Source organism: Curtobacterium sp. PhB128 (assembly GCF_004340725.1).
Taxonomy (GTDB): domain Bacteria; phylum Actinomycetota; class Actinomycetes; order Actinomycetales; family Microbacteriaceae; genus Curtobacterium.
The window spans coordinates 745,362-802,559 of record NZ_SLUR01000001.1 but is presented as its reverse complement, the minus strand read 5'-3'; the positions used below and the strand labels follow the sequence as shown (position 1 = coordinate 802,559).

Below are 57,198 nucleotides of genomic sequence, written 5' to 3'. Positions count from 1 at the left end.
GCAAGCTCCTCGAGAAGCAGAAGGAGGGCAAGAAGCGCATGAAGACCATCGGTCGGGTCGAGGTCCCGCAGGAAGCCTTCATCGCAGCGCTCTCCGGCGACGTGGAAGAGAAGAAGAAGTAGCGCGCGTCGCGCCGGGTTCCGACATTTCGCGCTGAGCGACACCGCACGCGCCGGGGCGGCCGTGAAGTGTCGCTGGGCGCGAGAGTTCGCCCGGGCCGGTCGGCGCCGGCAGCCGCGGTCGGGCGCCGTCAGCGGAGGCGCGCGGCGCGGGTCCGCAAGGCGGCCAGGCAGAGGGCCGGGAGGCTCGCGGCGGCCAGTCCCGCCAGTGCGGTCCGCAGGATGACCAGCCCGGCGGCCGCACCGAAGTCCGTCTGCTGGGTCGCGGCGATCCCGGATACGACGGCGCCGAGGGCCAGGGCGATCGTCACGGCGCCGAGCCACTGCGGCATCCGCGTGGCCCGGTGCCGCCGCACGGCGGACACGAGGCTGGCGCCGAACAGCAGGACCCCGGCTCCGGCGCAGCACGCACCGACCGCGGCGATCGCGTTCGCGGTGTCGAAGGTGTCCCACTGCGCGGCCCACACGGTGACGTACCGCGTCGACGAGCCGATGCTCGCCGTCGTCGCGTCGACGAGGACACGCGCGAGTGCGGCGGCGCCGAAGGCGACGAGCGTGAGCGCGGCGAGCGTCGCGGTCCGACGGTCGACGGACCGCCAGGGCGCGGGGGTGGAGCGGGGCACGCTGCAACGATAGGGGCGGGGCGGGCGGGTGTCGGGCCTCCAGTTCGGGGTGCACGCGAACCGGACGACGCGACCTGAGCCGTGATCGGTTCGATCCGACGGGGCAGGCGCAAGTAGGCTGACGGCATGAGCATCCGCGGGAGCTACCGGACCGCCCTGACCTATGGCGCGGTGGGGGCGACCCAGGCGTCGGACCTCATGACGTACCCGCCCGAAGGGTTCACCCCCACCGAGTCGCGTGCCCGGATCGGGCACGGCGACCAGCGGTTCGAGACCGCGGTGACGCAGGCCCTGACGTGGCAGATCCAGGAGCGCAGCGGCATCCGCGTGCGCGTCGAGGAACAGCCCGACGACGACGAGGTCCGGTACAACCCGGTGACGTTCGACGACGACGGCGTCCCGATCGCCCCGGCCTCGATCGGCACGCCCCGGGTCGAGAAGTTCGCGCCGGACGGCACCCCGCTGGTGACCGCCGGCACGTCGGCGACGCTCACGATGCACGCCTTCGGGCGGACCGTGCAGGCGCCCGTGCGGGTCGTGTCGATCATCGACGAGCACGACCGCAAGGGCTTCGCGTACGGCACGCTCGAGGGGCACCCGCTCTCCGGCGAGGAGTCGTTCGTCGTCGAGCGCACGTCGGACGGTTCCGTGTGGCTGCAGATCCGGCAGTTCTCGCAGCCGTCGAGCCGGAAGTGGCAGTTCGTCGCGCCGCTGCTGCGTCGGCAGCAGAAGGTGATGGCGGAGCAGTACCTGGTGGCGCTGCGGGGCGACTAGCGGCGAGCGCGTGCTTGCGAGCGCTTGCGTGCGCGTGCGGGCGCTTGCGGGCGCTTGCGGGCGCTTGCGTGCGCGTGCGGGCGCTTGCGGGCGCTTGCGGGCGCTTGCGCGCCGGGTCAGCGCAGCGGCGGCAACGCCGCGATGGCGTCCTCGATCAGCGCGGCGTCGACCCGGCAGTCCCGCGCGACCGTGACCGCGTTGGTGACCCGCAGCGCCTCGACGTCGAACACCCCGGTGGCGACCGCCAGGAAGGGGATGCCGGCGGCGTCCGCGGCCTCGCCGTCACGCGGGGTGTCGCCGACGATCACGGCACGGGTGCCGGCGAGCTCCGCCGCCGCGCGGGTGGTGACGTCCGCGCGCTCCACCTCGGTGTCGCCGAAGTAGGAGTGGTCCCAGTCGAACAGGCCCTCGTCGAACCCGGCACCGGACAGCTTGACGCGGGCGCGGTACTCGGAGTTGCCGGTGAGCAGGCCGTTCCGCCACCCGAGCTCGGCGAAGCGGGTGAGCAGTGCGGTGGCACCAGGGACGGGGGACCGGTGGTCACCCGAGGCGTGCCGCTCGGCGGTGAGGTCGCGCAGGTGGCCGCTGACCGTCGGGATGATCGTGTCCTCGAACGCGTGCGCACGGACGTGCTCGGCGATGAGTCCGGCATCGGTCCGACCGTGCTGGTGCCCGACGCGCAGGGTGAGGTCGCGGCCGACCGCACGCTCGAGCGCGAGGTGGTAGAGGTTGCCCGGGGACGACGCGTTCATCACGAGGGTGCCGTCGATGTCCCACAGGACCGTGGTGGGGACGGGGTGGTGCTCCATGCGTCCATCATGACGGACAATGGACTCCATGCCGAGTGCTCTCCCGATCGCCGATCCGGCACCCGCTGACGGACTGATCGTGCCGCGAGCCGCGGCGGGCTCCGCCGCCGGTACCGACCCGGCGGCCGTGCCGTTCGGGGTCTACGTCCACGTGCCGTTCTGCCGGGTGCGCTGCGGCTACTGCGACTTCAACACGTACACGGCGTCCGAGCTCCGCGGCGTGCGCCGCGACGACTACGCCGGCCACGCCGTGCGGGAGATCGAGTGGGCCGCGACCGTGCTCGACCGCTCCGGCGTCCCGCGTCGGCCGGTGTCGACCGTGTTCTTCGGCGGCGGGACCCCGACGATGCTGCCGGCGTCCGACCTGGCGATGATCCTGCGGGCCATCGACGACACGTGGGGGATCCTGCCCGGCGCCGAGGTCACGACCGAGGCGAACCCGGACTCGGTCGACGCGTCCTCGTTGCAGACACTGCGCGAGGGCGGGTTCAACCGGATCAGCTACGGCATGCAGTCCGCGGTCCCGCACGTCCTCGCGACCCTCGACCGCACGCACGACCCGTTGCGTGTGCCGGTCGTCGTCGACCTCGCGAAGCAGCAGGGCCTCGACGTCTCCCTCGACCTCATCTACTCGACACCGGGGGAGTCCCTCGACGACTGGCGCACCTCGCTCGACGCCGCGCTGGCCTGCGAGCCCGACCACGTGTCGGCGTACTCGCTCATCGTCGAGGACGGCACCGCGATGGGCCGCATGGTGGCGCGCGGGGAGCTCCCGGCCCCCGACGACGACCTGGCCGCCGACATGTACGAGCTCGCCGACCAGGTGCTCGGGGACGCCGGGTACTCCTGGTACGAGGTGTCGAACTGGGCGCGCGGCGACGCGCACGCGAGTCGCCACAACCTGTCGTACTGGAAGGGCCACGACTGGTGGGGTGTCGGCCCCGGCGCCCACTCCGCGGTCGCCGGCACGCGCTGGTGGAACGTGAAGCACCCGGCCGCGTACGCGAACCGGGTGCTGTCCGGCGAGTCGCCGGCCGCCGGGCGCGAGGTCATCGACGACGAGACCCGCTACGTCGAGCGCCTGCTCCTCGCCGCGCGGGTCCGCGGGGAGCTCGCGACGAGCGAGATCCGCCAGGAGGCCCGTGGCCGGGTCGCGGGACTCATCGCACGGGGTCTCGTGGACGGGTCGGCCGCGGTGCGGGGACGCATCGACCTGACCCTGCAGGGTCGCCTGCTGGCCGACGCGGTGGTGCGGGAGCTGCTGGACTGACGCTGCTCGCTACTGCTTGATGAACTCGATCGACAGGGGGTAGCGGTAGAACTGGCCCCGGTTCGCCGCGACGGCCGCCAGGATGCCGAAGACGACGGTCAGGACGGCGACGATCGGGAACAGCACCAGTCCGATGACCACGACGCTCAGCACGCCGCACGCGACGTACGCGATCGCCACGGTGATGTGGAAGTTCAGTGCGACCCGGGTGTGCTCGCGGATGAAGCCGCCGCGGTCGCGCAGCACCAGGTACGCCACGAGCGGGGCGACGAAGTTGAAGAAGATCCCGCCGATGTGCGTCAGCGTGGCCCAGAGGCGCTGGTCCTCCGGGCTCATCGGCTGCGGCGGCGTGTACCCGCTGGGGTACTGGGGCCCGTTGGGGTTCTGCGGGCCACCGGGCTGCTGTCCGTAGGTCATGCCGGAAGCGTATCGGGGGTGCAGTCGTGCGGGCGTAGGATCAGCAGTCGACACGTCCGAGTGCCAGGTCGACCAGGAAGGAGCGCTCGTGGTCAGTGAACGCAGCCTCGAGGTCCTGAAGGCCATCGTGCGCGACTACGTGGCGTCGCGCGAACCGGTCGGCTCCAAGACGATCGTCGAACGGCACGCGTTCGGCGTCAGCGCCGCCACGATCCGCAACGACATGGCCCTGCTCGAGGACGAGCAGCTCATCGTCGCGCCGCACACCTCGTCCGGGCGCGTCCCGACCGACAAGGGCTACCGGCTGTTCGTCGACCACCTGGCCGCGGCGCGGCCGCTGACGAGCGCCCAGCGGCACGCCATCGAGACCTTCCTCGGCGCCCCGAACGACCTCGACGAGGTCCTCGGCCGCACCGTGCGCCTGCTCAGCCAGCTCACGAACCAGGTCGCCCTGGTGCAGTACCCCTCGATGGTGCGCGCCCGGGTGCAGCACGTCGAGCTGGTGCGCCTCGGCGACGCCCGGCTCATGGTCGTGCTCATCACCGACACCGCCCGGGTCGAACAACGCGTCGTCGAGACCGACGTCGCGCTCGACGAGCCGCTGCTGACCGAACTCCGCACCGTGCTGAACGGCGCGGCCGTGGGGCTCCTGCTGCAGGACGTGCCCACCGCGCTCCGTGCGGTGCCGCAACAGCTTCGGCCCGACGCCCAGGCGCTCGGCGGGGTCGTCGTGGCGACCCTCATCGAGCAGGTCGCGGCGAACCGTCAGGACCGCCTGGTGATGGCCGGCGCCGCGAACCTGGCGAAGAGCGAACAGGACTTCTCCGGCGGCCTCTTCCCGGTGCTCGAAGCGATCGAGGAACAAGTCACCCTGCTCCGGTTGTTCGGGGAGATGCAGGTGGACGACATCGCGGTGGCGGCCAGCATCGGCGTCGAGAACGCCGAGTACGGGCTCGACGCGACGAGCATCGTCGCCGGCGGGTACCTCGCCGGTGGCGGCGAGGTGGCACGCCTGGGTGTCCTGGGACCGACCCGGATGGACTACGGCACGAACATGGCTGCCGTCCGGGCCGTCGCACGGTACCTGTCCAAGCTCCTGGGCGAACACTGATCGACTGCAACACCGACCGACCGACCGAACACAACCGACTGAGGGATACGTGGCAGACCACTACGACGTCCTCGGCGTCCAGCGAGACGCCTCCGATGCCGACATCAAGAAGGCCTACCGCCGCCTGGCGCGTGAGCTCCACCCGGACGTGAACCCTGCCCCAGAGGCAGCCGAGCGGTTCAAGGACGTCACGCACGCGTACGACGTCCTGAGCGACCCGGAGCAGCGGCGCCGGTACGACGCCGGGCCCCAGGCCGACAGCCCCTTCGGTGGCGGTGCCGGCGGGTTCAGCGACATCTTCGACGCCTTCTTCGGTGGCGGTGGCGGTGGCGGTGGCGGCAGGGGCAGTGGTCCCCGCAGCCGTGCCGAGCGCGGGCAGGACGCCCTGCTCCGCATCGACGTCGACCTCGACGAGGTCGTCTTCGGCACCCACAAGGACGTCGAGGTCGACACCGCCGTCCTGTGCGAGACCTGTCACGGGTCGTGCTGCGCACCCGGCACCAGCCCGCGCACCTGCGACATCTGCGGCGGTTCCGGCAACATCCAGCGCCAGGTCCGCTCGCTGCTGGGCAACGTCGTGACGAGCGCCCCGTGCGGCACCTGCCGCGGCTACGGCACCGTCATCCCGAGCCCCTGCCCGACCTGCCAGGGTCAGGGTCGCGTCCGCGCCCGTCGCACCGTGCCGGTCGACGTCCCCGCCGGCGTCGACTCGGGCCTGCGCCTGCAGATGCCCGGCCAGGGCGAGGTCGGCCCCGCCGGTGGCCCCTCCGGCGACCTGTACCTGGAGATCCGGGTGCGGCACGACGACGTCTTCAGCCGCGACGGTGACGACCTGCTCGCCACCCTCGAGGTCGCGATGACCGACGCCGTGCTCGGCACCACCACGACGATCGACGGACTCGACGGGCCCGTCGAGCTCGAGATCCGTCCGGGGGTGCAGAGCGCGGACGTCCTGGTGATCAAGGACCGCGGCATCACGAAGCTGCGCGGGAGCGGCCGCGGCGACCTCCGGGTCGGCGTGCAGGTCGTCACCCCGACGAAGCTGTCGCACAAGGAACGCCAGCTCGTCGAGCAGCTCGCGAAGTCGCACAAGGCGTCGGCGCCGCAGCTCGCCCGGTTCCAGCAGGGCATGTTCGGCAAGCTCCGCGACCGCTTCTTCAACTTCTGATGGCATCGCTCTACGTCGTGGAGTCGCTCGACGGGGTCGCCGTCGGTGGCTCCGTGACGCTCGACGGGGCAGAGGGGCGGCACGCCGTGACCGTCTCGCGCGTGCGGGTCGGTGAGACGCTGCGGCTCTCGGACGGACGGGGGACCGTCGTGTCCGGTGCGGTGGACTCCGTCGACCGCGACTCGCTGGTGCTGTCCGTGGCATCGCTGTCCGTCGACCCGCTGCCGGTCCCGTCGCTGACGCTCGTGCAGGCCCTCGCCAAGGGCGGCCGCGACGAGATGGCGGTGCAGGCGTCGACGGAGATCGGCGTGGACCGGATCGTGCCGTGGTCCGCCGCGCGCAGCGTCTCCCGGTGGGAGGGCCCGAAGGTCGAGAAGGGCCGATCGCGGTGGACGGCCATCGCGCACGAGGCCGCGAAGCAGGCGATCCGGTCGCGGGTGCCCGAGGTCGGGCCGCTCGTCACGACGGCGCAGCTCGTCCCCGCGCTCGGTGCCGGTGCTGCGGTGCTCGTGCTCGACCCCACCGCGACCGTGCGGCTCGCGACCTGGGAACCGACGGCGGACCTCGACGAGATCGCCCTCGTGGTGGGGCCGGAGGGCGGCATCGACGGCTCCGAGCTCGACCGGCTCGAGGCCGCGGGAGCGATCAGGGTCCGGCTCGGCGACAGCGTGCTGCGGACCTCGACCGCCGGTCCCGCGGCACTCGCGATCCTGCAGGCCGGACTCGGGCGCTGGTGAGGGAAGGCCCGAGGTCGGTCCTGCGTTCTACGATGGAGTCATGAGCACCAGCACGCCCAGCGTCTTCAGCAAGATCATCGCGCGCGAGATCCCGGCGACCGTCGTCGCCGAGGACGACCGCGTGATCGCGATCGAGGACATCGCCCCGAAGGCACCCGTCCACGTGCTGGTCATCCCCAAGACCGAGCAGTACGCGAACGTCGCCGAACTCGCGGCCGGTGACCCCGACCTCCTCGCCCACCTGGTCGCCACCGCGCAGCGCATCGCCGACGAACGCGCCGGCGGCCAGTTCCGTCTCGTCTTCAACACCGGCGAAGCCGCCGGTCAGACCGTGTTCCACGTGCACGCGCACGTACTCGCAGGTGAACTGCAGGAAGGCACCCTTGCCGGCTAACGAACCAGCACAGCCCACCACCGACGACGACCAGGTCGTCTCCGTCGCCCTCCAGGTCGACGGCATCGCCATGGTCCAGCTCCTCGGTCCCCAGGACCGCCTGCTGAAGACCGTCGAACGGCAGTACCCGGGCGTCAAGGTCGTCGTCCGCGGCAACGAGGTCACGCTCACCGGGCCCGAGCGCGAGGTCGCGCGGGCGAAGGCGCTCGTCGACGAACTCGTCGGCATGGTCAAGCGCGGGCAGGACATCGGCCCGTCGGACATCCCGATGTCGGCACGGATCCTCGACGACGACCGCAAGCCGTCCGACACCTTCGGCACGCCGATCGTGTCGAGCCGCGGCAAGTCCGTGCGGCCGAAGACCGACGGCCAGCGCGCCTACGTCGACGCCATCGACGAGCACACCATCACGTTCGGCATCGGCCCCGCCGGCACCGGCAAGACGTACCTGGCGATGGCGAAGGCCGTCCAGGCCCTGCAGCGTCGCGAGGTCACCCGGATCATCCTGACCCGTCCCGCGGTCGAGGCCGGCGAGCGGCTCGGGTTCCTGCCGGGCACGCTCACCGACAAGATCGACCCCTACCTGCGGCCGCTCTACGACGCCCTGAACGAGATGATGGACCCAGAGCTGGTCCCGAAGCTGCTGGCTGCGGGCACGGTCGAGGTCGCGCCGCTCGCGTACATGCGCGGCCGGACGCTCAACGACTCGTTCGTCGTGCTCGACGAGGCGCAGAACACGACGCCCGAGCAGATGAAGATGTTCCTGACGCGTCTCGGGTTCGGCTCGAAGATGGTCGTCACGGGTGACATCACCCAGGTCGACCTGCCGGGCAACGTGTCCGGACTCCGGCTCGTGACGCGGATCCTCGAGACGGTCGAGGACATCCACTTCGCCCGCCTCGGCAGCGAGGACGTCGTGCGGCACACGCTCGTCGGTCGCATCGTCGACGCCTACACCGTCTACGACGAGGAACGCCTCGCCGAGCAGGCCGGTCACCGTCCCGGTGGCCGTGGCAGCGCGCCGGTCGGCAACCCCGACGGCGCCAACCGTGCCGAGCGCCGTGGTCGGCCGCCGCAGGACCGCCAGCGACCCCCGTACCCCCAGAACGACGCCCGAGGAGGCAACCGGTGAGCATCGAGCTCAACAACGAGTCCGGGGTCGAGGTGGACGAGGCAGCCATCCAGCGCCTCGCCGCGTTCGCCCTCGACGCGATGCACGTGCACGCGGACGCCGAACTCGCGATCGTCCTGGTCGACGAGGGCGCGATGGAACAGCTGCACGTGCGGTGGATGGACGAGCCCGGCCCCACCGACGTCCTGAGCTTCCCGATGGACGAGCTCCGACCGGGCACCGAAGAGGACCCCACGCCCGCCGGCCTGCTCGGCGACATCGTGCTCTGCCCGCAGGTCGCCGAGGAACAGGCGAAGACCGCCGGGCACTCCAGCACCGACGAGATGCTGCTGCTCACCTGCCACGGCATCCTGCACCTGCTCGGGTTCGACCACGCCGAGCCGGACGAGAAGGCCGAGATGTTCGGGCTGCAGGGCGAGATCCTGACGGCCTTCGCGGCCCAGCGCCGGGGTCGGTAGCCGATGCTCGTCGTCGTCGGTCTGCTCGCGGTCGCGCTCGGGCTCGTCGTGCTCGGCGGGCTCCTCGCCGCGAGCGACGCCGCGCTCTCCGTGGTGTCCCGTGCCGACCTCGACGAGATCGCCCGCGGCAACGAGCGTCGTCGTGCGCTCGAGGCGATCGCGGACGACGTCGGCGCGCACGTCAACGCCCTGAACTTCTTCCGCGTGCTCGCCGAGACCGCTGCGGCCGTGCTCGTCACGATCGCCCTGGTGCGGGCGTTCGACAGCTGGTGGGTGGCGCTCATCGTCTCCGCCGCGATCATGACGGCCGTGTCGTTCGTGCTCGTCGGGTCGAGTCCGCGCAGCGTCGGACGGGCGCACGCCGAACGGCTGCTGGCGTCCACCGGCGGCCTGGTCCGCGCCGTCCGGATCGTGCTCGGTCCGCTCGCCGGCCTGCTCGTCCGGATCGGTGACCGCGTGACCCCGGGCCGGGGCCGCAGCGCCTCGACGGTGTCGAGCGAAGAACAACTGCTGTCCCTCGTCGATGAGGCCACCGAGAGCAACGTGCTCGAGGACGAGGACCGCGAGCTCATCCACTCGGTCTTCGAGTTCAGCGACACCCTCGTGCGCGAGGTGATGGTGCCGCGCACCGACATGCTCACCGTCGACGGCTCGGATACCCTCGCCGCGGGCATGGAGCAGTTCCTCGCCGCCGGGGTGTCCCGCATGCCCGTCACCGGCAAGGACAGCGACGACGTCCTCGGCGTCCTGTACCTGCGTGACGTGTCGCGGGCGCTGTACGAGCGACCGGGGTCCGGCAGTGAGCGGGTCACCCGGCTGCTGCGTCCGGCCGAGTTCGTGCCGGAGTCGAAGGCCGCCGACGACACCCTGCGGCACATGCAGGTCGCGAAGAACCACCTGGTCCTGGTCGTCGACGAGTACGGCGGCGTCGCCGGTCTCGTCACGATGGAAGACCTCATCGAAGAGCTCGTCGGGGACATCTCCGACGAGTACGACCGCGCCGTGGTCGACCGGGTCGAGGTCGAGCCCGGCCTCTGGCGCATCTCGGCCCGACTGCCCGTCGACGAGCTCGGCGACCTGTTCGGCATCGAGCTCGACGACGACGACGTCGACACCGCCGGCGGTCTGCTCACCAAGGAGCTCGGCCACCTGGCGGTGTCCGGCGACACGGTCACGGTGTCCGGCGTCGTCCTGACGGCCGACCGGGTCGAGGGCAAGCGCCGCCACCTCATCACCGTGCTCGCCGAACGCACTCACGCCCTCGCGGGTGTCGAGGACGCCTTCGACGACGCCACCACCACGACGGGAACCACGCACGCATGACCGACTCCGACTCCACCCCCACCGCCTCGGGCAAGCCCTACCGCGCGGGCTTCGTCTCGTTCGTCGGGCGTCCGAACGTGGGCAAGTCCACGCTGACGAACGCGCTGGTGGGCCAGAAGGTCGCGATCACCTCGTCGAAGCCGCAGACCACCCGTCGCGCGATCCGCGGCATCGTGCACCGGCCCGACGGCCAGGTCATCATCGTCGACACCCCGGGCGTGCACCGTCCTCGCACCCTGCTCGGCGAGCGGCTCAACGACCTGGTGCAGTCCACGCTCGGTGACGTCGACGTCATCGGGTTCTGCGTCCCCGCCAACGAGCCGATCGGCCCGGGTGACCGCTTCATCAACGACACCCTCGACCAGTACCCGCGGGCCAAGAAGGTCGCGATCGTCACCAAGATCGACCGCACCTCGAAGGACAAGGTCGGCGAGCAGCTGCTGGCCGTCTCCCGGCTCCGCGACTGGGACTCGATCATCCCGACGTCGGGCACGAAGGGCCTGCAGCTCGAGGACCTCCTCGGCGAGATCACCTCGTTGCTGCCGGAGTCGCCCCAGCTGTACGACTCGTCGGCCGTGACCGAGGAGACCGACGAGGAGCGCATCAGCGAACTCATCCGCGAAGCCGCGCTCGAGGGCGTCCGCGACGAACTGCCGCACTCGCTCGCCGTCGTGATCGAGGACATCGTCGAGCCGGACGAGGACGACGACGCCGACGGGCCGCTGCGCATCTTCGCGAACCTGTTCGTCGAGCGCGACAGCCAGAAGGCGATCGTCATCGGCCACAAGGGGGAGCGCCTGAAGGACGTCGGCTCCCGCGCCCGCGTCGAGATCGAGTCGCTGCTCGGCGGTCGGCACGTGTACCTCAACATCCGTGTGAAGGTCGCCAAGGAGTGGCAGCGTGACCCCAAGCAGCTCGGACGCCTCGGCTTCTGAGCGTCCGGCGCCAGGAGTCATCCACACGAGGGACGCGCCCGTGAGCCGAGCGCCGTACCGTGGACGCGTGTTCCGTCCCATGCTGCGCGCGCAGGTCATCACCGACGTGGTCATCGCCGTGGTGCTCGGCTCGCTCGTGCTGATCACCTCGGCGCGGGGCATGGACTCCCCGCTCGCGATCGTCACGGTCGTCGGCATGACCGCTGCCCTCGCGCTCCGACGGCTGTCGCCCGGCCTCGCACTGGCCGTCGCCTGGGTGTTCGCGGTCTTCGAGATGGTCACGGGTCAGATGCCCGACCTGTCGAACGCCTTCATCGCCGCGGTGCTCTACACGACGAGCGCCTACGGCAGTCGGCGGGTGCGGCTGGCCGGACTCGTCTCGGCCATCGTCGGGTCCGTCACCGCGGCGCTCTACATCGGCGTCGACGACTACCGGAACCGGTTGACGATCGAGACCGCGTCGACGCCGTTCCAGGAGTCGGTGCAGGTCACGGTCTCGTACTTCGCCGTCGTCCTGCTCCTGCTGCTGCTGCCGTGGTTGGCCGGCCTCGTGGTCCGTACCCGCCGGTCGGCGAGCATGAGCCGTGAGGCCCAGCTGCTCGCCGAACGCGACGCCGCCCGTGCCGACCGAGCGGTCGCGGTCGAACAGGAACGCGTGCGCATCGCCCGCGACATGCACGACATCGTCGCGCACTCGCTCGCGGTCGTCATCGCCCAGGCGGACGGAGCCCGCTACGCGCTGAAGGCGGACCCCGCCGTCGCCGATCAGGCCCTCGGCACCATCTCGACCACCGCCCGCCGGGCCCTCGGCGACGTCCGCGAGCTCCTCGGTGCGCTCCGACACGAGCAGGGGACCGTCCCGACGCCGGAGATCGACGACATCGACCGGCTCGTCGGCGAGATGCGCCAGGTCGGCCTCGACGTCCGGGTCGAGCGCGAGGGCGATCCGACCGGCCTCCCCACCACGACGCAGCTCGCGGTGTACCGGATCGTGCAGGAGAGCCTGACGAACGCCTACAAGCACGGTGAGCCCGGCACGCCGGTGCACGCATCACTGACCTACCGCCCGGACACCGTCGAGATCGCGGTGGTGAACCGCCGCGCCGACGACGGCACCCGGGGTCCTGGCACCGGGCACGGCCTGGTCGGCATGCGCGAGCGTGCCACCATGACCGGGGGCACGATGACCGCCGGGGTCCGCGGCCCTGACTTCGAGGTCGCCGTGCGCATGCCCGCCGTCCCCGCGAGCGGGCAGATGCCCCGCGGGCGCATCAGCCCGACCACGAGCCCGACCGCGAGCCCGACCGCGAGCCCGGCTGCGGGCCCGACCGCCGAGTCGGCCCCCGCGCCGACCATCAGTCCGACCGAGCAGGAGCGCACCGCCCGATGACCACCACCCCGCCGGCCGACGGCCGCATCCGCGTCGCCCTCGTCGACGACCAGGCACTCTTCCGCACCGGCATCCGGATGCTCATCGGCTCCCAACCCGACCTGCACTTCGTGGGCGAAGCGGGCGACGGTGCCGAGGGCGTCGAACTCGTCCGGCGCACCCGACCGGACGTCGTGCTCATGGACGTCCGGATGCCCGTGATGGACGGCATCACGGCGACCGCGCACATCGTCGAACAGGCCGGCACCGACGGCGCGAAGGTGCTCGTCCTGACCACGTTCGACTTCGACGAGGCCGCGGCGAAGGCCATCCGGGCCGGGGCGAGCGGCTTCGTGCTGAAGGACGCCGACCCCGAGTTCCTGCTCGCCGCCGTGCGGACCGTGCATGCCGGCACCGCGGTCTTCGCGGCCTCGGCGACGCGGGAACTCCTGCGGCGCTACGACGACTCCGTCGAGCAGGCCGCCACCGTGCCGGCGACGTTCGACGACCTCACCCCGCGCGAGCGCGAGATCTTCGACCTCGCGGCCCGCGGCTTCAGCAACAGCGAGATCGCGCAGCACGAGTACGTCAGCGAGGCGACCGTGAAGACCCACATCTCGCGGGTCCTGACGAAGCTCGGACTCCGCGACCGCGTGCGCCTCGTCGTGTTCGCGCACGAGCACGGGCTGGTGAGCAAGGCCGACTGACGGACGTCATCCGATCGGATGACCCGTCCACAGGAAGTCGAGCCGAGCGGCTCATCCACAGGAGCCGCCCGACGGACGCGGGGCGGGCCTCCCGGACGCCATCGTTGGTGCATGACCACCAGCCACGCTCCGATCATCCGACTCGACCACGTGTCCAAGCACTACGGCGACGCCGCGCGCCGGGTGACGGCGCTCGACGACGTCAGCGTCGACATCGGCGCGGGGGAGTTCACCGCCGTGATGGGGCCGTCGGGGTCCGGCAAGTCGACGCTCATGCACGTCGCCGCGGGCCTCGACGCGGTGTCCGCGGGCCGCATCGAGATCGACGGGGTCGACATCACGGGGCTCGGTGACAAGGACCTGACCGAGCTCCGTCGCCGCCGGCTCGGGTTCGTGTTCCAGTCGTTCAACCTGGTGCCGACGCTCGACGTCAGCGAGAACATCCGGTTGCCGTTCCTGCTCGGCGGGCACAAGCCGTCGAAGGACGAGAGCGCGTGGATCGACCGTCTGGTCGACCAGCTCGGACTCGGTAACCGGCTCTCGCACCGGCCGCACCAGCTGTCGGGTGGGCAGCAGCAGCGCGTCGCCATCGCCCGGGCACTCGCCTCGCGTCCGGCAGTCGTCGTCGCCGACGAGCCGACCGGTGCCCTCGACTCGCGCACCGGCCGTGACGTGCTCGCGATCCTGCGCGGGGCCGTGCAGGAGTGGGGCCAGAGCGTCGTCATGGTGACGCACGACCCCGTCGCCGCCGCCAACGCCGACCGGATCCTGTTCCTCGCCGACGGCCGGGTCGTCGCCGACCGCCCGGCGATGGACGCCGGCGCGATCTCCACCACGATGCTGGGGATGGAGGCGGCAGCGTGAACGGCGTCCGCTCCTTCGCCCCGACCGTGCTGGTCGCGGCGCTCGGCACCACGTTCGGCTCGGCACTCGTCATCGCCCCGGGCATCGTGACCGAGGCGCTCGGCGCCGCCGGGCTCGCCGACCTCGGCCCGGTCAGGGCGATCCTGTCCGTCGTCGGGTGGCTGTTCCTCGGCATCGCGCTGTACGTCGGTGCGATCGTCACCGCCAACACCTGCGCGACCCTCATCGCCGGGCAGACCCGCATCATCGCCTTGCAGCGGCTCGTCGGTGCCACCGGCGCCACGCTCCGGGCCCGGATCACCCGGACCGGACTGGTCGTCGGAGTGCTCGGCGGACTGATCGGCGCCGTCGTGGGAACCGGGCTGTCCGCGGTGTTCGTGGTCGTCCTGCGCGGCAACGGGTTCCTGCCCGACACCGACTACACGCTCCTGCCGTGGGAACTCGTGCTCCCGGTCGTGGCCGTGGTCCTGGCGACCTGGGGAGCGTTCGCAGCGGGCTCCCGCCGGGTGCTGACCGTCACCCCGCTCGAGGCGCTGTCCTCGAGCATCGAACCGAGCCACGACGACGTCCGCTCGGGCACGGCCCGCAAGGTCTGGGCCATCGTGCTCATGGCCGGCGGCGCGGCGCTCATGCTCATCGGGCTCGCGGTCAGCGCGAGCTCGCCGATCGCGGTGCTGCCGGCTGCCCTCGGCGGGTTCGTGTCGTTCGCCGGTGTCGCCGTCGGAGCGACCATCGTGATGCCGCCGGTGCTGCAGCTCATCGGTCGGATCGGCTCGCACGACCCCGTCGTCCTGCTCGCCGGCCGCAACGCCATGCGTGCGCCGGGTCGGTCCTCGCGGGCGACGATCGGGCTCGTCATCGGCGTCACCCTGCTCGTCACCTTCGCCGTCGCACTGGGGATCATGCAGCACGTGCTCGAGGCCCAGCTCGAGCAGATGGGACAGGGCCAGATGACGACCGAGATGGTGCAGGCGCAGCGCGACTTCTTCGTGCAGCTGAACGCCGTCGTCAGCGTCATCGTCGGGTTCTCCGCCGTGATCGCCGCCGTCGGGGTCGTCAACGCACTGGCACTCGGGGTCCTGCAACGCCGACGCGAGCTCGGGCTGCTGCGGGTGCTCGGTCTCACCGGGGCGCAGGTCCGCCGGATGATCGTGACCGAGGCCGTGCAGATGGTCGTCGCGGCCGTCGTCTCGGGGCTCGTGCTCGGCACCTTCTACGGATGGGTCGGCGGGCAGACGCTGCTCGGGTCGCTCGGGCACCCGGTCACGCCCGTGCTGCCGCCGCTCACCATCGGGATCGTCGTCGTCGGGGCGCTCGTGCTGGCGGTCGTCGCGACGATCGCGCCGGTGCGGCGCGCGATGCGCGTGCCCCCGACCGAGGCGCTCGCGGTCGACTGACGCCGCGCTCTGGTCGCACCACGCGGCGCCCTGGTCGCACCACGCGGCGGACGGGAGGCACGGTGCCAGCTGGCACCGTGCCTCCCGTCCGTCGTTCCGTGCGTCCACCGCCGCGCCGGCGCGGCGCCCGCGCCCGCCACACCCGCGCCCGCCACACCGCTCGCGTTCGCCGAGGTTCCACGATCCGCAGCTTTCGGCGGCGCTGGCGTCGCTCCGTGGAACCTCGGCGACCGACCGGCGGCATGTCGTGACCACTCGGGCGCCGACCACCGACGCGCTTGTCACACAGCAGCCCGCCGGTGCTACCGTGGACTCGATGTACTCGGCACTCCTCCTCCTTCGCTGCCGCGACGAGGCCTGACACACCGGCCCACCTCGTCGCGGAGTCCGTCGTGGCCGCCCTCACCCAGAGCACACGAAAGCGACGAACGATGCAGAACACGCAGCAGCCCTCCGGGATGCCGATCCACAAGTACGTCCCCTTCCACGAACAGATCTCGGTCGACCTGCCCGACCGCACCTGGCCGACGAAGCGCATCGAGCGGGCCCCGCGCTGGTGTGCGGTCGACCTGCGCGACGGCAACCAGGCCCTCATCGACCCGATGGACGCCGAGCGCAAGCGCGCCATGTTCGACCTGCTCGTCGGCATGGGCTACAAGGAGATCGAGGTCGGGTTCCCGAGCGCCTCGCAGACCGACTTCGACTTCGTCCGCAGCCTGATCGACGAGGGCGCGATCCCCGACGACGTCACCATCCAGGTGCTGACCCAGGCGCGCGAGCACCTCATCCAGCGCACGTACGAGGCGATCGACGGCGCGAAGCAGGCCATCGTCCACCTGTACAACTCGACGTCGATCGTGCAGCGCGAGGTCGTCTTCCGCACCGACGTCCAGGGTGTCGTCGACATCGCGGTGGCCGGCGCGAAGCTGTGCAAGGCGGCCGAGGCGACGCTGCAGCACGACACGACGGTCTACTACGAGTACTCGCCGGAGTCCTACACGGGCACCGAGCTCGAGGTCGCGCTGCAGATCTGCAACGCCGTGCTCGAGGTCTTCGAGCCCACCCCCGACCGCAAGGTCATCATCAACCTGCCGGCCACCGTCGAGATGGCGACGCCGAACGTCTACGCCGACTCGATCGAGTGGATGTCGCGCAACCTCGCGCACCGCCAGGACGTCATCCTCTCGCTGCACCCGCACAACGACCGTGGCACCGCCGTCGCCGCCGCCGAGCTGGGCTACATGGCCGGCGCGGACCGCATCGAGGGCTGCCTGTTCGGCAACGGTGAGCGCACCGGCAACGTCGACCTCGTCGCGCTGGGCATGAACCTGTTCACGCAGGGCATCGACCCGGAGATCTCGTTCGCGGACATCGACCAGGTGAAGCGCACCGTCGAGTACTGCAACCAGCTGCCGGTGCCGGAGCGTCAGCCGTGGGCGGGCGACCTCGTCTACACGGCGTTCAGCGGTTCGCACCAGGACGCCATCAACAAGGGCTTCGAGGCGATGAAGGCCAAGGCCGCCGCCGCGGGCAAGGACATCGACGAGATCGAGTGGGCGGTGCCGTACCTGCCCGTCGACCCGAAGGACATCGGCCGGTCGTACGAGGCCGTCATCCGCGTCAACTCGCAGTCCGGCAAGGGCGGCGTCGCGTACCTGCTCAAGACCGACCACGCCCTCGACCTGCCCCGCAAGCTGCAGATCGAGTTCTCCGGCGTCGTGCAGCGGCACACCGACACCGAGGGCGGCGAGTTCTCGTCGCAGCGCATCTGGGACGTGTTCCAGGACGAGTACCTGCCCGCCTCGACCGACGACGACAAGTGGGGCCGGTACGAGCTCACCAAGACGGCGACCTCGAGCGACTTCGACGGCACGACCTCGCTGTCGGTCGCACTCCGCGTCGACGAGGGCTCCGTCACCGCCGACGCCGTGGGCACAGGTCCGATCGACGCGTTCCTCAAGGTCCTCGCCGAGCAGGGCGTCCAGGTCACGCTGTACGACTACTCGGAGCACACGATGAGCGCCTCCGGTGACGCCAAGGCGGCGTCGTACGTCGAGCTCGACGTCGACGGCGTGCGCCTGTGGGGCGTCGGCATCGACGCCGACATCTCGACGGCCTCGCTCAAGGCGATCGTGTCCGCGGTGAACCGCGCGGTGCGCGCCGGTGCTGCTGCCGGCGCCGACTCGCCGGAGCTCGTCTCCGCCTGAGACGCGACCAGACCGGGAGGCTCGTCTCCGCCTGAGACGCGACCAGGCCGGGAGGCGCGGTGCAGGTCCGTCCTGCACCTGGGCCCACGCCGGCCGGTTCCGGGCCGACGCGCCAGCGGCGGACCGGCCGTGCCCGGTGGGGAGCCTCCCGTCTGTGCCCGGTCTTTCCCCCGTCACGCGCGATGGCAAGTCGAATCGGGTGTACCTGGTCGTTTCTTTCGACCAGGTACGCCCGATTCCGCCAAGTACGCCCCCGCGCGCGCGCTGCGCGCCGCACGCGGTGTCGGCGGGGCGGGGGATACTGGGGGCATGCCGCTGTACCGGGACGAGTGCGTCGTGTTGCGCACCCACAAGCTCGGGGAAGCCGACCGCATCGTCACCATGCTCAGCCGGCAGCACGGCAAGATCCGCGCGGTGGCCAAGGGCGTGCGGCGGACGGCGTCGAAGTTCGGCAGTCGGCTCGAGCCGTTCATGGTCGTCGACGCCCAGTTCTACGAGGGCCGCTCGCTCGACATCGTCACGCAGGCCGAGTCGCTCGGGGCCTACGGGGCGCAGATCGTCGCCGACTACGGCGCCTACACGGCAGCCAGTGCGATGGTCGAGACCGCCGACCGCCTGAGCGAGGCCGACGCCGGGCTGCAGCAGTACCTGTTGCTCGTCGGCGCGCTGCGGTCGCTGTCGCGCGGTGAGCACCACTCCAGCGCGACGCTCGACTCGTACCTGCTCCGTGCGATGAGCATCGCGGGGTGGGCGCCCTCGTTCAGCGACTGCGCGGTCACGGGGGAGCCCGGGCCGCACTCCGCGTTCGTGGTGCAGCTCGGCGGGGTCGTCGCCGACCGGGCTGCGCCTCCCGGCACGCCGCGGCTCGACCCGGCGACCCTCGGCGTGCTCGGCTCGCTGCTCGCCGGCGACTGGGCGAGCGTCGACGCCACCGACGAACGGACGCGGTCGCGGGCCTCCGGCGTGGTCGCGGCCTACGCCCAGTGGCACCTGGAACGATCGCTCCGGTCCCTGCCGCACGTCGACCGCTCGGAGCACCCGCTGCCCGTGCCGCTGACCCACGACGGACCCGAGGCGACAGCACGCGCGGTGGCCTCCACCCCGGCACCCGCACTCCCTGACCCCGATCCCGCCGCGGAAGGAACCCGCACCGTGGAAGGAACCCCCACCGCATGAGCCCCCGCCGCCCCGACGACGCCGAGCCGTTCCGCCCGATCGACTGGACCGGTGAGACGCCTCCGGCGATCCCGGCCCGGTTCGTGCCGGACCACGTCGCGATCGTGATGGACGGCAACGGTCGGTGGGCCAACGGCCGCGGGCTCACCCGGATCGAGGGGCACAAGGCGGGCGAGGCCTCGCTGCTCGACGTCGTCGCCGGCGGGATCCAGATCGGCGTCAAGCACATCTCGGCGTACGCGTTCTCCACCGAGAACTGGAAGCGTTCGCCGGAAGAGGTCCGGTTCCTGATGGGCTTCAACCGTGACGTGATCCGTCGTCGGCGCGACCAACTGAACGAGTGGGGCGTCAAGGTGCGGTGGGCCGGACGGCGTCCGCGGCTGTGGCGGAGCGTCATCGACGAACTCGACCGTGCCGAGCAGATGACCGCGGGCAACGACGTGCTGACCCTGACGATGTGCGTCAACTACGGCGGCCGGAACGAGATCGTCGACGCCGTGCGGGGGATGGCCGAAGAGGTCGCCGCCGGACGCCTCAAGCCGAACCAGGTCACCGAGAAGGCCCTGGCGAAGCGGCTCTACGTGCCCGAGATGCCCGACGTCGACCTGTTCCTGCGCAGTTCGGGGGAGCAGCGCACGAGCAACTTCCTGCTGTGGCAGTCGGCGTACGCCGAGATGGTGTTCCTGGACCGCCTGTGGCCGGACTTCCGGCGCACGGACCTGTGGGGCGCGATCGAGGAGTACGCACGCCGCGACCGTCGCTACGGCGGTGCGGTCGACGCCCCGACCGCCTGACGCACCCGTCAGCCGGGCAGCGGCCCGTCGAGCAGGTGCGCCGCCGACCGCACCGCGTCCATGGCCGCACGGACGCTCGGGACGCGCTCGGCCCCTCGGGCGATGACGACCTCGACCCGGCGGGCCAGGTCGTCGTCCACGGGGTCGACCCGGACGTCGGCGGGGATCACCGTCGTCGCGAGCGCCAACCGGGGGAGCAGCGCCACGCCGAGTCCGGCGGCGACGAGCCCCACCACCGCTGCCGCGTTGTCGGTCTCGAGCACGATGTCCGGGGTGAACCCGGCGGTCGCACACGAGGCGAGCAGGTGGCCGCGGCACCGGGGGCAGCCGCCGATCCAGCGGGCGTCGCGGTGCGACGCGAGGTCGACAGCACCGGAATCCGCGGCACCAGAGTCCGCAGCATCGGACCCCACGGACACGGAGGGCGTCACCAGCGCGAGCGGATCACGCCCGAGCGCCCGGGTGACGAGCCCGGGATCCGGGGCGGACCCGACCTCGTCGCCGACGTAGGTGAAGGTCAGGGCGACGTCGACCTCCCCGCTCCGCAGCAGGTCGAGCGCCTCGGGCGGTTCGACCTCGACGTACGAGGTCGTCACGCCCGGAGCCGTCGACGCCAGCCGAGCGAGCACGGCTGGCACGAGGGCCGAGGACGCGCTCGGGAACCCGGCGAGGCGCACTCGGCCGCGGGTCAGGCCGCCGACGGCGTCGAGGTCCTCGCGCGCGGCGGTCAGCGCGGCCTGCACGTGCAGGGCGTGGTCGGCGAGCACCCGACCGGCGTCCGTCAGGGTGGCACCGCGCCCGCCGCGACCGTCCTGCCCGGACCGCAGCACCAGGGTGTGCCCGAGCCGCCGTTCGGCCCGGGCGAGCAACTGGCTGACCGCGGGTTGGCTCGACCCGAGTGCTGCGGCGGCGCGGGTGATCGACCCACCGTCGGCCACAGCGCGGAGGATCCGGAGCAGCTGGGGATCGATGTCGTCCATCACGCGATGTTATCGGCTGCACAACAGAACAGGCCTGGTGTGATGGGGCACGAGCCGGGACGCTGTCCGCATGGACTCCTTCCCCGCCGGCCGTGGCTACCTGGCGGCGTGCACCGCCGGGCTGCCGACCCGGGCCACGATCGCCGCCCAGCGGGCCGACCTCGACGCGTGGTCCCGCGCCGAGACCTCGCCGGCCCACTACGGGGCGTTGGTCGAGGAGGGCCGCGCGCTGTTCGCCGCCCTCGTCGGGGTGCCGGTGTCCCACGTCGCGACCGGCTCGCAGACCTCGGTGATGGCTGCGGTCGTCGCCGACGCCCTGCCGGACGGAGCCGAGGTGGTCGTGCCCGACGGCGACTTCAGCTCGGTCGTCTTCCCGTTCCTCGCCCAGGCGCACCGAGGCGTCCGCGTCCGGCACGTCCCGCTCGACCGGCTCGCCGCGTCCGTCGGGCCCGACACCGCCCTCGTCGCGTGGTCCGCGGCGCAGTCCGCCACCGGCGCGGTCACGGATCCGTACCCGGTCGTCGCCGCGGCCCGGCGGGTCGGTGCCCTCACCCTCTGCGACCTCACGCAGGCAGCCGGCGTCCTGCCCGTCGACGCGGCACTGTTCGACGTGACGCTCACGCACGCCTACAAGTGGCTCTGCGCGCCGCGCGGCGTCGCCTTCATGACACTCTCCGACACCGCCCTCGGTCGGCTCCGCCCGGTCCAGGCCGGCTGGTACGCGGGCGAGGACGTGTGGTCCTCCTGCTACGGCCCCGACATGCGCCTGGCCGACGACGCCCGTCGCTTCGACGTCTCGCCGGCCTGGCAGGCGTGGCCCGGTGCCGTGGCCGCGCTCGAACACGCGGTCGCGCTCGACCAGCAGGCGGTCTGGAGGCACGCCACCGGTCTCGCAGACCGGCTGTGCGACGCCCTCGGGTCGCCTCGGCAGGGCGACGGGCAGGCGATCGTGACGTTCGCGGACGCCGACGGGTCGGCCCTCCGGGCCCTCACCGCCGCCGGGCTCACCGCGTCGGGGCGTGCCGGGCGACTCCGGATCGCGTTCCACCTGTGGAACGACGAGTCCGACGTGACCGACGTGGCGGCCGCACTGGGCGGGGTGGGGGCGACCACGTCGGCGAGCTGAGCGCTGCGGGCGGACGCGGAGCGGGCCTCCCGGCCGACGATCGCCGGTAGTCTTGCCCGGACCGTTTCCGCACCGAGCACCCAGCTCGGCGACCTCTGGAGCACTCTTTGGCACAGCCCACCCGTCTCGACAGCGTCATCGCCCTGGCCAAGCGCCGCGGCTTCGTCTTCCAGTCGGGTGAGATCTACGGAGGCTCCCGCTCCGCGTGGGACTACGGGCCCCTCGGTGTGGAGCTCAAGGAGAACATCAAGCGTCAGTGGTGGCAGCGGTTCGTCCGCGGCCGTGGCGACATGGTCGGCCTCGACTCCGCCGTCATCCTGCCCCGCAAGGTGTGGGAGGCCTCCGGCCACGTCGCGACCTTCACCGACCCGCTCGTGGAGTGCCTGCACTGCCACCACCGGTTCCGCGAGGACCACCTGATCGAGGCGTTCGTCGCCAAGAAGGGCCGCGACCCCGAGGGCCGCATGGCCGAGATCGCCTGCCCGAACTGCGGCACCCGCGGTGAGTGGACCGAGCCCCGCGAGTTCTCCGGGATGCTCAAGACCTACCTCGGCCCGGTCGAGTCGGAAGAGGGCCTGAACTTCCTGCGCCCCGAGACCGCCCAGGGCATCTTCGTCGACTTCGCGCAGGTCGTGACGACGAGCCGGATGAAGCCCCCGTTCGGCATCGGCCAGGTCGGCAAGGCGTTCCGCAACGAGATCACGCCCGGCAACTTCATCTTCCGCACCCGCGAGTTCGAGCAGATGGAGATCGAGTACTTCGTGCCGCCGGCCGAGGCGGGGGAGCACTACGAGCAGTGGATCGCCGACTCGATCGCGTTCTACACCGAGCTCGGCATCGACCCGGAAAACCTCCGCCGCTTCGACGTGCCGGACGGCGAGCGGGCGCACTACTCCGACGCCACCGCCGACATCGAGTACCGCTTCGGGTTCACCGGATCGGAGTGGGGCGAGCTCATGGGCGTCGCGAACCGCACCGACTTCGACCTCAACAACCACATCGAGTCGTCCGGCCAGGACCTGCGCTTCTTCGACCAGGCGGCGAACGAGAAGTACGTGCCGTACGTCATCGAGCCGTCCTTCGGCCTGACCCGTGCGCTCATGGCGTTCCTGCTCGACTCGTACCACGAGGACGAAGCACCGAACGCGAAGGGCGGCGTCGACAAGCGCACCGTGCTCCGACTCGACCCGCGTCTGGCGCCCGTCAAGGCCGCGGTGCTGCCGCTGTCGCGCAACGAGCAGCTGTCGCCGGTCGCCCGCGGCCTGGCCGACGACCTGCGCAAGAACTGGAACGTGGACTTCGACGACGCCGGGGCGATCGGCCGTCGCTACCGTCGCCACGACGAGATCGGCACGCCGTTCTGCATCACGGTCGACTTCGACACGCTCGAGGACAAGGCCGTCACGGTGCGCGAGCGCGACACGATGGCGCAGGAACGGGTCGCCCTCGACCAGCTGCAGGGCTACCTGGCGCAGCGGCTGCTCGGCGCGTAGGGGTTTCGCGGGCGTCGCGGCGTCGCGGCGCGTCGGAACCAGGTTCCGGACACAGCACCACGAAGATCCACGGTGCGGTGTCCGGAACCAGGTTCTGCGGGAATGCAAGCGCAACGTCCGCGTTGGGATCAGCATGAACGACTCCGTGAAGGTCGATGTCTGGTCGGACATCGCCTGCCCCTGGTGCTACATCGGCAAGCGCAAGTTCGAGGCCGGCGTCGCCGCGTTCGGCGCCTCGGCGGACGGCCGCCCGGTCGAGGTCGAGTACCACTCCTTCGAGCTCAGCCCGGACACCCCCGTCGACTTCGAAGGCACCGAGGCCGAGTTCCTGTCGAACCACAAGGGCATGCCCGTCGAGCAGGCGCAGCAGATGCTCGACCAGGTCACCGGCATCGCGGCCTCGGTCGGGCTGGACTACGACTTCGAGGCCATGCACCACACGAACACCGTGAAGGCGCACCAGGTCATCCACCTCGCCAAGCAGCACGGCAAGCAGCTCGACATGGTCGAGCGCCTGTTCACCGCCTACTTCGAGCGCGGCGAGCACGTCGGCGACGACGCGACGCTGGCCGACCTGGCCGCCGAGATCGGGCTCGACCGCGACGAGGTCCTCGCGACGCTCCGTGACGACTCGCAGCTCGCAGCCGTCCGCGCCGACCAGGCGCAGGCGCAGGCCTTCGGCATCAACGGCGTCCCCTTCTTCGTCATCGACGGCAAGTACGGCGTCTCCGGTGCGCAGGACCCGGCAGCGTTCGAGCAGGTGTTGACGCAGGTCGTCGCGCTGCGCGGGACGACTCCGGACGAGGTCGCCTCGGCGACCGAGCGCGCGGCGGACGACGCGAGCGCCGACGTGGCGGCGACCCGATGACGGGCCCGACGGTCACCGTCGGGGGTGGGGCGGGCCTCCCGTCCGCCGCGTCGGTCCCGGATGCGATCTCCGGTCTGGAGGCGCGCCCCGGCCTGCTCACGCTGGTCACGCCCGGCGGTGCGCCGGTCTGCGACGGCGATTCGTGCCTGATCGACGCCGGATCGTTCGCCGGTGCCGAGGGCGACTGGACCGAGGTGCCGGACTGACGGGTCCGTCGGTCGCGCGCCGCGCGCTGGTGCCGTCGCGCCCCCGTGCTGTTGTCGCGCCCCGACTCTGCGGGGCGCGACGACTGTGCGGGGGCGCGATCCGTCGTTCGCCGCATCCGTCAGGCGCGCTGCGGTTCCTCGTCGGTGATGTCGGCGACCGTCGCGCCGTACGCGGCGACGAGGTCGTCGGCGTCGACGAAGGCGCTCGCGCCGTGCCGGCCCGCGCCGAGGGCGACCCGTCGACCGACGATGCGTTCGTCGGCGTAGACGGGCAGGTCGCCGGTCGCTCCGATGGGCGTGATCGTGCCGCGCTCGTAGCCCGACGCCTGGAGCGCGGTCGCCGCGTCGGGCATCGAGAGCTTGTTCACCCCGACGACGGTGCGGAGCTTCTTCCACGCGATGCTCCGGCCGCCCGGCACGAGCGCGAGCAGGAAGCCGCCGTCGTGGCGCTTCACGACGAGCGTCTTGACGATGTCGCCGGGGTCGATGCCGAGCAGCTCGGCGGCCTGCTGCAGGGAGTCCGCGGCGGGGCGTTCGACGACCTCGACCGTCAGGCCGCGGGCTGCTGCGTCGGTGTCGAACCGGGTGCTGGCGTCGATCGTCATGTGGAGAACGCTACCGGCGAGCACCGACGTGGGAAGATGGGACAGGTATGACGATCACACAAGCCCCAGCACGGCCTCTGCGCATCGGCCCGATCGAGGTCGACGTGCCGGTCGTGCTCGCGCCCATGGCGGGCATCACGAACATGGCGTACCGCCGGCTCTGCCGCGAGTACGGCGCCGGTCTCTACGTCTGCGAGATGATCACCTCGCGCGCACTGGTCGAACGCACCCCCGTGTCGATGCAGCTCATCCAGCACCACGAGTCCGAGACCCCGCGGTCGATCCAGCTGTACGGCGTCGAGCCCAACACCGTGGCCGAGGCCGCGTCGATCCTGGTGGGCGAGGACCGTGCCGACCACATCGACCTGAACTTCGGCTGCCCGGTGCCCAAGGTCACCCGCAAGGGCGGCGGGGCGGCCCTGCCCTGGAAGCTCGAGCTGTTCCGCGAACTCGTCACGAAGACCGTCCGCGCCGCAGGGAACGTGCCGGTCACCGTGAAGATGCGCAAGGGCATCGACGAAGACCACCTGACCTACCTCGACGCCGCCCGCATCGCGCGGGACGCCGGCGTCGCAGCGGTGTCGCTGCACGCCCGCACGGCGAACGAGCACTACTCCGGTCACGCCGACTGGTCGGCGATCGCGACGCTGAAGGAGACCGTCACCGACATCCCGATCCTCGGCAACGGGGACATCTGGTCGGCTGCCGACGCCCTGCGCATGGTCGACGAGACCGGCGTCGACGGCGTCGTCGTCGGACGCGGGTGCCTCGGGCGTCCGTGGCTGTTCGGCGACCTGGCCGCGGCGTTCCGCGGCGAAGGGCTGCGGTACATGCCGACCCTGGGCGAGGTCGCCGACGGGTTCCGTCGGCACGCCGAACTGCTCGTCGAGTTCTTCGGGTCCGAAGACCACGGCTGTCGCGACGCCCGCAAGCACGTGGCCTGGTACTTCAAGGGGTACCCGATCGGCAGCGACGTGCGGTCCGGTCTCGCGCTGTCGTCGAGCCTGCAGGAGATCGACGACCTGCTCGGGCAGCTCGACCGCGACGCACCGTACCCCGGCGAGGGCGCCGAGGGTCCCCGTGGTCGCTCCGGCAACCCGAAGCGCACCGCCCTGCCCGACCGCTGGCTCGAGTCCCGCGACGTCGACAGCGAGTTCCGCAAGGTCCTCGCCGCCGCCGAGCTGCACCACAGCGGCGGATGAGCGCCACCGCCTCGTACGGCCCGGCCGACGCCGAGCGCTGGCTCCCGGAGGAGCACGGCAACCGCCGATCGGACTTCGCCCGTGACCGCGCACGGCTGCTGCACTCCAGCGCGCTCCGTCGCCTCGCCGCCAAGACCCAGGTGCTCAGCCCGACGACCGGGCTCGACTTCGCCCGCAACCGCCTGACCCACTCGCTCGAGGTGGCGCAGGTCGGTCGCGAGCTCGCGGACTCGTTGGGCCTCGACCCCGACGTGGTGGACACCGCGTGCCTGGCGCACGACATCGGCCACCCGCCTTTCGGCCACAACGGTGAGACCGCCGTCAACGCCTGGGCCGCCGGCATCGGCGGGTTCGAGGGCAACGCGCAGACGCTGCGGCTGCTCACCCGACTCGAGCCGAAGGTGTACGGGGTGCGGCTCGGCGCCGACGTCGACCGTCCGTTCGGACTCAACCTGACCCGTGCGTCGTTGGACGCCAGCTGCAAGTACCCGTGGCCCGCGGCGCAGGGCGTCTCCGAGTCGTCATCGGGCCGGACCAAGTTCGGCTTCTACGACGACGACCACGACGCCTTCGAGTGGCTCCGTGCCGGGGCGCCCCGTCGGCAGCGGTGCATCGAGGCGCAGGTCATGGACCTGTCCGACGACATCGCGTACTCGGTGCACGACTTCGAGGACGCCGTCGTCGCCGGGTTCATCGACGTCGCGGCGCTCGGTGACCGCGTCGGCGAGAACGACATCGTCACCGCCATGCACGCGTGGGTGGGCGACGACCTGAGTCGTGAGGAACTGCTCGAGGCCTTCGACCGACTCCGGGCACTACCGCTCTGGATGACCTCGTACGACGGGTCCCGGCGTGACGCAGCGCACCTGAAGAACCTGACCTCGCAGCTGATCGGCCGCTTCGCGCGGACGGCGACGGCCGCGACCCGCGAGTCCTACGCGTCCGGGTCCCTAGTCCGGTTCGCGGCGTCGGTGGTGACGCCGCCGGAGATCATCGGCGAGATCGCGGTCCTCAAGGGGATCGTGGCGGCGTTCGTGATGACGCAGGGCGACCGGCAGCCCGTGTACGAAGACCAGCGTCGGATCCTGACGGAGCTGCTCGACGCCCTGGCGGCGTCGGGTGCGTCGGACCTCGAGCCCGGCTTCGCCGCCGACTGGCGTGCGGCGTCCGACGACGACGGCCGACTCCGCGCCGTGGTCGACCAGGTCGCGAGCCTGACGGACCAAGGGGCGATCGCCTGGCACCGTCGGTTGGTCGTCGGCGAGTGGGAAGCGGTCCACATCCCGGTGTGAGCGGGTTGCTCCGTCGGCCCGGGGTCGTCCGTGGTGGCTCGTCCACATCTCGGGGCCGCGGTCGGCCGAGGTCGGTCCCACGAACTAGGATCAGAGGGTGGCTGGCAGGATCGCGCGGAACGACATCGACGAGGTCCGCTCGCGTGTCAACATCGCCGACGTCGTCGGCGACTACGTCACGCTGAAGAACGCGGGCGTCGGGTCGATGAAGGGGCTCTGCCCCTTCCACGACGAACGTTCCCCGTCGTTCCACGTCCGGCCCCAGGTCGGGCGTTACCACTGCTTCGGCTGCGGCGAGGACGGCGACGTCTTCAGCTTCATCATGGCGCAGGACCACACCACCTTCGCCGAGGCCGTCGAGCGCATGGCCGCGAAGATCGGCTTCACCCTGCACTACGAAGAGGGCGACGGGCCGCGCACCGACTACAACACCCGCGCCCGGCTGATCGCCGCCAACGAAGCCGCGCTCGAGTTCTACACGGCGCAGCTCACCACCGCCGCGGCCGACCCCGCACGGCGGTTCCTGGGGGAGCGCGGGTTCGATCCCTCGGCGGCGCAGCACTTCGGTGTCGGCTTCGCCCCGAAGTCGTTCGACATGCTCAAGGACCACCTGCGCGGTCGGGGCTTCACGCTCGAGGAACTCACCTCGGCCGGGCTCGTCAGCCAGGGCGACCGGTCGCCGTACGATCGGTTCCGTGGTCGCCTGATGTGGCCGATCCGCGACGTCACCGGAGCGACGATCGGGTTCGGCGCCCGTCGCCTGCTCGACGACGACAAGGGCCCGAAGTACCTCAACACGCCCGAGACCCCGATCTACCACAAGAGCCAGGTGCTCTACGGGCTCGACCTGGCCCGCCGCGACATCTCGAAGCAGAAGCAGGTCGTGATCGTCGAGGGCTACACCGACGTCATGGCCTGCCACGTCGCCGGCATCACCACCGCGGTCGCCACGTGCGGCACCTCGTTCGGCGTCGACCACATCAAGGTGCTCCGACCGATGCTCGGCGACCTGGCCGGCGCCGACCCGAACGCCAACGGCGAGGTGGTCTTCACCTTCGACCCGGACGAGGCCGGACAGCGTGCCGCATCCCGCGCCTTCGCCGAGGAACAGCGGTTCGCCGCGCAGACGTTCGTCGCCGTGGCGCCCGGTGGTCTCGACCCGTGCGACCTCCGGCTCGCCCGCGGCGACGACGCCATCCGCCGCCTGATCACGAACAAGCGCCCGATGTTCGAGTTCATGATCCGCCGCACGTTGGAGGGCCACGACCTCGAGACGGTCGAGGGCCGCGTCAGTGCCCTCCGCGCCGCCGCGCCCGTGCTCGCCGGCATCCGCGACCGCTCGCTCACGCAGGGCTACGTCCGCGAGCTCGCCGGCTGGCTCGGCATGGACATGCCCGAGGTCCGTCGATCGGTCGAGACCGCGCGTCGGCGTGCGGGGTCGACGGACGATCGGTCAGGAGGCCCGGGGCGCGACGGCCGCGCCGGTCACGCCACCGACGGGGCCGGTGTGGTCGAGGAGCCCGTCGCCGGGATCCGCTCGCTGCCGAACGACCCGATCAGCCGCATGGAGCGCGACGCCGTCATGGCGATGGTGCAGCAGCCGACCTCGGTCGGAGCGCCGCTGCTCGGGCTCGCCGCATCGGCCACGTTCTCGGCGCCGATGCTCGCCGTCGTGCGGGACGCCGTGGTCGCCAACGTCGACGTCATCGGGGCGGGGGACTGGCTCGACCGGTTGCTCGCCGACGTGCCGACCCCCTTGCGCACCCTGACGCACGAGCTGGCCCTCGCGCCGATCCCCGCTCGCAACGCCGAGGACCTCGCCGCGTACTGCCGGAGCATCGTCGTCGCCCTGGTCGAGCGGGACCTGCTCGCCCGCAAGGCCTCGTTGCTCGGACAACTGCAGCGTGCGGACCCGCACGAGCAGGCCGAGCGGCGCGCTGAGATCCAGCGGCAGCTCGTGGACATCGACGCGCAGCGCATGCGGCTCCGCGCCGACGCCGAGGCGTCCTAGCCCCTCGCTCTCGCCGCCCGAGTGTCGGGGCGCCTGCCGCGCGGCCGTGTCGGGCGTCGAGTGGTCGCAAGGCGTCGGCTGGCCGGGGTCCGGCCGACGGGACGTGACCGCTCGGGGTGGGACGGGCGGTGTGTCGTGACCGGTCGGCGGGGGCGAGGGACGGGGCCGACGTGGGGCGAGCCTCCAGGCCGACGGTGTGGCCGCACGACGTGCCGCGTGTCGGGCGTCGAGTGGTCGCACGGCGTCGGCTGGCCGGGGTCCGGCCGACGGGACGTGACCGCTCGGGGTGGGACGGGCGGTGTGTCGTGACCGGTCGGCGGGGGCGACCACCCAGGTTGCACGGCGCAACTTTCGTGTGCGGCGCGCCGGGTCGATGCGCACGAATGATGCATCACGCGACGGGTGCTTGCATTACAGCGGTGTAAACAAATCGCTCCCGGTTCGATCTGTTCCGTGACAGGGTGATACCAATGAGCGTTCCTGGCCGGGCACACAGACGTACCACCCGCCGGTCCGGACACTTGCACCCAACTTCAAGAGAGGCATCGAACATGGCATCCGTGTTCAAGAAGCACACAGCCACGTGGGGCAGGCGCGGCATCGCGCTCGGCGCCGGAGCAGCAGCGACGGCGCTGGTGCTGACCGGCTGCGCGAGCAGCAGCGTGAGCGACACCGAGCTGAACGGCCTGAGCATCGGGACGACGGACAAGATCACGTCCCTCGACCCGGCCGGCTCCTACGACAACGGCTCGTTCGCCGTGCAGAACCAGGTCTTCCCGTTCCTGATGAACACGCCCGTTGGCAGCCCGGACGTCGAGCCGGACATCGCCACGAAGGCGGAGTTCACGAGCCCGACCTCGTACGAGGTCACCCTCAAGGACGGCCTCGAGTTCGCGAACGGCAACAAGCTCACCTCGAGCGACGTGAAGTTCTCGTTCGACCGTGAACTGAAGATCAACAACGAGAACGGCCCGCAGTCGCTGCTCGCCAACCTCAAGAGCATCGACACCCCGGACGACACGACCGTGGTGTTCAACCTCGACCACGCCGACCAGACCTGGCCGCAGGTGCTCTCGAGCCCCGCCGGCCCGATCGTCGACGAGGACGTCTTCAGCGCGACGAAGCTCACCAGCGCCGACGACATCGTCAAGGGCAAGGCGTTCGCCGGGCAGTACCAGATCAGCTCCTACAAGGAGAACCAGCTGATCCAGTACAAGACGAACCCGAAGTACGACGGCCTGCTCGGCAAGGCGAAGACCTCCGAGGTGACGGCCAACTACTACACCAAGGAGACCGACCTCAAGCTCGCCGTGCAGCAGGGCGACGTCGACGTTGCGTACCGCTCCCTGACGCCGACCGACATCTCGGACCTGCGCAAGGACGACAAGCTCAAGGTCACCGACGGCCCCGGCGGCGAGATCCGCTACGTGGTCTTCAACTTCAAGACGCAGCCGTTCGGCACCGGTCAGGACGACGCCGACGAGGCGAAGGCCCTCGCCGTGCGACAGGCCGCCGCCGACGTGGTCGACCGCGCCGCCCTGGCGAAGGAGGTCTACAACGACACCTTCACGCCGCTGTACTCGATGGTGCCGGACGGCCTCACCGGTGCGGTCCAGCCGTTCAAGGACATGTACGGCGACGGCGACGGTGGCCCCGACGTCGACAAGGCGAAGAAGACCCTCGCCGACGCCGGTGTCTCCGGCAAGGTGCAGCTCGACATCCAGTACGCGCCCGACCACTACGGTTCGGCCTCGGACGACGAGTACGCGCTGCTGAAGACGCAGCTCGAGGACTCGGGCCTGTTCACCGTCAACATCCAGTCGACGGTCTACACGACCTACGCCCAGGAGCGCACGAAGGACGCGTACCCGGAGTACCAGCTCGGCTGGTTCCCGGACTTCTCCGACGCCGACAACTACCTGTCGCCGTTCTTCACCAAGGAGAACTTCGTCCAGAACCACTACGACGACTCGGTCATCCAGGACCTCATCGCGAAGGAGCAGGCGGAGTCCGACCCGGACAAGCGTGCCGACCTGATCGAGCAGGCCCAGGAGCGCGAGGCATCGCAGATCTCGACGCTGCCCCTGCTGCAGGGCAAGTCCGTCGCCGTCGCCGGCAAGGACGTCAAGGGCCTGACCCTCGACGCCTCGTTCAAGTTCCGGTACGCCACCCTCAGCAAGTAGCACCACGCCCCTCGCGCAGGCCGCGGGCGTTCCCACGAGGAACGCCCGCGTGCCTGCGCACCGGCATGAAAGGCACCCCTCCCCGTGACCCTGAGCACCCCAGAGGCGACCCAGGACGTGAACGGCACCGATCCGACCAAGCCACAGGCACAACGTCGTGCCAAGAGCAGTGGCGGCGGACTCGGCCGGTACGTCCTCGTCAGGTTCCTCCTCATCATCCCGACCGTCTTCATCCTGGTGACGCTCGTGTTCTTCCTGATGCGCGTCATCGGGAACCCGATCACCGCGTCGGTCGGCGGCCGACTCACCCCGACGCAGCTGCAGGAACGCCTGCACGCCGCCGGGTACGACCGTCCCGTGCTCGTGCAGTACTTCGAGTACCTCGGCGGCATCCTGCGCGGTGACTTCGGCAACGCGTCGACCGACAACCGGCCGATCACCGAGATCATCCTGCAGTACGGCGGCGCGACCGCCGAGCTCGTCTTCTACGCCCTCGTCGTCGCGCTCGTGCTCGGCATCCCGCTCGGCATGCTGGCCGCGTACACGCGCGACAAGTGGCCCGACGTGCTGCTCCGTGCCCTCGCGATCCTGACGTACGCGACCCCGGTGTTCTTCGGCGGCCTGCTGCTCAAGCTCGTCTTCTCGGTGTGGCTCGGTTGGCTGCCGCTCGGCGACCGCGCGTCGACCAGGGTGGAGCTCATCCTCGACGGCATCCCCGGCGCGAGCGGCATCTACATCATCGATGCACTGCGGACCGGCAACGCGGCGGTCATCGGCGACGTGCTGCAGCACGCCGTCCTGCCGGCGCTGACCCTCGGACTGCTGACCGCCGGCATCTTCCTGCGCCTGGTGCGCGCGAACATGATCGGGTCGCTCGGCTCCGAGTACGTCGACGCGGCCCGCTCCCGCGGTGTCCGCGAGTCGCGGTTGGTGCGGACGCACGCGTTCCGCCCCGCTCTCGTGCCGATCATCACGGTCATGGGCCTGCAGATCGCGATGCTGCTGGGCGGTTCGGTCCTGACCGAGACCACCTTCGGGTGGCGCGGCCTGGGCTTCGAGCTCAACCAGTACCTGTCGGCCCGTGACTTCGTCGCGGTCCAGGGCATCGTCGCGATGCTGGCGGTGATCGTCGCGGTGACCAACTTCATCGTCGACGTCGTCGCCGCCCTGATCGACCCGAGAGTGAGGTTCTGACGATGGCCGACACCACCCTCGTCGACCGCCACGAGCCGCTCTGGAAGCGGCTGCCCGTGGTGGTCCAGCTCCGCAAGAGCACCGGCTGGCAGCGCGCCATGCTCATCGTCGGCGTGGTCATCTGCGCCCTCTACCTGCTCGTCGCGGTCTTCGCGCCGCTGTTGGCCCCGTACGGCTTCGGCCAGCTGCAGGGCGCGGACGGCGAGAGCTTCCCGCGCACGGGCGCACCGAGCGCCGAGCACATCTGGGGCACCACCGTCGGCGGGTTCGACGTGTTCAGCCGGGTGGTCTACGGCGCCCGGACCGCGGTCCTCGTCGTGATCGTCGCGGTCGTCGTGTCGATCATCGTCGGCGTGCTGCTCGGGCTGGTCTCCGGCTACCTGGGCGGCTGGCTCGACCGTGTCCTCGTCGTGGTCGCCGACGCGATCTACGCGTTCCCCTCGCTGCTGCTGGCGATCGTCGTGTCGATCGTGATCTCCGGCGGCAACTCGAGCTACTCGGGCGGCATCATCGCGGCGGCGATCTCGATCACCGTCGTCTACGTGCCGCAGTACTTCCGGGTGGTCCGTGCCGAGGCCGTGCGTCTGAAGAACGACGCGTTCGTCGAGTCGGCACGCGTGATGGGCACGAACCCGTGGCGCATCATGACCCGGCACGTGCTGCGGAACTCGACCAGGTCCCTGCCGCTCATCCTGACGCTCAACGCCAGCGACGCGATCCTGACCCTGGCAGGCCTCGGCTTCCTCGGGTTCGGCATCGGGCCGACGTCCGGCGCCGAGTGGGGCTACGACCTCAGCCGTGCGCTGTCCGACGTCGCGAGCGGCGTCTGGTGGACCGGTGTCTACCCGGGTGTCGCGATCGTGGTGCTGGTGCTCGGTGTGACGTTCATCGGCGAGAGCCTCAACGACATCTCCGACCCCCGTCTGCGTGCGCGCCGACGGCTGAAGCAGCTGGTGTCCACGCGCGACGCGCGCAACACGGCCACCGCGGAAGGACCGGGCGCATGACGACCGACACCGAGAACGCACCCGTGGTCGTCGTCGACGACCTCACGGTCACCTTCGCCACCGACGGCGGCGCCGTCGACGCGGTCAAGGGCGTCAGCCTCGACGTCCGCCCCGGCGAGGTCCTCGCCCTGGTGGGCGAGTCCGGCTCCGGCAAGTCCGTCACGGCTCGCGCCATGCTCCGGCTCATGCCCGAGACGGCGACGCTCGGCGGCGCGGTGCTGCTCGACGGCACCGACGTCGTCACCGTCGGCGCGCAGAAGCTCCGCAGCCTGCGGGGGACCGCCGGTGCGATGGTCTTCCAGGAGCCGTCGACCGCCCTCAACCCGGTCTTCACGGTCGGGTGGCAGATCGCCGAGGGGCTCCGCGCCCACGGCGGCATGTCCAAGAAGGAGGCGCGGGCGAAGGCCATCGACTACCTCGGCCGCGTCGGCATCCCCGACCCCGAGACCCGCGTCGACCACTACCCGCACCAGTTCTCCGGCGGCCAGAAGCAGCGTGTCGTCATCGCGAGTGCCCTGGCCCTCGAGCCGTCGGTGATCATCGCCGACGAGCCGACCACGGCGCTCGACGTCACGGTGCAGGCCGAGATCCTCGACCTGCTCCGCCGCTGCCGCGACGAGTTCGGCACGGCGATCGTGATCATCACGCACAACATGGGTGTGGTGGCCGACCTGGCCGACCGCGTCGCCGTGATGTACCAGGGCGAGATCGTCGAAGAGGCCTCGGCGACGGACCTGTTCGCGCGTCCGCAGGCCGACTACACGAAGCGGCTGCTCGCCGCCGTGCCCCGGCTCGAGGCGTCGACGGGCACCGCCCGCCGTGCCGCGATCGCCGAGGACGTCACCCCGCTGGTCGAGGCGAAGGGGCTCGAGATCGAGTACCCCGGCCGCCTCGGTTCGCCCGCGTTCCGCGCCGTGAAGGGCGTCGACCTGGCGATCCGTCCCGGCGAGGTCCTCGGCCTGGTGGGGGAGTCCGGCTCCGGCAAGACCACGATCGGTCGCGCCATGGCCGGGCTGACGAAGGTCACCGGCGGCTCGCTGAAGGTCCTCGGCGCCGAGATGCTCGGCTACCGGGAGCGCGACTTCAAGCACCTGCGCAAGGACATCGGGTTCGTGTTCCAGGACCCGGCGACGTCGTTCAACCCGCTGCTCACGATCGCCGAGTGCGTCGCCGAGCCGCTGGTCGTCCACAAGGAGGTGTCGAGCCCGCGTGCGGCCCGTAAGCGCGTCGACGAACTCCTCGAGGCGGTCCAGCTGCCGAAGGCGTACGGGGACCGCTACCCGCACGAGCTCTCCGGTGGGCAGCGCCAGCGCGCCTCGCTCGCCCGGTCGCTCGCGCTCCGGCCGAAGCTGCTCATCGCCGACGAGCCGACGAGTGCGCTCGACGTGTCGGTGCAGGCCCGCGTGCTCGAACTCTTCCTCGAGCTCCAGCAGGACCTGGGCTTCGCGTCGCTGTTCATCAGCCACGACCTGGCGGTCGTGGGCGCGCTGTCCGACCGGATCGCGGTGCTGTACCGCGGCGACCTGGTCGAGGTGGGCACGACGGCGCAGGTCCTCGGCGCCCCGCAGCACCCGTACACGCAGCGCCTGCTGGCGTCGCTCCCGGTGCCGGACCCTGCGGAGCAGGCCGAGCGACGGCGTACGCTGGAGCAACTGGAGAACGTCGGGTCCTGACCCGATGCGACCCGCGTCTGGTCTCGACCCGGCGCGACCCGTCCAGGAGGCCCGTCCAGCGTCGTCGACGCACGCCGGGCCTCCTGGACGGTCGCCTCCACAGCTGTACGCACGACGGTCCTGCCAGCGCGGTCCGTCGCGAACCGCCGCCAGGGGGCGGCGTGGAAGGGGACCCATGATCGCGGTCAACGGACCGGCGGTCGTCGCGGACGACGTGTCGATCGAGTACCGGGGCGGACGGGGGTCCGAGTCGATCCGAGCGGTCGACGGGGTCAGCCTGACGGTGCGGCAGGGCGAGATCCTCGCACTGCTCGGTGAGTCGGGGTCGGGCAAGTCGACCTTCGCCGCCGCGATCGCGGGGCAGCTCGGGTCGCACGGCGAGGGTGACGGTGCGCTGCGCCGGCACATCGTCGGGGGCGAACTGACCGTCCTCGGCCAGAAGACCCGCGGGCTGCGCGGTTCGTCCCGCAAGCTCGAGCGGCTGAGCGGCCGGATCGGCTACCTGCCGCAGGACGGCGCCGATCGACTCAGTCCGGACCTCACCGTCGGCGAGGCCATCGCCGAACCGATCTACCAGCGCGACCGCCGCTTCGACCGGAAAGAGGCGGGCCTGATCGTCGCGCGCCTGGTCGACGCCGTGCACCTGCCGCTCGGCGTGATGCGGCTGAACACCTGGGAGCTCTCCAGCGGGCAGCGGCAGCGTGTCGCCCTGGCGCGGGCCCTCGTGCTCGAACCCCAGCTCCTGGTCGCCGACGAACCCGCCCGCGGCGTCGACGTGCTCGTGCGCCAGTCGGTGCTCGAGGCCCTGGCGACCCTGCAGCGCAACCGGCAGTTCTCCGCCGTCGTGGTGTCCAGCGACCTGCGCGAAGCCGGCGCCCTGGCCGACCGCGTCGCCGTGATGGCCGATGCCCGGCTGGTCGGCCTCGGCACCTTCGACGAGGTCCTCGACAACCCCGTCGACCCCTACGTCAAGACCCTGGCCGCGACCGCGGCCCGCGGCGTGAAGCGTCGCCCGGCACCCACCGCCCCGCGCCGCTCGACGGCGCCACGCCGACCGGTCGCCGCCGGCACCGGCCCCCGCACGGACCGACAGGAGAACCCGTGAGCACCGCCACCCGAGGCCACCGCGCCGTCGTCCCCACCTCCGGCGCCCCGCTGCCGATCGACGCACCGCATTCCGGCCCCGTCGCCGTGCTGCCGGAGCCGACCGACCTGCACGTCACCGCGGTGACCGAGGCCGGCGGGACCGTCGCGGCGCTCGACGCGGACACCCGCGGGCTCGTCTGGCTCGACCCCCGCGACCCGTCCGGCCTCGCCGACGCGCTCGACGCAGCACCGGGGATCGGCTGGGTGCAGCTGCCGTTCGCCGGGGTCGACGCCTTCGCACACCTCATCCAGGAGCACGGGGACCGCGTGCTCTTCACCTCGGCGAAGGGCGCGTACGCGGAACCCGTCGCAGAGCACGCCCTGGCGCTGACGCTCGGGACGCTGCGGGTCCTGCAGAAGCGTGCCCGTGCACACTCGTGGGCCACCGAGCCCGAGGGCGTGTCGCTGTACGGCCGGAACGTCGTCGTCATCGGCGCCGGCGGGATCGCGCTCGAGTACATCCGCCTGCTCGCCCCGTTCGACGTCGACGTCACCGTGGTGCGTCGCTCCGCCGACCCGGTGGCCGGCGCATCGCGCACCGTCACCACCGACCAGCTCGACGAGGTCCTGCCCGACGCCGACGTCGTGATGATCGCAGCAGCCATGACCTCGGGCACCGCGAAGCTCTTCGGCGAGCGGCAGTTCGCGATCATGAAGCCGTCCGCCCGGCTCGTCAACATCGCCCGCGGGGGACTCGTCGACACCGACGCCCTGGTCGAGGCCCTGCGCACCGGTGCGATCGCCGCCGCAGGGCTCGACGTCACCGACCCCGAGCCGTTGCCGGACGGCCACCCGCTGTGGTCCGAGCCCGGCGCGGTCATCACGCCGCACCAGGCCGACACCCCGGAGATGGTCGCGCCGCTGCTCGCCGAGCGGGTGCGACTCAACACCACGGCGTTCCTCGACGGCAGCGGCGAGGGCTTCGTCGGCGTCGTCGACCCGGTCGCCGGGTACTGAGGAGCAGCGCTGCACCGGCGGCCACAGCGCGGCGCGCCCGGGCGGCGTGTCCGATGCGGTGAGGGGCCCTGCGGTGCTGCTATGCTGTTACCCGTTGTTCGCACGACATTCGCCAGCGGACAGTGATCCTCGATAGCTCAATTGGCAGAGCAGCCGGCTGTTAACCGGCAGGTTGTTGGTTCGAGTCCAACTCGGGGAGCGTCTGGCCCGGATCCTCACGGATCCGGGCCTTTTGCGTTTCCGGCGCGGTGCCCACGGCCGCGCGCCGCACAGGCGCGCCGGTCAGGACGCGGGGGTGCTCGGCTCGATGTGCAGCGTGCCGTCGCGGTTGTTGTCGTCGATCGTGCCGGTCTTCGGCACGTAGACGTCGAGGTAGTCGAGCCGGAAATGGTCGAGCTGATCGGCGTACTCGGACAGGAACTCCGTGACCTGGTGGGGCATGCCCCGACGGTCGTCGTGGCCGACCACGATCGCGTCGAACGGTCCGTACTGCGGCTTCTGCGTGCCCCGGTCGGGCAGGTAGATGCGCCAGGTGTTCGCACTGAAGCGGGCGAACAGCACGCCCTCGGAGTCCTTGCCGCGCACGTGCAGGGCGTCGGAGAGCAGGGCGATGCCGCTCGGGCGGGACTGTGCCACCGCGACCCCGAGCCGCACCGCCGGCACGAGCAGGCAGGCGACGAGGACGGCCGCCGCGATGCGTCCGACGGGTGGCCGCACCGATGCCAGCCGGCCGTACCCGATGGCGGCCAGGGCGATGATCAGCGGCATCCAGGCGTCGTAGTAGTACGGGAGCGAGACGTTCGCGACGATGACGTAGAACACGAGGAAGACACCGAGCGCGATGCCGAGGAACGCGACGAGCCGGTCCGGCCGGATCGCCAGAGCGCAGGCGACGCCGATGACCAGCACCGTGAGCAGCAACCAGCCGGTGCCCGCCGCCAGGAACGCGAAGTTGGCCCACCACGGTGCCTGGGGGTAGATCGTGCCGAGGATCGTCGTCGGGTGTCCGTGCGCGTTCTGCTGTGCCTGGAACTTCAGCATGTGCCCGATGGCGGTGAAGAGCCCCACCGGCAGGTACAGGAGCACGAAGACCACCACGAACGCGACGCCGCCGTACAGTGCGCCCACGCCCAGGTCGCGCCAGCGGCGGAACAGCAGGGGCAGCGCGCCGATCGCGAGCACGAGCACGGCGGTCGAGACCTTGGACGTGACGGACATCGCGAGCAGCGCCCCTGCTGCGGCGATCCACCACCGGTTGCCGGTGCGCATCCAGGTCCAGGCGGCGGCGAGCGACGCGATCGCGAAGAAGACCATGAGGGGCTCGAGCATCGCGAAGCGGTCGATCCGCGCGCCGATCACCGAACCCGCCTCGGCCCACGACGCACCGGACCCGCGCGGCGTCAGCCACCACGCACCGGCGGCGAGGAGCCCCGTCCAGAAGCCGACCTCACGGCGCAACCAGACGAACAGGACCACGCCGGTGCCGAGCATCGCGGCCGCGGCCACCAGGCGGGGCCCGAGCGGCCCCTGTCCGACGACGAGCTGCGCGATGCCGTACAGGTACTTCGCCGTCGGCGGGTGTTCGAGGTTGAGCGAGAAGTTGCCGTGCACGTACGCCCAGCTCGCCCGGAGGTAGACGAACTCGTCGTTGACGATGGTCGGGCGGCCGAGGTGCCAGAAGGCGACGAACAGGGCAGCCACGGCGACGACCACGAGGGCGGCGACGCGGACGGGGCGGGAGTGCAGGCGGGGGATGAGGACCTCCAGGGCGGGGCGTGCCCGACCATCATCGCAGGAGCGACCGTGCGGGTCCTGCCGGGCAGTTGCTGTTAGCGTTCACAGGTGCACCGATCCCGTCCGCCCCGCGCCGTGTTCCTCGGCGTGATGCTCGCGGCGGTCATCGCGCCCGTGCTCGTCGGGTGCAGCGATGCCGGACCCGACACCGATGCGTCAGAGGAGCCCACGAGCTCGGAGACCGGGCTCGGGTCGGGTGCCTCGCCGGTCGTGTTCGCCTTCGTGTGCGACGACGGCGACCCCGAGACCTACACGACCTACTCGGCGGTGTGGGAGGACGAGCGGACCTCGTGCACCGCGAAGCGGCTCACGGGCTCGGTGCCGTCGACGCAGCAGCAGGCCGCCGTCGACGCGACCCGGGGTGACGCCACCCTCGTCGAGCTCGCGAGCGCGTGCGCCGTGACCGGCACGGACCCGTGGACGTCGGCGGTCGCCGACGACGGCGCAGCGCACGTCGCCGCCGGCCTCCTGCAATACTGCCCGGGGCACCCGGAGACCGACCACCTGCGCGACGCGCTGACGACGTACCGGAGCTGAGCCGGGCCTCCCGGTCGTCAGCCGACCACGGTAGGCGACGCGCGGGCCGGACCGGCCCGTCAGCCCTCGGGGTGGTCGCGACCCGGCAGCCACGACTGGCCGGGGCCGCCCCAGCTGTTCTTGCGGATGGCCTTGGCGACCTGCTTGCCGTAGGGGTGCACCAGGCGGTCGGCGTAGAGCCAGCCGTCCAGGTGGTCGTACTCGTGCTGGAAGATGCGCGCGAGCCAGCCGTCGGCCCGGACCTCGAACGGTTCGCCGTGCTCGTCGAACGCCCGGAGCAGCGCGCTGCCGGAGCGTCGGAGCGGGAAGCGCTCACCCGGCACGGACAGGCAGCCCTCGGACTCGTCGTCCTCGTCGAGCTCGTCGACCGACTCGGGGACCGGCGGGCTGATCCAGAGGACCGGGTTCACGGCCGCGGCGCGGTGCAGTACTTCGTCGTCGTCGGTGTACGAGTACACGAACAGGCGCTTGCCGACGCCGACCTGGGGTCCGGCCAGCCCGACGCCGGGGGCGAGGTCCATGGTCTCGAACATGTCGGCGACGAGGGAACGGAGGTCGTCATCGAACTCGGTGACCTCGGCTGCACGCTCGTGCAGGACGGGTTCGCCGGTGATGCGGATCGGGAGAACGGCCATTCACCCAGGTTATCCGGCGGTGGACGGTAGCCTCGACGCGTGACGACGGACCTCCAGCTGCCCGACGCAGTGAACCTGACGCCGTTCCAGGCCCTCATGATCCCCGTCGCGCTCATCGGTGCGGTGTTCCTGTCGCTGGGAGCGCAGTTCCAGAGCCGGGGCGTGCAGCGGGTCGAGGCGCGGCTGGGGCGGCAGTCGAAGGGGCTGAGCGTCCGGCACGTCGTCGGGCTGGTCTCGAGCGGCTACTGGGTGCTCGGCACGCTGATGCTCGGCATCGCCGTCGTGCTGCAGCTCATCAGCATCACGTACGCGCCGCTGATCGTCGTGCAGCCGCTCGGGGCGGTCGCGCTCGTGATCACCACGTGGTTCTCCTCCCGGTCGTCGGGCGTGCCGCTGGGCCGTCGGGCGAAGCGTGCGGTGTGGACCTGCATCATCGGTGTCGCGATCTTCGTCGGCATCGCGGCGTTCGTCGGGCACGAGAGCGCGATCACCCGGCAGCAGCTGGTGACCGTCCTGATCATCCTGGCCGTGGTGCTCGTGCTGGTGCTGGTGTCGTTCCGACTCGTGGCCAAGCACAAGAGCGCGCTCTACTACATCGTCGGCGCGGGCATCCTCTACGGGTTCGTCGCGACGCTCGCCAAGGTCGTGCTGAACCGGTTCGTGAACGGCACGTTCGATTGGTTGACGGTCCTCGCGATCATCGGGGTGGTCGTCGCGGCGTCGCTCGGCGGGTACTTCGTGCAGAACGCGTACTCGGCCGGTTCGGCGGACCTCGTCATCGCGGGGCTGACCGTGATCGACCCGATCGTCGCCGTCGGGATCGGCGTGGTGGTGCTCGACGAGGCGTCCGGGGCACCGTGGGGTGCGGTCGCCGGGTTCGTGGTCGCGGCCGGCATCGCCATCACCGGGGTGTTCCTGCTCGCCAAGCACCACCCGCAGACGCGCGCCTGACCGCGGGGCCGCGGGCGGCGCAGCGCCGTCGCCCGTCACCCCGAGGTACCACGGGGTCCTCCGCGCGGCTGACGCGGCCGCGGATGCGGGTGCGGTACCGTCGGCAGTCCGACCAGCAATCGCCCACGAGAGGACGACGCCAGCCGTGTCAGGAGACGTCACCACCGCCACCGCCGAACCGACGGGCGCGACGGGCGGACACCGACCCTTGCGCATCCTGATCGCCGCGGACACCTTCCCGCCGGACGTCAACGGCGCCGCCACCTTCGCCGAACAGCTCGCCGTCGGCCTGGCCGAGCGCGGGCACGAGGTCCACGTCGTCGCCCCGGCCTCGAGCCGCAACTACGGCACCTTCGACGAGGAGCACCAGGGCGTGACCCTCGTCGTGCACCGCCTGAAGTCGTACAAGTGGCCGCTGCACGCCTGGCTCCGTTTCGTGTGGCCGTGGAGCGTCAAGAAGTGGACCGGCCCGATCCTCGACGCCGTGAAGCCCGACGTCCTGCACATCCAGTCACACGTCGTCATCGGTCGCGGGATCGTCGCCGAGGCGAACGCGCGCGGCATCCGGGTCATCGCGACGAACCACTTCATGCCCGAGAACCTGCTCGAGTACACGCCGTTCGGCAAGTGGACGCTGCCCATCGCGCTGAAGATCGCGTGGAGCGACGCCGCGAAGACCTACCGGCTCGCCGACACCATCACGACGCCGACGAACCTGGCCGCCGACTACCTGCGCAAGGCCATCGCCGGACAGCGGGTGCTCGCGATCTCGTGCGGGATCGACGCGTCGCGGTACGTGGCGCGCGAGGGCCGTCCGGTCAACAACGACATCGTGTTCGTCGGCCGCGTGGCGCCGGAGAAGAACCTCGACGTGCTGGTCCGGGCCGTGGCGCTGCTGCCCGGTTCGCTCGCGGCGACCCTGACGATCGTCGGCGACGGCGAGATGATCCCGAAGCTGACCGCCCTGGCGAAGGAGCTCGGGCTCGAGGACCGCGTCCGGTTCCTCGGGTTCGTCTCGGACGAGGTCAAGCGCACCGCCCTGACGAACGGCACCGTGTTCGCGATGCCCTCCACCGCCGAGCTGCAGAGCATCTCCTCGCTCGAGGCCATGGCGTCCGGGCTGCCGGTCGTCGCGGCCGACTCGATGGCGCTGCCCCACCTCATCGACGGCAACGGGTACCTGTTCGCCCCCGGCGACGAACACGACCTCGCCGCCAAGCTCGAGGCAGTGTTGACGGCGTCGGAAGCGGAGTACACGGCCATGCGGGAGCGCAGTTCGGCCATGATCGAGGCACACGACATCAACCGCACGCTCACGACGTTCGAGGCGCTGTATCGTGGGGAACCGGTGGCCTGACGGTCGTCGAGGGGCGGTAGCCAAGCTGGTCAAGGCAGTCGGCTCATAACCGAACGATTCGCGGGTTCAAGTCCCGCCCGCCCTACGTGCAGATGAAACGCAAGCGCGAGGACGACCACGACGCAGCTGGTCCGACGCCGAACGTCACGTTCCAGGTGAACCGTGGTGGCACCGGCGTGCGCGTCAACGCCTTCCGCATCGGGTTCATGGGTGCCATCGGTGTCCTCGTCGCGCTGCTCGCCGGCACCATCATCGGCGAGCTCAGCACCGTCCTCGTCTACATCGGGGTCGCGCTCTTCCTCGCGCTCGGCATCGACCCGCTCGTCTCGTTCCTCGAGCGGCTCATCCCGCGGTGGGCGGCGATCACCGTCGTCGTCGTGGGGGTCCTTGCGGCGTTCGCCGGGGTCGTCTTCGCGGTCGTCCCGATCCTGGTCGAGCAGGCGACGAACCTGATCCAGAACTTCCCCGAGGTCGTCGACGACATCTCGAAGCAGCAGTGGGTGCAGGACCTGTCGAAGCAGTTCGCCGGGTCGTTCGACATCGACCACGCGCTCGAGTCGGTGCAGTCGTTCGTCGAGAACCCGGGCAACCTGCTCAGCGTCGGCGGCGGCATCCTGGCGGTCGGCAGCGGCATCCTGTCGGGGCTCACCGGCGTGCTCATCGTCCTCATCCTGATGCTCTACTTCCTCGCGTCGATGCGGGGCATGAAGCGTGCGGCGTACCGGTTCGTGCCGGCGTCCCGCCGCGAGAACTTCATCGACGTCAGTGAGCAGATCACCCAGGCGGTCGGTCGGTACGTCGTCGGCCAGGTGTCGCAGGCACTCATCAACGGCATCCTGAGCCTGGTGTTCCTGCTCATCATCGGTGCGCCGCTGCCCGTGCTGCTGGCCTCGTTCGCGTTCCTCGGCTCGCTCATCCCGCTCGTCGGCACCCTCGGCGCCGCGATCGTCATCTCGTTGCTCTGCCTCTTCGCGTCGCCCGCCACAGCACTCGCCGCGGCGATCTACTACCTCGTCTACATGCAGGTCGAGGCGTACCTCATCTCGCCGCGCATCATGTCGCGTGCCGTGCAGGTGCCCGGGGCTCTCGTGGTCATCGCCGCGGTGGCCGGTGGCACGATCGGCGGCGTGCTCGGTGCCCTGGTAGCCCTGCCCGTCGCCGCGTCGATCATCATCATCGTGCAGAAGGTCATCTACCCGCGGCAGGAGCTGGCGTGACGGACGCCGCCTCCGGCTTCGCCGACCACGTCGCAGAACGCGATCGCTGGGCACGCGGGCCTCGTGGCCCCTTGGCCCTCGTGAACGCCCAGCACGTCGACCACCCGCAGCCGGTGTGGCCGGTCCCCGGCACCTGGGCACCGACGGTCGGCGGCCTCGCGGTGACTGCCGCCGCCACCGACGGTGTCGTCGTGGACGGCGTGCCGGTGGACGGCACGGTGCTCGTCGCCGGTGACACCGCCGTGGTCCCGTCCGCCGTCGCGTTCCCCGACGGCTTCGCGGGCACGGTGTCCGGTTCGACGCTGCGCGTCTGGGACCCCGCGGCGGAGCCGATCCACCGCTTCGCGCGCATCGCCCGGTTCGACCGGTCCGACGACTGGGCGGCTTCCGGCACGTACGTCCCGCTGGACCCCGGTGCGGGCGACGACCGGGAGGCCCGTGGCAGCGTCCTCGACGCCGCCGGCGACGCCCTGCCGGTCGCCGGGCACATCGAGACGGCCGTCGGCAGCACGACCATGCGGTTCGTCGCGGTCCGGTCCGCGGCGTTCCGGGGTGCTCCGCGGCTGCAGCTCATCGTGCAGGACGCCACGAGCGCCCTCGCCGAGGACGACCCCGGCAGCACCTACTCGATGGGCCGCTTCCTGTACCTCGACGACCCCGGCACCGCGGGCCCGGTCGAGCTCGACTGGAACCTGCTCGTGCTGCCGCCCTGCGCGTTCTCGTACCAGTTCGCCTGCCCGATCCCGCCGGCCGAGAACCGCGTACCCGTGCCGATCACGGCGGGGGAGCGGCACCCCGTCGACGCTGCGGGCACCGTCCTGCACTGAACCGGACCACGCTCGGCGGGGTCCTTGCCGTTCGCAGCCGGAACGCTGCATAATGGGCGTGTCCTGTCGGGACATCACAATCGCATACCGAATGGTTCCGTGGCTCGCAGCCGCTCGGATCCTCCGCACCAGGTCGATGGGGAAGTCGCACCTGACGTATCGGAGGAACCGTGAACGGAACGACGACAGGAGTGCTCTACGTGCACTCCTCACCCCGCGCGCTCTGCCCGCACGTCGAATGGGCAGCAGGTCGCGCGATGAACCGCGCCGTGAACTTCTCGTGGCTCGACCAGCCGGCACAGGACGGTGCCCGGCGGACCGAGTTCACCTGGACCGGTGCGGTCGGTGCCGGTGCCGCGATCGCCTCCGCGCTGCGCGGCTGGGAGCACCTGCGCTACGAGGTGACCGAGGAGCCGACGACCGAGTCCGACGGCGGCCGTTGGATGCACACGCCCGACCTCGGGGTCTTCTACGCGCAGACCGACGTGACCGGGAACATGGTCATCCCCGAGGACCGCGTCCGCTACGCGATGGAGGTCGCGGGCAGCAACGCGCTCGAACTCCACCGTGAGCTCCGGCTCGCGCTCGGACAGGCCTGGGACGACGAGCTCGAGCCCTTCCGTCACGCGGCCGAGGGCAACCCCGTCGTCTGGCTGCACCGCGTCGGCTGAGACTCGGGCCGCGCTGGCCGAGACTCGGCCTGTGCGACAGTCCTCGCAGCCCGCCGCGCGGGAGGTGTCGCTCACCGCGAGACTCGTGCCGGGCACTCCGACCGGCACTGGGACGACGGAAGCCCGCCCCGACGACGCGGGACGGGCCTCCTGGCAGGGTGCGACGGATCAGACGCTGCGGAACGCGACCACGGCGTTGTGGCCGCCGAAGCCGAACGAGTTGCTCACCGCGAGGAGGTCGCCGTCGGGCAGCGCGCGCGGCTCGCGCGCGACGTCCATGACGATCTCCGGGTCCTGGTCGTTGAGGTTGATCGTCGGCGGCGCGACACGGTTGTGCAGCGCGAGGACCGTGAACGCGGCTTCGATCGCACCGGCGCCACCGAGCAGGTGCCCCGTGGACGCCTTGGTCGCCGACACGACGATGTCGTCGAGGTGGTCCCCGAAGACGCGACGCATGGCGTGGTACTCGGCGACGTCGCCGACCGGGGTCGAGGTGGCGTGCGCGTTGACGTGCACGACGTCCTCGCGGCTGGCACCGGCGTGGTCGAGGGCCTGCAGGACCGCACGGGCGGCAGCGCTGCCCTCGGGGTCGGGTGCCGTGATGTGGAACGCGTCCGAGGTGATGCCGGCGCCGGCGACCTCGGCGTAGATGGTCGCACCGCGGGCCTCGGCGTGCTCCTTCGACTCGAGGATGAGCGCCGCGGCGCCGTCACCGAGGACGAAGCCGTCACGGGTGACGTCGTACGGACGCGACGCGGTCTCGGGGGAGTCGTTGCGGCGCGACAGGGCCTGCATCGCCGCGAACGCCGCCAGGGGCAGCGGGTGCAGTGCGGCCTCGGCGCCACCGGTGATGACGATGTCGGCGTCCCCGTCGGCGACGTGGCGGTACGCCTCGGCCAGGGACTCGGTCGACGAGGCACAGGCCGACAGGTAGGTGCGGGCGCCGCCACGGGCGCCGAACTCCATCTCGATGGCAGCGGCCGGACCGTTCGCCATGAGCATCGGGACCGTCATCGGCAGGACCCGACGCGGGCCCTTCTCGCGCAGGGTGTCCCAGGCGTCGAGCAGGGTGTTCACGCCGCCGATGCCGGTCGCCCAGTCGACGATCAGGCGCTCGGGGACGACGGACTCGGCGTCGATGCCGGCGTCGGCCCACGCCTCACGCGCCGCGACGAGCGACAGCTGCGACGAGGGGTCCAGGCGCTTCGACTCGGGGCGGGTGAGCTGGTCGGTGAGGAACCGACGTGCCTGGCCGGCGAACTCCACGGGGAGTTCGAGCTCGGCGTAGCGCGGGTCCTCGATGCGGGTGATGCCGGACTTGCCGGCGAGCAGCGCGTCCCACGTTTCCGGGGCAGTCGCGGCGAGGGGTGAGATCGCACCGATCCCGGTGACGACGACGGTCTTCTTGGTCATGGAACGACGGTTCTTTCGTTGGGGAACAAGATGAGCGCCGCGGCCGACGGTGACCGCTGGCCGCGGCGCTCAGGAAGCTCGTGTCAGGCCTGGGCCTTGACGATGTAGTCGACCGCGTTGCCCACGGTCTTGAGGTTCTTGACCTCTTCGTCCGGGATCTTCACGTCGAACTTCTCCTCGGCGTTGACCACGATGGTCATCATCGAGATGGAGTCGATGTCGAGGTCGTCCGTGAAGGACTTGTCGGCGGCGACGGTGTCGGTGGCGATACCGGTCTCGTCGTTGATCAGCTCGGCCAGGCCGGCGAGGACTTCTTCGTTGGACAGGGCCATGAGTTTCTCCTTGAGGGGGGTGTCGTTTGACCGTGGACCAGCCTAGGGCACGCAGCGTGCTCGCGCCCGGAGACTCGTCGGGGTGGTCGCTGGTCGCGCGGGATGCGCGGCCGGGTGGGATCAGGGCAGGACGACGACCTGGGCGCCGAACACGAGCCCGGCACCGAAGCCGATCTGCAGGGCGAGCCCGCCGGACAGCTCGGGGTGTTCCTCGAGCAGGCGGTGGGTGGCGAGCGGGATGCTCGCGGCGGAGGTGTTGCCGGTGGTGGTGATGTCACGGGCGATCGTGACCGACTCGGGCAGGCCGAGCTGCTTCGCGAACTCGTCGATGATGCGGATGTTCGCCTGGTGCGGCACGAACGCCGCGAGGTCCTCCGGTCGGACACCGGCGGTCTCGAGCGCTTCGCGGGCGACCTTCACCATCTCCCACACGGCCCAGCGGAAGACCGTCTGACCCGCCTGGCGCATGGTGGGGCGGGGCGCGCCGGCCTCCCACTCGTTGTAGGTCGCCGTCATGCCGATGGCGTCCCACTTCGAGCCGTCCGAGCCCCAGATGGTCGGGGCGATGCCGGGGAAGTCGCTCGGACCGACGACGGCTGCGCCGGCACCGTCACCGAGCAGGAACGAGATCGAGCGGTCGGTCGGGTCGACGACGTCGCTGAGCTTCTCGGCACCGACGACCAGGACGTGGTCGGCGAGGCCGGACTTGATGAACGAGTCGGCCTGGGCGATGCCGTAGGCGTAGCCGGCGCACGCGGCGCTGATGTCGTACGCGGCGGCGGGCGTCGCGCCGATCCGCTCGGCGAGCAGCGACGCCATCGACGGGGTCGCGACGGTGTGCGTCACAGTGCTGACCAGCACGACACCGATCTGGTCGGGGGACAGGCCGGCCTTCTCGATCGCCTCGCGCGCGGCGGTCTCGGCGAGGTCGACGGCCTCGACGTCCTTGCCGGCACGCTTGCGCGTGATGATCCCGGTGCGCTGGCGGATCCACTCGTCGGACGAGTCGATCGGGCCGACCAGGTCGTCGTTCGGCACGTTGTTCTCGCCGCGGGCGGCGCCGAAGGCCAGGATGCGGGTGAACTCGTGGCCGCGGCGCTGGGAGAGTGCGGGACGTTCGGTCATGCGGTGGCGTCTGCTTCCTGGTCCGCGCGCTGCAGCAGGTCGATCGCTGCGGGCAGGTCCTCGGGGGTCTTGATGGCGACGGACGGCGTGCCGCGCAGGCCGCGCTTGGCGAGCCCGACCAGGGCGCCGGCCGGCGCGAGCTCGATGATGCCGGTGACACCGGCGGCCGCGAACGACTCCATCACGGCGTCCCAGTGCACGGGGCTCGCGATCTGCTGGACCATCAGGTCGACGAACCGGCGACCGTCGTCGACCCGTGAACCGTCGGCGTTGGTCCAGATCGGCAGGGTCGGGTCGTGCACCGTGGCGGCCGCGGCGACCGGGGCCACGCGCTCGACCGCTGGGGCCATGAAGTGGGTGTGGAACGCACCGGCGACGGCGAGCGGGACCACGCGGGCCTTGGCGGGCGGGTCCGCCACGAGCGCGGCGATGCCGGCGGCCGTGCCGGCGACGACGGTCTGGCCGCCGCCGTTGTGGTTCGCGGGGACGAGCCCGTGGGACTCCAGTGCTGCGGCGACCGCGTCCGCGTCGCCACCGAGCACGGCGGCCATCGAGGTCGCTTCGAGGGCAGCGGCGTCCGCCATGGCCCGGCCGCGCTCGGCGACGAGCGACACGGCGTCGGTCGGCTCGAGGACCCCGGCGACCGCAGCGGCGGTGAACTCGCCGACCGAGTGCCCGGCGACCCCGCCGACGAGCGCACGGCGGCCGTCGGCCAGCAGCGCGTCGGCGGTCACGAGACCGGCGGCGACGATGAGGGGCTGCGCGAGTGCGGTGTCCTTGATGGTGTCGGCGTCCGACGTGGTGCCGTGTGCGGCGAGGTCCACCCCGATCGACTCGGACCACTGCCCGACACGTTCACGAACGTCGGCGTCCTCGAGCCAGGGGGCGAGGAAGCCGGGGGTCTGGGAGCCCTGTCCGGGCGCGACGACGACGATCACCGGACAATCCTGTCGCTCATGCACCGCGGGGCCCGTGTGGGCTTCCCACACGAAACCCCGCGTGACATTGTCGGTTCCCTACCGGCGAGGGGTGATGCGGCGACGACCCGTGGCCGATTCGGACATCGCGCCGAGGATCAGGGCCGACTGCACGATCAGGGCGTCCCGAGCGTGCGTGGCGTCCCACCCGATGATGTCCGCGACGCGGCGCAGGCGGTAGCGGACGGTGTTCGGGTGCACGAAGAGCTCGCGCGCCGTGGCCTCGAGCGACCGACCGGTGTCCAGGTAGCACCACAGGGTCTGCAGGAGCTCGGTGGACTGGTCCTTGAGCGGCACGTAGATGCGCTGCACCAGGGCGGACCGGGCGAGCGGGTCGCCGGCCAGGGCGCGTTCGGGCAGCAGGTCGTCGGCCAGCGCCGGACGGGGGACCCCGCGCCATGCCCGCGCGACGGCGAAGCCGGCGAGGGCTGCCTTCGCGCTGGTCGAGGCGTCGACGACCCCGGGGACCTCGTTGCCGAGCACCAGGTGGCCGTCGCCGAACAGCGGCTCGAGCGCCTGCGCGATCGCCGTGAACGAGACCGGGTCCTCGCCCTCGGGCACGTCGTCCCGCGGGGTCGAGCGCCCGATCACCACGACGAGCCGCGAGCCCTGCACCCCGACGAGCACGTCGGCGTCCATGTGGCGGGCGGTGCGGCGGACCTGGTCGACCTCGAGCTGCTTCGGTGCCGTGCCGACGAGTACCGCGACCTCGCCGTGCCCGTGCCACCCGAGGGCCGCGATGCGGGACGGCAGCTCGTCGTCGTACTCGCCCGACAGGATCGAGTCGACCACGAGCGCTTCGAGTCGGGCGTCCCACAGCCCGCGGGCCTCGGCCGCCCGGGCGTAGACGTCCGCCGCCGCGAAGGCGATGTCCCGCGAGTACTTCAGGATCGCTTCCTGCAGCATCTCGTCGTCGGCGGCGCGTTCCTCGACCACCGTGACGACCACGCGGATGAGCTGCAGGGTCTGCTGCAGGCTCACCGAGCGCAGCAGCTCACGCGGGGCCGAACCGAAGACGTCGGCCGCGGCGATCCACGGCGTCGACGCGGTGCCCTCGAGCCAGCTGATGAACGAGGTGATGCCTGCCTGGGCGACGAGGCCCACGGCGGAGCGGCGACCCGGCGGCATCTCGCTGTACCAGGGAAGGGTGTCCTCGAGCCGCTTGATCGTGGCGGTGGAGAGTTCTCCGGACACCTGACGGAGCCAGGAGAGCGCCCGCTCGCGCGCGCTCTCCTGGCTCTGGGCCTTCGACAGGCCCTCGGTGTCCGGCTGGACGGGCGTCACCTGCTGATCAGCTCTCGCCGCCCGCGCTGCCCGTGGTGCCGGCGGTCACGTCGTGCAGGCGGTACTTGTCGATCGCCTGCTGGACGAGTGCGCCGTCGACCTTGCCCTGGCGGGCGAGCTGCTGCAGCGTCCGCACGACGACCGAGGGGCCGTCGATGTGGAAGAAGCGACGAGCGGCCGGACGGGTGTCCGAGAAGCCGAAGCCGTCGGCGCCGAGCGTGGCGTAGTCGGTCGGCACGAACGGGCGGATCTGCTCCTGCACCTGGTGCATGAAGTCGCTGACGGCGACGACCGGCCCCTCGGTGGCGAGCAGGCGCTCGGTGACGTACGGCGTGCGCGGCGACTCGTTCGGGTTGAGGAACGCGTGCTGCTCCGCGTCGAGACCGTCGCGGTACAGCTCACCCCAGCTCGTGACGCTCCAGACGTCGGCGGAGACGCCCCAGTCCTCGGCGAGGAGCTGCTGCGCCTCGAGGATCCACGGCACGGCCACACCGGAAGCGAGCAGCTGGGCCTTCGGGCCGTCGTGCTCGCTCGGCTTGAGCAGGTACATGCCCTTGACGATGCCGTCGACGTCGATGCCCTCGGGCTCGGCCGGCTGGACGATCGGCTCGTTGTAGACCGTCAGGTAGTACATGACGTTCGGGTCGCTGTGCTTCGGCGAGCCGTCCTCGTTCGTCCCGTACATCCGGTCGAGGCCGGCCTGCACGATGTGCCCGATCTCGTACCCGTACGCGGGGTCGTACGACACCACGGCCGGGTTCGTCGTCGCGAGGAGCAGCGAGTGGCCGTCGGCGTGCTGCAGCCCCTCGCCCGTCAGCGTCGTGCGACCGGCGGTTGCGCCGATCATGAAGCCACGGGTCATCTGGTCGCCGGCGGCCCAGATGGCGTCACCCGTGCGCTGGAACCCGAACATCGAGTAGAAGACGTAGACCGGGATGAGCGGCTCGCCCTGCGTCGAGTACGAGGTGCCCACCGCGGTGAACGCCGCCATGGCCCCGGCCTCGTTGATGCCGACGTGGATGATCTGGCCCTGCGGGCTCTCCTTGTACGCCAGGAGCAGCTCGCGGTCGACCGAGGTGTAGTGCTGGCCGTTCGGGTTGTAGATCTTCGCCGTCGGGAAGTACGCGTCCATGCCGAACGTGCGCGCTTCGTCCGGGATGATCGGCACCACGCGGTTGCCGAAGTCGGGGGAGCGCAGCAGGTCCTTCAGCAGCCGGGCGAACGCCATGGTGGTGGCGATCTCCTGCTTGCCGGAGCCCTTCTTCACGACCTGGTACTTCGCGTCCTCGGGGAGGGTGATCGAGGTGTACTTGGTCCGACGCTCCGGCACGTAGCCGCCGAGCGCCTGACGACGCTCGTGCATGTACTGGATCGCCTCGTCGTCGTTGCCCGGGTGGTAGTACGGCGGCGTGTAGGGGTTCTCCTCCAGCTGCGCGTCGGAGATCGGGATGCGCATCTCGTCGCGGAACTGCTTGAGGTTGTCGAGCGTGAGCTTCTTCATCTGGTGGGTCGCGTTGCGGCCCTCGAAGCTCGGGCCGAGGCCGTAGCCCTTGACCGTCTTCGCCAGGATGACCGTCGGCTGGCCCTTGTGCTCGGTCGCGGCCTTGAACGCCGCGTAGACCTTGCGGTAGTCGTGGCCACCGCGCTTGAGGTTCCAGACCTGGTCGTCGCTGTAGCCCTCGATGAGCTCGAGCGCCTTCGGGTCGCGCCCGAAGAAGTTCTCGCGGACGTACGCGCCGTTCTCGGCCTTGTACGTCTGGTAGTCGCCGTCCGGCGTCTGGTTCATCAGGTTGAGCAGCGCGCCCTCGGTGTCGCGGGCGAGCAGGTCGTCCCACTCACGCCCCCAGACGACCTTGATGACGTTCCAGCCCGCACCGCGGAAGAACGCCTCGAGCTCCTGGATGATCTTGCCGTTGCCGCGCACCGGACCGTCGAGCCGCTGCAGGTTGCAGTTGATCACGAAGTTCAGGTTGTCGAGGCCGTCGTTCGCGGCGACCTGGAGCTGTCCGCGCGACTCGACCTCGTCCATCTCGCCGTCGCCGAGGAACGCCCAGACCTGCTGGTCGGAGGCGTCCTTGATGCCGCGGTTGGTGAGGTACTTGGCCTGCTGCGCCTGGTAGATCGCGTTGATCGGGCCGATGCCCATCGACACGGTCGGGAACTGCCAGAAGTGCGGCATGAGCCGGGGGTGCGGGTACGACGACAGGCCGCCGCCGGCGTGGGACTTCTCCTGACGGAACCCGTCGAGCTGGTCCTCGCCGAGACGCCCTTCCATGTAGGCGCGGGCGTACATGCCGGGGGAGGCGTGGCCCTGGAAGAACACCTGGTCGCCGCCGGACGCGTGGTCCTGCGCGCGGAAGAAGTGGTTGTAGCCGACCTCGTACAGCGCGGCGCTCGACGCGTACGTCGAGATGTGGCCGCCGACGCTGATGCCCGGACGCTGCGCGCGGTGCACCGTGATGGCCGCGTTCCAGCGGATCCACCGGCGGTACCGGCGCTCCAGTTCCTCGTCGCCGGGGAACTCGGGTTCGTTCTCCGGCGCGATGGTGTTCACGTAGTCCGTCGTCGGGACCATCGGCACACCGAGGTGCAGTTCCTTGGACCGCTTGAGCAGGCTCAGCATGATCTCGCGACCGCGCTGGTGTCCGTGGGTCTGGACCAATCCGTCGAGGGACTCACGCCATTCGGCGGTCTCCTGCGGGTCCTGGTCGTTCGCCCCGGTGCTGTACGGGTCCTGGTCGTTCACCGTCACCCTTGACCTCGTTCGTTCTCGTGGTGGTGGACATGGTGGCTCCGGTGGTCGGGTCACGACCGGATGGGGCCCCGTCCACTCTAGGCCCCAGCACCGACGGTGATGCTGATGGTGCGGTGCACGTGGCGGGTGCTTGCATTCGGGTGCGGTCGGCGTAGCATGGCCGATCGTGCACACGCGACCCGCGTGCGCACGGACCCGACGGGTACACCCCACACCCGAGGAAGAAGCACACGTCCCGATGGCTCTCGAGATCGGCTCTCTCGCGCCGGACTTCGAGCTCCCGAACCAGTTCGGTGAGCACGTCCGACTCAGCGACTTCCGCGGCAACCGCCCGGTCGCACTCGTCTTCTTCCCGCTCGCGTTCTCGTCGAACTGCACGAACGAGCTCTGCGCCCTGCAGGACAACGTCGCGATGTTCCAGGACCAGCGCGTCGAGCTGATCGGCATCTCGGTCGACTCCAAGGCGACGCTCCGCTCCTTCGCCGAGCTCAACGGCTACGACTTCGAGCTCCTCGCCGACTTCTGGCCGCACGGCGCGGTCTCGAAGGAGTACGGCGTCTTCCTCGAGCACAAGGGCTTCGCCACCCGCGCGACCTTCGTCATCGACGTGCAGGGCCGGATCAAGGCCTCGATCATCACTGAGCCCGGCCTGCAGCGCGACGTCGCCGAGTACAAGGCCGCGCTCGACCGCCTCGCCGCCTGCACCGCACCCGTCCCGGTCGGCTAGCGTTCCGAATCCCTCCTGCGACGCATCCGCGTCGACAGCGGACAGGAGGCCCGGTGCACGCCATCGACACGGACGCACGTGACCGTGCGGTCACCACCGAGGCCTACGCCCCCTCCCCGGTGTCGCCCACGCCCGCCGCGTGGCACCTCCGGCGTACCGAGGTCCTGACGCCCGCAGGACCCGTCGTGGTGCACCACCGCGCGGGTCCCGACCCGCTCCTGCTGCTGCACGGCGTCGCGGGCTCCTGGTCGACGTGGACCCCGCTGCTGACCGCGGCGCACGGCGTCGGTGACCGTGGCCTCGTGCTCGTCGACCTGCCGGGCTGGGGATCGTCGCCGGCGCCGAGCGGTTCGTTCGACCTCGACGACGTGGCCGTGTCGCTGGTCGCGGTGCTGGATGCACTCGGGATCACGACGGTGGACGTCGTCGGGCACTCGATGGGGGCCTTCGTCGGGATGCACCTGGCGGTCGTCGCGCCCCGGCTCGTGCGCTCGGTGGCCCTCGCGTCCGGCACGACCGTCGCGACCGCGGACGCCGCACGGCACCCGCTCCGAGGGCTCCGGACGCTGCCGTCGTTCACCCTGCTGCGTGCGGGCCTGTCGATCACCGGCGAGGCCGCGCGGCCGATGCTCCGGGCGCTGTCCCGCGTCGGGCTGCTGCCGCTGCTCGCCGCACCCGTGTTCACGCACGTGCGACGCCTCGACCGCAGCGTGCTCGACGCCTTCGTCCAGGAACTCCGGCCGACCCGGTTCACCGACGCGGCGCGGACCGCTGCGGGCTACGACCTCGGCCGCTGGCGGGGGATCACCTGCCCGGTCACCGCGATCGCCGGGCGCGACGACGTGTTCGCGCGCGTCTCGGACCTCGAGGCCCTGCGGGAGTTCGTGCCGCAGGTCCGCACGGTGCTGCTCGACGACTGCGGGCACTTCGCGCACGTCGAGCACCCGGACGCCGTGGCGCGGGAGCTTGCACTCGCCTGACTGCTGCGAGGGCACTGCGACGGCACGGTGCGCTGGCACGGTGCGACAAGGCGGTTGTCGTACGACGTCGACCATGTCGTCTCCGCGCGGCCGCAACAGTTGCAGGCGCGCGGTAACGACGCCCTCGATGTCGTACGACGTCGAGGGTGTCGTTCGGAGTCGGGACGGGAGCGTCAGGCGGGGACGGGGAACGTCGCCGCGACGCGGGAGCGCACCTCGGCGCGCACGGCGCGACGCATCACGGGGGAGAACAGCGAGTGGTCGCCGTCCTCGACCCGCACGATCGACACCGAACCGCGCCGACCGACACCGCCGTAGCGGCGCAGGGCCTTCTGTCCGCCGAGCCGGTCGAACAGCGCGGCGTCGTCCGGGGCGGCGATCACGACGACGTCGGTGCCGTGCTCCACGAGCGGCCGGACGTGCTCGACGACGCCGCCGACGCGGTCCCGCCGCGCGATCCACTCGCGCAGGGCCTTCGGCACGACGGCGTTGTACCGCCGACGGACCCACAGTCGACGTGCCGAGGGCGCGTCGACCGCGCGGACGGCGTCCTCGTAGCTGCCGGGGGCCGCCGGCTGCCGGCGGTAGTCGTTCGGGCTGATCTCGACGACCAGGCGCGGAGCCTCGTCCGCCGACCGACCGGCGAGCCACGCGCCGGCGCACATGCCGACGAGCACCAGGCGGTCCGAAGGGGTGCCGAGGTCGGCGACGACGGCGGACTGGTCCTCCACCCACTCCTGGGCGAAGAGGAAGCTGCGTTCGTCCTCGCGCACGCTGGTGCTCTCGCCGGTGGCACGGCGGTCGACCCGGACGACGCGGGCGCCGTCACGCGCGAGGGCACGGGCGAGGTCGACTTGGTAGTCGGTGGCACCGACCCGGTGTTCGGCGGCGCCGTTGTGCAGGACGACGAGCGGGGCGTCGTGGTGCTGGGCGGATGACACGGTCTCGACGGCGAACAACGCGTCGGGGCCGAGGTGGACGATGCGCTCCGACACGCGGCCGTCGACGTCCAGGACCTCGTCGAGCACGGGCGGCACCACCGGCGCCGCAGCGGTCGGCGCCCAGGCGTCGAGCCAGGCGACGGCTCGGTCGACCGCGGCTCCGGGGATCCGGGCGTGGATGCTCGTGCCGTCGAGCAACTCGGCGCTGCCGGGCACCTCGACGGTCTCGACGGGTCCGAGGGCCTTCGGCGCGCGGGTCTCGGGCCGCACCAACGCCACGGTCGGACCGGTGCGCGGCGCGAAGGCGAGGGCGGAGAGCGCCGTCGCCTCGTCGGGTTCGACCTCGATGCCGATCAGGCTCTCGACGCCGTCCACGATCCGCTCGCTGCCGATCGTGATCGTCGCGAGGGCACGTTGCCGACGGAGCCAGCCCCGACCGGACGCCGGGGCGTCCCAGACGAGCAGGGCGTCGGTGTCCTCCGCGGCGGCCGCGGCGACGAGGGCTGCGGAGGCGAGCCCGACGAACGCCACGCGCTGCACTCCCGACGTGCGGAGCACGGCGGCCGCGTGGCGTGCGGACCGGACCTGCGCGTCGGGGTCGGTGTCGGGTGCGCCGTCACCACGTCCGGACGGGTCGTAGCGCACCGAGGCGATACCACGGGCCTCCAGGCGGTCTGCGAGCAGGCGGAGCGTGCGGTACGCGATCACGCCTTCCTGACCCAGTGGCGGGCAGATGACGACGCCGGCCCGCGCCGCGGGCGGCAGCTGCACGGCGGCGCGGACGGCCGGCGAACCGGACCATCCGTGCAGCGTCGTCACAGCTCGAGTGCCGCGCGGACCGACGCCGGCCAGGCGTCGACGTCCGTGCCGTGTGCGGCGAACAGGGCGATGGTGATGCGCTCCAGGCCGAAGGCGATGCAGGCGCTGTGGGCGACCTCGCCGTCGGCG

54 protein-coding genes and 2 tRNA genes (2 of these 56 running past the window's edge) are annotated in these 57,198 nt (G+C 71.3%); 41 read left to right on the top strand and 15 right to left on the bottom strand.

Annotation, left to right across the window (positions count from 1 at the left end):
* Positions 1-122, top strand: the 3' end of a protein-coding gene (lepA, locus tag EDF23_RS03680) for a translation elongation factor 4 (protein ID WP_123292544.1). The gene continues 1,726 nt to the left of window position 1, outside the view; 122 of the gene's 1,848 nt are visible here — the last part of the coding sequence; the start codon falls outside the window, past its left edge; it ends in the stop codon at positions 120-122.
* Between the two features lie 128 nt (positions 123-250).
* Here the strand turns inward: lepA and EDF23_RS03675 are convergent, their stop codons facing one another.
* Positions 251-742, bottom strand: a complete 492-nt coding sequence (locus tag EDF23_RS03675; protein ID WP_131920535.1) for a hypothetical protein — start codon at positions 740-742, stop codon at positions 251-253.
* 126 nt (positions 743-868) lie between these two features.
* Between EDF23_RS03675 and EDF23_RS03670 the strand changes: the two genes are divergently transcribed.
* On the top strand, positions 869-1,516 hold the full coding sequence (locus EDF23_RS03670; protein WP_131920533.1) for a DUF1990 domain-containing protein: 648 nt from the start codon (positions 869-871) through the stop codon (positions 1,514-1,516).
* A gap of 116 nt (positions 1,517-1,632) precedes the next feature.
* On the opposite strand, the gene EDF23_RS03665 is transcribed toward EDF23_RS03670, so the two are convergent.
* On the bottom strand, positions 1,633-2,325 hold the full coding sequence (locus tag EDF23_RS03665) for an HAD family hydrolase (protein ID WP_165900989.1): 693 nt from the start codon (positions 2,323-2,325) through the stop codon (positions 1,633-1,635).
* Between the two features lie 28 nt (positions 2,326-2,353).
* Between EDF23_RS03665 and hemW the strand changes: the two genes are divergently transcribed.
* Complete coding sequence (gene hemW / locus EDF23_RS03660) at positions 2,354-3,595, top strand: radical SAM family heme chaperone HemW (RefSeq protein ID WP_131920530.1); 1,242 nt, start codon at positions 2,354-2,356, stop codon at positions 3,593-3,595.
* A 9-nt stretch (positions 3,596-3,604) separates the two neighbouring features.
* Here hemW and EDF23_RS03655 read toward each other — a convergent pair whose 3' ends face one another.
* On the bottom strand, positions 3,605-4,012 hold the full coding sequence (locus EDF23_RS03655) for a DUF4870 domain-containing protein (RefSeq protein WP_243648794.1): 408 nt from the start codon (positions 4,010-4,012) through the stop codon (positions 3,605-3,607).
* Positions 4,013-4,100: 88 nt separating this feature from the next.
* Here EDF23_RS03655 and hrcA point away from each other — a divergent pair, with 88 nt between their 5' ends.
* From hrcA to EDF23_RS03580, 15 genes are all read left to right on the top strand, one after another.
* A complete protein-coding gene (gene hrcA / locus EDF23_RS03650; protein WP_123340397.1) occupies positions 4,101-5,123 on the top strand; it encodes a heat-inducible transcriptional repressor HrcA in 1,023 nt (340 codons plus the stop codon).
* Between the two features lie 49 nt (positions 5,124-5,172).
* A complete protein-coding gene (gene dnaJ / locus EDF23_RS03645) occupies positions 5,173-6,291 on the top strand; it encodes a molecular chaperone DnaJ (protein WP_131920528.1) in 1,119 nt (372 codons plus the stop codon).
* Positions 6,291-7,028 (top strand): 16S rRNA (uracil(1498)-N(3))-methyltransferase, encoded by a 738-nt coding sequence (locus EDF23_RS03640; RefSeq protein WP_131920526.1) that lies wholly within the window; start codon positions 6,291-6,293, stop codon positions 7,026-7,028. The genes dnaJ and EDF23_RS03640 overlap by 1 nt, the downstream gene beginning before the upstream one ends.
* A gap of 40 nt (positions 7,029-7,068) precedes the next feature.
* Positions 7,069-7,422: a histidine triad nucleotide-binding protein gene (locus EDF23_RS03635; protein ID WP_123292550.1), complete on the top strand. Its 354-nt coding sequence runs from the start codon at positions 7,069-7,071 to the stop codon at positions 7,420-7,422.
* Positions 7,423-7,492: 70 nt separating this feature from the next.
* Entirely contained in the window at positions 7,493-8,554 is a 1,062-nt protein-coding gene (locus EDF23_RS03630) for a PhoH family protein (protein ID WP_228505182.1), read from the top strand.
* The gene (gene ybeY, locus EDF23_RS03625; RefSeq protein WP_111085740.1) at positions 8,551-9,012 is read left to right on the top strand and encodes an rRNA maturation RNase YbeY; all 462 of its coding nucleotides are present in this window, start codon (positions 8,551-8,553) and stop codon (positions 9,010-9,012) included. The genes EDF23_RS03630 and ybeY overlap by 4 nt, the downstream gene beginning before the upstream one ends.
* Positions 9,013-9,015: 3 nt before the next feature.
* The gene (locus EDF23_RS03620; protein ID WP_123292553.1) at positions 9,016-10,335 is read left to right on the top strand and encodes a hemolysin family protein; all 1,320 of its coding nucleotides are present in this window, start codon (positions 9,016-9,018) and stop codon (positions 10,333-10,335) included.
* Positions 10,332-11,270: a GTPase Era gene (gene era / locus EDF23_RS03615; RefSeq protein WP_123292554.1), complete on the top strand. Its 939-nt coding sequence runs from the start codon at positions 10,332-10,334 to the stop codon at positions 11,268-11,270. Before EDF23_RS03620 ends, era begins: the two co-directional genes overlap by 4 nt.
* A 67-nt stretch (positions 11,271-11,337) precedes the next feature.
* On the top strand, positions 11,338-12,660 hold the full coding sequence (locus EDF23_RS03610) for a histidine kinase (protein WP_243648793.1): 1,323 nt from the start codon (positions 11,338-11,340) through the stop codon (positions 12,658-12,660).
* The gene (locus tag EDF23_RS03605) at positions 12,657-13,346 is read left to right on the top strand and encodes a response regulator transcription factor (protein WP_111085737.1); all 690 of its coding nucleotides are present in this window, start codon (positions 12,657-12,659) and stop codon (positions 13,344-13,346) included. The genes EDF23_RS03610 and EDF23_RS03605 overlap by 4 nt, the downstream gene beginning before the upstream one ends.
* 111 nt (positions 13,347-13,457) lie before the next feature.
* Positions 13,458-14,210, top strand: coding sequence for an ABC transporter ATP-binding protein (locus tag EDF23_RS03600; RefSeq protein WP_111085736.1), 753 nt, complete (start codon positions 13,458-13,460; stop codon positions 14,208-14,210).
* On the top strand, positions 14,207-15,607 hold the full coding sequence (locus EDF23_RS03595; RefSeq protein WP_131920524.1) for an ABC transporter permease: 1,401 nt from the start codon (positions 14,207-14,209) through the stop codon (positions 15,605-15,607). Before EDF23_RS03600 ends, EDF23_RS03595 begins: the two co-directional genes overlap by 4 nt.
* A 431-nt stretch (positions 15,608-16,038) precedes the next feature.
* Positions 16,039-17,814, top strand: a complete 1,776-nt coding sequence (gene leuA / locus EDF23_RS03590; protein ID WP_123938272.1) for a 2-isopropylmalate synthase — start codon at positions 16,039-16,041, stop codon at positions 17,812-17,814.
* Positions 17,815-18,123: 309 nt separating this feature from the next.
* Positions 18,124-18,990 (top strand): DNA repair protein RecO, encoded by an 867-nt coding sequence (gene recO / locus EDF23_RS03585; protein ID WP_131920522.1) that lies wholly within the window; start codon positions 18,124-18,126, stop codon positions 18,988-18,990.
* Positions 18,987-19,784: an isoprenyl transferase gene (locus tag EDF23_RS03580; RefSeq protein ID WP_131920511.1), complete on the top strand. Its 798-nt coding sequence runs from the start codon at positions 18,987-18,989 to the stop codon at positions 19,782-19,784. Before recO ends, EDF23_RS03580 begins: the two co-directional genes overlap by 4 nt.
* Positions 19,785-19,792: 8 nt before the next feature.
* On the opposite strand, the gene EDF23_RS03575 is transcribed toward EDF23_RS03580, so the two are convergent.
* On the bottom strand, positions 19,793-20,764 hold the full coding sequence (locus EDF23_RS03575; RefSeq protein WP_131920472.1) for a LysR family transcriptional regulator: 972 nt from the start codon (positions 20,762-20,764) through the stop codon (positions 19,793-19,795).
* 70 nt (positions 20,765-20,834) lie between these two features.
* On the opposite strand from EDF23_RS03575, the gene EDF23_RS03570 reads away from it, so the two are divergent.
* The 4 genes from EDF23_RS03570 to EDF23_RS03555 all read left to right on the top strand — a co-directional run bounded on the left by EDF23_RS03570 (position 20,835) and on the right by EDF23_RS03555 (position 24,457).
* Positions 20,835-21,890: an aminotransferase class V-fold PLP-dependent enzyme gene (locus EDF23_RS03570; RefSeq protein ID WP_131920470.1), complete on the top strand. Its 1,056-nt coding sequence runs from the start codon at positions 20,835-20,837 to the stop codon at positions 21,888-21,890.
* A 107-nt stretch (positions 21,891-21,997) separates the two neighbouring features.
* Positions 21,998-23,383, top strand: coding sequence for a glycine--tRNA ligase (locus EDF23_RS03565; RefSeq protein WP_123938268.1), 1,386 nt, complete (start codon positions 21,998-22,000; stop codon positions 23,381-23,383).
* Between the two features lie 133 nt (positions 23,384-23,516).
* On the top strand, positions 23,517-24,251 hold the full coding sequence (locus EDF23_RS03560; protein ID WP_111085728.1) for a DsbA family oxidoreductase: 735 nt from the start codon (positions 23,517-23,519) through the stop codon (positions 24,249-24,251).
* Positions 24,248-24,457: a hypothetical protein gene (locus tag EDF23_RS03555; protein WP_131920468.1), complete on the top strand. Its 210-nt coding sequence runs from the start codon at positions 24,248-24,250 to the stop codon at positions 24,455-24,457. Before EDF23_RS03560 ends, EDF23_RS03555 begins: the two co-directional genes overlap by 4 nt.
* A 119-nt stretch (positions 24,458-24,576) precedes the next feature.
* Here EDF23_RS03555 and EDF23_RS03550 read toward each other — a convergent pair whose 3' ends face one another.
* Entirely contained in the window at positions 24,577-25,062 is a 486-nt protein-coding gene (locus tag EDF23_RS03550) for a YbaK/EbsC family protein (protein WP_123292565.1), read from the bottom strand.
* Between the two features lie 47 nt (positions 25,063-25,109).
* Here EDF23_RS03550 and dusB point away from each other — a divergent pair, with 47 nt between their 5' ends.
* The 10 genes from dusB to EDF23_RS03500 all read left to right on the top strand — a co-directional run bounded on the left by dusB (position 25,110) and on the right by EDF23_RS03500 (position 37,926).
* A complete protein-coding gene (gene dusB / locus EDF23_RS03545; protein ID WP_123292566.1) occupies positions 25,110-26,264 on the top strand; it encodes a tRNA dihydrouridine synthase DusB in 1,155 nt (384 codons plus the stop codon).
* Positions 26,261-27,556 (top strand): deoxyguanosinetriphosphate triphosphohydrolase, encoded by a 1,296-nt coding sequence (locus tag EDF23_RS03540; protein ID WP_131920466.1) that lies wholly within the window; start codon positions 26,261-26,263, stop codon positions 27,554-27,556. The genes dusB and EDF23_RS03540 overlap by 4 nt, the downstream gene beginning before the upstream one ends.
* A 97-nt stretch (positions 27,557-27,653) precedes the next feature.
* Entirely contained in the window at positions 27,654-29,567 is a 1,914-nt protein-coding gene (gene dnaG / locus EDF23_RS03535; protein ID WP_123340415.1) for a DNA primase, read from the top strand.
* Positions 29,568-30,118: 551 nt separating this feature from the next.
* Positions 30,119-31,750, top strand: a complete 1,632-nt coding sequence (locus EDF23_RS03530; RefSeq protein ID WP_131920464.1) for an ABC transporter substrate-binding protein — start codon at positions 30,119-30,121, stop codon at positions 31,748-31,750.
* 117 nt (positions 31,751-31,867) lie between these two features.
* On the top strand, positions 31,868-32,944 hold the full coding sequence (locus EDF23_RS03525; protein WP_123292841.1) for an ABC transporter permease: 1,077 nt from the start codon (positions 31,868-31,870) through the stop codon (positions 32,942-32,944).
* Positions 32,945-32,946: 2 nt separating this feature from the next.
* Complete coding sequence (locus EDF23_RS03520) at positions 32,947-33,951, top strand: ABC transporter permease (RefSeq protein ID WP_131920462.1); 1,005 nt, start codon at positions 32,947-32,949, stop codon at positions 33,949-33,951.
* A complete protein-coding gene (locus EDF23_RS03515; protein ID WP_131920460.1) occupies positions 33,948-35,624 on the top strand; it encodes an ABC transporter ATP-binding protein in 1,677 nt (558 codons plus the stop codon). Before EDF23_RS03520 ends, EDF23_RS03515 begins: the two co-directional genes overlap by 4 nt.
* Before the next feature lie 175 nt (positions 35,625-35,799).
* The gene (locus tag EDF23_RS03510) at positions 35,800-36,729 is read left to right on the top strand and encodes an ATP-binding cassette domain-containing protein (protein ID WP_123292572.1); all 930 of its coding nucleotides are present in this window, start codon (positions 35,800-35,802) and stop codon (positions 36,727-36,729) included.
* On the top strand, positions 36,726-37,727 hold the full coding sequence (locus tag EDF23_RS03505) for a D-isomer specific 2-hydroxyacid dehydrogenase family protein (protein ID WP_243648792.1): 1,002 nt from the start codon (positions 36,726-36,728) through the stop codon (positions 37,725-37,727). Before EDF23_RS03510 ends, EDF23_RS03505 begins: the two co-directional genes overlap by 4 nt.
* 126 nt (positions 37,728-37,853) lie before the next feature.
* Positions 37,854-37,926 (top strand) — tRNA-Asn (locus EDF23_RS03500).
* 83 nt (positions 37,927-38,009) lie between these two features.
* On the opposite strand, the gene EDF23_RS03495 is transcribed toward EDF23_RS03500, so the two are convergent.
* A complete protein-coding gene (locus EDF23_RS03495) occupies positions 38,010-39,428 on the bottom strand; it encodes a hypothetical protein (RefSeq protein WP_131920459.1) in 1,419 nt (472 codons plus the stop codon).
* Positions 39,429-39,569: 141 nt separating this feature from the next.
* Between EDF23_RS03495 and EDF23_RS03490 the strand changes: the two genes are divergently transcribed.
* Positions 39,570-40,058 carry a hypothetical protein gene (locus tag EDF23_RS03490; RefSeq protein WP_131920457.1) on the top strand — a complete coding sequence of 163 codons (489 nt, stop codon included), beginning with the start codon at positions 39,570-39,572 and terminating at the stop codon, positions 40,056-40,058.
* A gap of 59 nt (positions 40,059-40,117) precedes the next feature.
* Here EDF23_RS03490 and def read toward each other — a convergent pair whose 3' ends face one another.
* Positions 40,118-40,693 (bottom strand): peptide deformylase, encoded by a 576-nt coding sequence (gene def, locus EDF23_RS03485; protein ID WP_131920455.1) that lies wholly within the window; start codon positions 40,691-40,693, stop codon positions 40,118-40,120.
* Positions 40,694-40,732: 39 nt separating this feature from the next.
* Here def and EDF23_RS03480 point away from each other — a divergent pair, with 39 nt between their 5' ends.
* The 6 genes from EDF23_RS03480 to EDF23_RS03455 all read left to right on the top strand — a co-directional run bounded on the left by EDF23_RS03480 (position 40,733) and on the right by EDF23_RS03455 (position 45,716).
* The gene (locus EDF23_RS03480) at positions 40,733-41,644 is read left to right on the top strand and encodes a DMT family transporter (RefSeq protein ID WP_181437562.1); all 912 of its coding nucleotides are present in this window, start codon (positions 40,733-40,735) and stop codon (positions 41,642-41,644) included.
* Positions 41,645-41,789: 145 nt separating this feature from the next.
* Positions 41,790-43,001 (top strand): glycosyltransferase, encoded by a 1,212-nt coding sequence (locus EDF23_RS03475; protein WP_131920453.1) that lies wholly within the window; start codon positions 41,790-41,792, stop codon positions 42,999-43,001.
* Between the two features lie 10 nt (positions 43,002-43,011).
* Positions 43,012-43,086 (top strand) — tRNA-Ile (locus EDF23_RS03470).
* 7 nt (positions 43,087-43,093) lie between these two features.
* The gene (locus EDF23_RS03465; protein WP_185094211.1) at positions 43,094-44,218 is read left to right on the top strand and encodes an AI-2E family transporter; all 1,125 of its coding nucleotides are present in this window, start codon (positions 43,094-43,096) and stop codon (positions 44,216-44,218) included.
* A complete protein-coding gene (locus tag EDF23_RS03460; RefSeq protein WP_131920452.1) occupies positions 44,215-45,045 on the top strand; it encodes a DUF1684 domain-containing protein in 831 nt (276 codons plus the stop codon). Before EDF23_RS03465 ends, EDF23_RS03460 begins: the two co-directional genes overlap by 4 nt.
* A gap of 170 nt (positions 45,046-45,215) precedes the next feature.
* The gene (locus tag EDF23_RS03455; RefSeq protein WP_235035923.1) at positions 45,216-45,716 is read left to right on the top strand and encodes a DUF3145 domain-containing protein; all 501 of its coding nucleotides are present in this window, start codon (positions 45,216-45,218) and stop codon (positions 45,714-45,716) included.
* A gap of 168 nt (positions 45,717-45,884) precedes the next feature.
* Here EDF23_RS03455 and EDF23_RS03450 read toward each other — a convergent pair whose 3' ends face one another.
* The 6 genes from EDF23_RS03450 to aceE all read right to left on the bottom strand — a co-directional run bounded on the left by EDF23_RS03450 (position 45,885) and on the right by aceE (position 53,599).
* Positions 45,885-47,129: a beta-ketoacyl-[acyl-carrier-protein] synthase family protein gene (locus EDF23_RS03450; RefSeq protein WP_123292578.1), complete on the bottom strand. Its 1,245-nt coding sequence runs from the start codon at positions 47,127-47,129 to the stop codon at positions 45,885-45,887.
* Positions 47,130-47,212: 83 nt separating this feature from the next.
* Positions 47,213-47,461: an acyl carrier protein gene (locus EDF23_RS03445; protein ID WP_017886710.1), complete on the bottom strand. Its 249-nt coding sequence runs from the start codon at positions 47,459-47,461 to the stop codon at positions 47,213-47,215.
* Between the two features lie 120 nt (positions 47,462-47,581).
* Positions 47,582-48,586 carry a beta-ketoacyl-ACP synthase III gene (locus tag EDF23_RS03440; protein ID WP_131920450.1) on the bottom strand — a complete coding sequence of 335 codons (1,005 nt, stop codon included), beginning with the start codon at positions 48,584-48,586 and terminating at the stop codon, positions 47,582-47,584.
* Positions 48,583-49,524, bottom strand: coding sequence for an ACP S-malonyltransferase (locus EDF23_RS03435; protein ID WP_131920448.1), 942 nt, complete (start codon positions 49,522-49,524; stop codon positions 48,583-48,585). The genes EDF23_RS03440 and EDF23_RS03435 overlap by 4 nt, the downstream gene beginning before the upstream one ends.
* A 78-nt stretch (positions 49,525-49,602) precedes the next feature.
* Positions 49,603-50,817 (bottom strand): helix-turn-helix domain-containing protein, encoded by a 1,215-nt coding sequence (locus EDF23_RS03430; RefSeq protein ID WP_131920682.1) that lies wholly within the window; start codon positions 50,815-50,817, stop codon positions 49,603-49,605.
* A 37-nt stretch (positions 50,818-50,854) separates the two neighbouring features.
* A complete protein-coding gene (gene aceE, locus EDF23_RS03425) occupies positions 50,855-53,599 on the bottom strand; it encodes a pyruvate dehydrogenase (acetyl-transferring), homodimeric type (RefSeq protein ID WP_123292581.1) in 2,745 nt (914 codons plus the stop codon).
* Positions 53,600-53,840: 241 nt separating this feature from the next.
* Here aceE and EDF23_RS03420 point away from each other — a divergent pair, with 241 nt between their 5' ends.
* Together EDF23_RS03420 and EDF23_RS03415 are read left to right on the top strand one after the other, a co-directional pair.
* On the top strand, positions 53,841-54,329 hold the full coding sequence (locus EDF23_RS03420) for a peroxiredoxin (RefSeq protein WP_111085695.1): 489 nt from the start codon (positions 53,841-53,843) through the stop codon (positions 54,327-54,329).
* A 53-nt stretch (positions 54,330-54,382) separates the two neighbouring features.
* Positions 54,383-55,309 (top strand): alpha/beta hydrolase, encoded by a 927-nt coding sequence (locus tag EDF23_RS03415; RefSeq protein WP_165900988.1) that lies wholly within the window; start codon positions 54,383-54,385, stop codon positions 55,307-55,309.
* A 173-nt stretch (positions 55,310-55,482) separates the two neighbouring features.
* Here EDF23_RS03415 and EDF23_RS03410 read toward each other — a convergent pair whose 3' ends face one another.
* Together EDF23_RS03410 and EDF23_RS03405 are read right to left on the bottom strand one after the other, a co-directional pair.
* Entirely contained in the window at positions 55,483-57,069 is a 1,587-nt protein-coding gene (locus EDF23_RS03410; protein ID WP_131920444.1) for an alpha/beta fold hydrolase, read from the bottom strand.
* Positions 57,066-57,198 carry the 3' end of an amino acid--[acyl-carrier-protein] ligase gene (locus tag EDF23_RS03405; protein ID WP_207895429.1) on the bottom strand. The gene runs 836 nt beyond the window's last position, so 133 of the gene's 969 nt are visible here — the last part of the coding sequence; its start codon lies beyond the right edge, outside the window; it ends in the stop codon at positions 57,066-57,068. Before EDF23_RS03405 ends, EDF23_RS03410 begins: the two co-directional genes overlap by 4 nt.

What these genes read in the sequence shown, in the direction of transcription:
- EDF23_RS03640 (WP_131920526.1), top strand. Translation starts at nt 6,291, where the DNA reads ATGGCATCGCTCTACGTCGTGGAGTCGCTCGACGGGGTCGCCGTCGGT.
- EDF23_RS03635 (WP_123292550.1), top strand. Translation starts at nt 7,069, where the DNA reads ATGAGCACCAGCACGCCCAGCGTCTTCAGCAAGATCATCGCGCGCGAG.
- recO (WP_131920522.1), top strand. Translation starts at nt 18,124, where the DNA reads ATGCCGCTGTACCGGGACGAGTGCGTCGTGTTGCGCACCCACAAGCTC.
- EDF23_RS03670 (WP_131920533.1), top strand. Translation starts at nt 869, where the DNA reads ATGAGCATCCGCGGGAGCTACCGGACCGCCCTGACCTATGGCGCGGTG.
- EDF23_RS03465 (WP_185094211.1), top strand. Translation starts at nt 43,094, where the DNA reads ATGAAACGCAAGCGCGAGGACGACCACGACGCAGCTGGTCCGACGCCG.
- EDF23_RS03665 (WP_165900989.1), bottom strand. Translation starts at nt 2,325, where the DNA reads ATGGAGCACCACCCCGTCCCCACCACGGTCCTGTGGGACATCGACGGC.
- EDF23_RS03445 (WP_017886710.1), bottom strand. Translation starts at nt 47,461, where the DNA reads ATGGCCCTGTCCAACGAAGAAGTCCTCGCCGGCCTGGCCGAGCTGATC.
- EDF23_RS03420 (WP_111085695.1), top strand. Translation starts at nt 53,841, where the DNA reads ATGGCTCTCGAGATCGGCTCTCTCGCGCCGGACTTCGAGCTCCCGAAC.
- EDF23_RS03620 (WP_123292553.1), top strand. Translation starts at nt 9,016, where the DNA reads ATGCTCGTCGTCGTCGGTCTGCTCGCGGTCGCGCTCGGGCTCGTCGTG.
- EDF23_RS03555 (WP_131920468.1), top strand. Translation starts at nt 24,248, where the DNA reads ATGACGGGCCCGACGGTCACCGTCGGGGGTGGGGCGGGCCTCCCGTCC.
- EDF23_RS03575 (WP_131920472.1), bottom strand. Translation starts at nt 20,764, where the DNA reads ATGGACGACATCGATCCCCAGCTGCTCCGGATCCTCCGCGCTGTGGCC.
- EDF23_RS03520 (WP_131920462.1), top strand. Translation starts at nt 32,947, where the DNA reads ATGGCCGACACCACCCTCGTCGACCGCCACGAGCCGCTCTGGAAGCGG.
- EDF23_RS03605 (WP_111085737.1), top strand. Translation starts at nt 12,657, where the DNA reads ATGACCACCACCCCGCCGGCCGACGGCCGCATCCGCGTCGCCCTCGTC.
- EDF23_RS03510 (WP_123292572.1), top strand. Translation starts at nt 35,800, where the DNA reads ATGATCGCGGTCAACGGACCGGCGGTCGTCGCGGACGACGTGTCGATC.
- dusB (WP_123292566.1), top strand. Translation starts at nt 25,110, where the DNA reads ATGACGATCACACAAGCCCCAGCACGGCCTCTGCGCATCGGCCCGATC.
- leuA (WP_123938272.1), top strand. Translation starts at nt 16,039, where the DNA reads ATGCAGAACACGCAGCAGCCCTCCGGGATGCCGATCCACAAGTACGTC.
- def (WP_131920455.1), bottom strand. Translation starts at nt 40,693, where the DNA reads ATGGCCGTTCTCCCGATCCGCATCACCGGCGAACCCGTCCTGCACGAG.
- EDF23_RS03530 (WP_131920464.1), top strand. Translation starts at nt 30,119, where the DNA reads ATGGCATCCGTGTTCAAGAAGCACACAGCCACGTGGGGCAGGCGCGGC.
- EDF23_RS03655 (WP_243648794.1), bottom strand. Translation starts at nt 4,012, where the DNA reads ATGACCTACGGACAGCAGCCCGGTGGCCCGCAGAACCCCAACGGGCCC.
- era (WP_123292554.1), top strand. Translation starts at nt 10,332, where the DNA reads ATGACCGACTCCGACTCCACCCCCACCGCCTCGGGCAAGCCCTACCGC.
- EDF23_RS03515 (WP_131920460.1), top strand. Translation starts at nt 33,948, where the DNA reads ATGACGACCGACACCGAGAACGCACCCGTGGTCGTCGTCGACGACCTC.
- EDF23_RS03600 (WP_111085736.1), top strand. Translation starts at nt 13,458, where the DNA reads ATGACCACCAGCCACGCTCCGATCATCCGACTCGACCACGTGTCCAAG.
- EDF23_RS03560 (WP_111085728.1), top strand. Translation starts at nt 23,517, where the DNA reads ATGAACGACTCCGTGAAGGTCGATGTCTGGTCGGACATCGCCTGCCCC.
- EDF23_RS03570 (WP_131920470.1), top strand. Translation starts at nt 20,835, where the DNA reads ATGGACTCCTTCCCCGCCGGCCGTGGCTACCTGGCGGCGTGCACCGCC.
- EDF23_RS03450 (WP_123292578.1), bottom strand. Translation starts at nt 47,129, where the DNA reads ATGACCAAGAAGACCGTCGTCGTCACCGGGATCGGTGCGATCTCACCC.
- hemW (WP_131920530.1), top strand. Translation starts at nt 2,354, where the DNA reads ATGCCGAGTGCTCTCCCGATCGCCGATCCGGCACCCGCTGACGGACTG.
- EDF23_RS03630 (WP_228505182.1), top strand. Translation starts at nt 7,493, where the DNA reads ATGGTCCAGCTCCTCGGTCCCCAGGACCGCCTGCTGAAGACCGTCGAA.
- EDF23_RS03580 (WP_131920511.1), top strand. Translation starts at nt 18,987, where the DNA reads ATGAGCCCCCGCCGCCCCGACGACGCCGAGCCGTTCCGCCCGATCGAC.
- EDF23_RS03440 (WP_131920450.1), bottom strand. Translation starts at nt 48,586, where the DNA reads ATGACCGAACGTCCCGCACTCTCCCAGCGCCGCGGCCACGAGTTCACC.
- EDF23_RS03540 (WP_131920466.1), top strand. Translation starts at nt 26,261, where the DNA reads ATGAGCGCCACCGCCTCGTACGGCCCGGCCGACGCCGAGCGCTGGCTC.
- EDF23_RS03550 (WP_123292565.1), bottom strand. Translation starts at nt 25,062, where the DNA reads ATGACGATCGACGCCAGCACCCGGTTCGACACCGACGCAGCAGCCCGC.